Origin of the sequence: Anoxybacillus sp. FSL W8-0382 (genome assembly GCF_038003845.1) — a bacterium.
GTDB classification, from domain to species: Bacteria; Bacillota; Bacilli; order Bacillales; family Anoxybacillaceae; genus Anoxybacillus; species Anoxybacillus flavithermus_G.
Genome location: NZ_JBBOPX010000001.1, coordinates 160,001 through 202,500, shown reverse-complemented (window position 1 = coordinate 202,500; position 42,500 = coordinate 160,001). Strand labels below are relative to the sequence as shown.

32 protein-coding genes, 16 tRNA genes, 2 rRNA genes and 8 pseudogenes (1 of these 58 cut by a window edge) are annotated in these 42,500 nt (G+C 43.0%); 9 read left to right on the top strand and 49 right to left on the bottom strand.

Annotated elements, in window-relative coordinates; genetic code table 11:
• Positions 1-83 precede the first annotated feature (83 nt).
• The 7 genes from NSS60_RS01170 to NSS60_RS01140 all read right to left on the bottom strand — a co-directional run bounded on the left by NSS60_RS01170 (position 84) and on the right by NSS60_RS01140 (position 1,471).
• Positions 84-158: transfer RNA gene (locus NSS60_RS01170), tRNA-Gln, on the bottom strand.
• A 126-nt stretch (positions 159-284) separates the two neighbouring features.
• A tRNA-Asp gene (locus tag NSS60_RS01165) sits at positions 285-360 on the bottom strand.
• Positions 361-368: 8 nt separating this feature from the next.
• Positions 369-441, bottom strand: a tRNA-Val gene (locus NSS60_RS01160).
• Between the two features lie 39 nt (positions 442-480).
• Positions 481-552: transfer RNA gene (locus NSS60_RS01155), tRNA-Glu, on the bottom strand.
• Between the two features lie 16 nt (positions 553-568).
• A tRNA-Ser gene (locus NSS60_RS01150) sits at positions 569-661 on the bottom strand.
• A 2-nt stretch (positions 662-663) separates the two neighbouring features.
• Positions 664-738, bottom strand: a tRNA-Asn gene (locus tag NSS60_RS01145).
• Between the two features lie 277 nt (positions 739-1,015).
• Positions 1,016-1,471 carry a SprT family protein gene (locus tag NSS60_RS01140; RefSeq protein WP_004888746.1) on the bottom strand — a complete coding sequence of 152 codons (456 nt, stop codon included), beginning with the start codon at positions 1,469-1,471 and terminating at the stop codon, positions 1,016-1,018.
• Between the two features lie 72 nt (positions 1,472-1,543).
• Here NSS60_RS01140 and cmpA point away from each other — a divergent pair, with 72 nt between their 5' ends.
• Positions 1,544-1,657: a cortex morphogenetic protein CmpA gene (gene cmpA, locus NSS60_RS01135; protein ID WP_012573928.1), complete on the top strand. Its 114-nt coding sequence runs from the start codon at positions 1,544-1,546 to the stop codon at positions 1,655-1,657.
• On the opposite strand, the gene NSS60_RS01130 is transcribed toward cmpA, so the two are convergent.
• The 10 genes and pseudogenes from NSS60_RS01130 to NSS60_RS01085 all read right to left on the bottom strand — a co-directional run bounded on the left by NSS60_RS01130 (position 1,652) and on the right by NSS60_RS01085 (position 12,974).
• The gene (locus tag NSS60_RS01130; RefSeq protein ID WP_035018396.1) at positions 1,652-3,817 is read right to left on the bottom strand and encodes a Tex family protein; all 2,166 of its coding nucleotides are present in this window, start codon (positions 3,815-3,817) and stop codon (positions 1,652-1,654) included. The genes cmpA and NSS60_RS01130 overlap by 6 nt on opposite strands.
• 57 nt (positions 3,818-3,874) lie before the next feature.
• Positions 3,875-4,225 (bottom strand): type II toxin-antitoxin system endoribonuclease NdoA, encoded by a 351-nt coding sequence (gene ndoA, locus NSS60_RS01125; RefSeq protein ID WP_004888744.1) that lies wholly within the window; start codon positions 4,223-4,225, stop codon positions 3,875-3,877.
• A 4-nt stretch (positions 4,226-4,229) separates the two neighbouring features.
• Positions 4,230-4,511, bottom strand: a complete 282-nt coding sequence (locus NSS60_RS01120) for a CopG family ribbon-helix-helix protein (protein ID WP_003398486.1) — start codon at positions 4,509-4,511, stop codon at positions 4,230-4,232.
• Positions 4,512-4,735: 224 nt separating this feature from the next.
• On the bottom strand, positions 4,736-6,016 hold the full coding sequence (gene iscB, locus NSS60_RS01115; protein WP_340720589.1) for an RNA-guided endonuclease IscB: 1,281 nt from the start codon (positions 6,014-6,016) through the stop codon (positions 4,736-4,738).
• Positions 6,017-6,221: 205 nt separating this feature from the next.
• Positions 6,222-7,394, bottom strand: a complete 1,173-nt coding sequence (alr, locus tag NSS60_RS01110; protein ID WP_088223580.1) for an alanine racemase — start codon at positions 7,392-7,394, stop codon at positions 6,222-6,224.
• Positions 7,395-7,487: 93 nt separating this feature from the next.
• Positions 7,488-8,507 (bottom strand): LolA family protein, encoded by a 1,020-nt coding sequence (locus tag NSS60_RS01105; RefSeq protein ID WP_004888741.1) that lies wholly within the window; start codon positions 8,505-8,507, stop codon positions 7,488-7,490.
• Between the two features lie 74 nt (positions 8,508-8,581).
• Positions 8,582-8,944 (bottom strand): holo-ACP synthase, encoded by a 363-nt coding sequence (acpS, locus tag NSS60_RS01100; RefSeq protein WP_004888740.1) that lies wholly within the window; start codon positions 8,942-8,944, stop codon positions 8,582-8,584.
• Positions 8,945-9,009: 65 nt separating this feature from the next.
• Positions 9,010-10,407, bottom strand: a pseudogene (locus NSS60_RS01095) (DEAD/DEAH box helicase); the annotation flags it as partial.
• A 137-nt stretch (positions 10,408-10,544) separates the two neighbouring features.
• A complete protein-coding gene (locus NSS60_RS01090) occupies positions 10,545-11,921 on the bottom strand; it encodes a UDP-N-acetylmuramoyl-tripeptide--D-alanyl-D-alanine ligase (RefSeq protein ID WP_004888738.1) in 1,377 nt (458 codons plus the stop codon).
• Between the two features lie 9 nt (positions 11,922-11,930).
• Entirely contained in the window at positions 11,931-12,974 is a 1,044-nt protein-coding gene (locus NSS60_RS01085; RefSeq protein ID WP_004888737.1) for a D-alanine--D-alanine ligase, read from the bottom strand.
• Positions 12,975-13,425: 451 nt separating this feature from the next.
• Here NSS60_RS01085 and NSS60_RS01080 point away from each other — a divergent pair.
• The 3 genes and pseudogenes from NSS60_RS01080 to NSS60_RS01075 all read left to right on the top strand — a co-directional run.
• Positions 13,426-13,868: pseudogene (locus NSS60_RS01080) on the top strand (spore germination protein); the annotation flags it as partial.
• A complete protein-coding gene (locus tag NSS60_RS14925; protein WP_004888735.1) occupies positions 13,855-14,097 on the top strand; it encodes a hypothetical protein in 243 nt (80 codons plus the stop codon). The pseudogene NSS60_RS01080 and the gene NSS60_RS14925, both read left to right, overlap by 14 nt.
• On the top strand, positions 14,021-14,404 hold the full coding sequence (locus tag NSS60_RS01075; RefSeq protein WP_445290606.1) for a Ger(x)C family spore germination protein: 384 nt from the start codon (positions 14,021-14,023) through the stop codon (positions 14,402-14,404). The genes NSS60_RS14925 and NSS60_RS01075 overlap by 77 nt, the downstream gene beginning before the upstream one ends.
• Before the next feature lie 125 nt (positions 14,405-14,529).
• On the opposite strand, the gene NSS60_RS01070 is transcribed toward NSS60_RS01075, so the two are convergent.
• Entirely contained in the window at positions 14,530-15,654 is a 1,125-nt protein-coding gene (locus NSS60_RS01070; protein ID WP_064214406.1) for an IS4 family transposase, read from the bottom strand.
• A gap of 304 nt (positions 15,655-15,958) precedes the next feature.
• Positions 15,959-17,140: an IS701-like element ISBsm1 family transposase gene (locus NSS60_RS01065; RefSeq protein ID WP_088223322.1), complete on the bottom strand. Its 1,182-nt coding sequence runs from the start codon at positions 17,138-17,140 to the stop codon at positions 15,959-15,961.
• Positions 17,141-17,233: 93 nt separating this feature from the next.
• Here NSS60_RS01065 and NSS60_RS01060 point away from each other — a divergent pair, with 93 nt between their 5' ends.
• The gene (locus NSS60_RS01060) at positions 17,234-17,779 is read left to right on the top strand and encodes a Ger(x)C family spore germination C-terminal domain-containing protein (protein WP_230456146.1); all 546 of its coding nucleotides are present in this window, start codon (positions 17,234-17,236) and stop codon (positions 17,777-17,779) included.
• 16 nt (positions 17,780-17,795) lie between these two features.
• Here the strand turns inward: NSS60_RS01060 and NSS60_RS01055 are convergent, their stop codons facing one another.
• The 7 genes and pseudogenes from NSS60_RS01055 to NSS60_RS01025 form a co-directional block, all read right to left on the bottom strand.
• On the bottom strand, positions 17,796-18,908 hold the full coding sequence (locus tag NSS60_RS01055; protein WP_004888733.1) for an MGDG synthase family glycosyltransferase: 1,113 nt from the start codon (positions 18,906-18,908) through the stop codon (positions 17,796-17,798).
• A 15-nt stretch (positions 18,909-18,923) separates the two neighbouring features.
• Positions 18,924-19,505: a DedA family protein gene (locus tag NSS60_RS01050; protein ID WP_004888732.1), complete on the bottom strand. Its 582-nt coding sequence runs from the start codon at positions 19,503-19,505 to the stop codon at positions 18,924-18,926.
• The gene (locus NSS60_RS01045) at positions 19,484-20,188 is read right to left on the bottom strand and encodes a polysaccharide deacetylase family protein (protein WP_004888731.1); all 705 of its coding nucleotides are present in this window, start codon (positions 20,186-20,188) and stop codon (positions 19,484-19,486) included. The genes NSS60_RS01050 and NSS60_RS01045 overlap by 22 nt, the downstream gene beginning before the upstream one ends.
• A gap of 208 nt (positions 20,189-20,396) precedes the next feature.
• A pseudogene (locus NSS60_RS01040) lies at positions 20,397-20,738 on the bottom strand (carboxyl transferase domain-containing protein); the annotation flags it as partial.
• Between the two features lie 125 nt (positions 20,739-20,863).
• Positions 20,864-21,438 (bottom strand): annotated as a pseudogene (locus NSS60_RS01035) (IS982 family transposase); the annotation flags it as partial.
• Positions 21,380-21,595, bottom strand: coding sequence for a DUF4163 domain-containing protein (locus NSS60_RS01030; RefSeq protein ID WP_230456265.1), 216 nt, complete (start codon positions 21,593-21,595; stop codon positions 21,380-21,382). The gene NSS60_RS01030 and the pseudogene NSS60_RS01035, both read right to left, overlap by 59 nt.
• Before the next feature lie 62 nt (positions 21,596-21,657).
• A pseudogene (locus tag NSS60_RS01025) lies at positions 21,658-22,278 on the bottom strand (NAD(P)/FAD-dependent oxidoreductase); the annotation flags it as partial.
• 92 nt (positions 22,279-22,370) lie between these two features.
• Between NSS60_RS01025 and tnpC the strand changes: the two are divergent.
• Both tnpC and NSS60_RS01015 read left to right on the top strand, forming a co-directional pair.
• Positions 22,371-23,812, top strand: a pseudogene (tnpC, locus tag NSS60_RS01020) (IS66 family transposase).
• A 219-nt stretch (positions 23,813-24,031) separates the two neighbouring features.
• Positions 24,032-24,199 (top strand): annotated as a pseudogene (locus tag NSS60_RS01015) (ISL3 family transposase); the annotation flags it as partial.
• Positions 24,200-24,429: 230 nt separating this feature from the next.
• Here the strand turns inward: NSS60_RS01015 and NSS60_RS01010 are convergent.
• On the bottom strand, positions 24,430-24,663 hold the full coding sequence (locus NSS60_RS01010; RefSeq protein ID WP_051035000.1) for a hypothetical protein: 234 nt from the start codon (positions 24,661-24,663) through the stop codon (positions 24,430-24,432).
• A 266-nt stretch (positions 24,664-24,929) separates the two neighbouring features.
• Here NSS60_RS01010 and NSS60_RS01005 point away from each other — a divergent pair.
• Positions 24,930-25,341, top strand: a pseudogene (locus NSS60_RS01005) (IS701 family transposase); the annotation flags it as partial.
• A gap of 920 nt (positions 25,342-26,261) precedes the next feature.
• On the opposite strand, the gene NSS60_RS01000 reads toward NSS60_RS01005, so the two are convergent.
• On the bottom strand, positions 26,262-26,963 hold the full coding sequence (locus NSS60_RS01000; protein ID WP_004888727.1) for an ATP-binding cassette domain-containing protein: 702 nt from the start codon (positions 26,961-26,963) through the stop codon (positions 26,262-26,264).
• A 445-nt stretch (positions 26,964-27,408) separates the two neighbouring features.
• Between NSS60_RS01000 and NSS60_RS00995 the strand changes: the two genes are divergently transcribed.
• The gene (locus tag NSS60_RS00995; RefSeq protein WP_340720588.1) at positions 27,409-28,575 is read left to right on the top strand and encodes an IS256 family transposase; all 1,167 of its coding nucleotides are present in this window, start codon (positions 27,409-27,411) and stop codon (positions 28,573-28,575) included.
• A gap of 136 nt (positions 28,576-28,711) precedes the next feature.
• Here the strand turns inward: NSS60_RS00995 and NSS60_RS00990 are convergent, their stop codons facing one another.
• The 21 genes from NSS60_RS00990 to NSS60_RS00890 all read right to left on the bottom strand — a co-directional run.
• Positions 28,712-29,227 (bottom strand): DNA methyltransferase, encoded by a 516-nt coding sequence (locus NSS60_RS00990; protein WP_128356963.1) that lies wholly within the window; start codon positions 29,225-29,227, stop codon positions 28,712-28,714.
• Positions 29,228-29,518: 291 nt separating this feature from the next.
• Complete coding sequence (gene glmS / locus NSS60_RS00985; RefSeq protein ID WP_004888723.1) at positions 29,519-31,321, bottom strand: glutamine--fructose-6-phosphate transaminase (isomerizing); 1,803 nt, start codon at positions 31,319-31,321, stop codon at positions 29,519-29,521.
• A gap of 390 nt (positions 31,322-31,711) precedes the next feature.
• A complete protein-coding gene (glmM, locus tag NSS60_RS00980) occupies positions 31,712-33,058 on the bottom strand; it encodes a phosphoglucosamine mutase (protein WP_064213864.1) in 1,347 nt (448 codons plus the stop codon).
• 19 nt (positions 33,059-33,077) lie between these two features.
• A complete protein-coding gene (locus NSS60_RS00975) occupies positions 33,078-34,310 on the bottom strand; it encodes a CdaR family protein (RefSeq protein WP_064213865.1) in 1,233 nt (410 codons plus the stop codon).
• On the bottom strand, positions 34,303-35,124 hold the full coding sequence (gene cdaA, locus NSS60_RS00970; RefSeq protein ID WP_004888720.1) for a diadenylate cyclase CdaA: 822 nt from the start codon (positions 35,122-35,124) through the stop codon (positions 34,303-34,305). The genes NSS60_RS00975 and cdaA overlap by 8 nt, the downstream gene beginning before the upstream one ends.
• A 63-nt stretch (positions 35,125-35,187) precedes the next feature.
• On the bottom strand, positions 35,188-35,802 hold the full coding sequence (locus tag NSS60_RS00965; RefSeq protein ID WP_004888719.1) for an anti-sigma factor family protein: 615 nt from the start codon (positions 35,800-35,802) through the stop codon (positions 35,188-35,190).
• Positions 35,803-35,819: 17 nt separating this feature from the next.
• Positions 35,820-36,383 carry an RNA polymerase sigma factor SigW gene (sigW, locus tag NSS60_RS00960; protein WP_004888718.1) on the bottom strand — a complete coding sequence of 188 codons (564 nt, stop codon included), beginning with the start codon at positions 36,381-36,383 and terminating at the stop codon, positions 35,820-35,822.
• A gap of 218 nt (positions 36,384-36,601) precedes the next feature.
• The gene (locus tag NSS60_RS00955) at positions 36,602-37,951 is read right to left on the bottom strand and encodes an ISLre2 family transposase (protein ID WP_339172569.1); all 1,350 of its coding nucleotides are present in this window, start codon (positions 37,949-37,951) and stop codon (positions 36,602-36,604) included.
• Between the two features lie 286 nt (positions 37,952-38,237).
• Complete coding sequence (gene rocF / locus NSS60_RS00950) at positions 38,238-39,134, bottom strand: arginase (RefSeq protein WP_004888717.1); 897 nt, start codon at positions 39,132-39,134, stop codon at positions 38,238-38,240.
• Between the two features lie 134 nt (positions 39,135-39,268).
• Positions 39,269-39,341 (bottom strand) — tRNA-Ala (locus NSS60_RS00945).
• A gap of 1 nt (position 39,342) precedes the next feature.
• Positions 39,343-39,417: transfer RNA gene (locus NSS60_RS00940), tRNA-Gly, on the bottom strand.
• A gap of 6 nt (positions 39,418-39,423) precedes the next feature.
• Positions 39,424-39,496, bottom strand: a tRNA-Lys gene (locus tag NSS60_RS00935).
• A gap of 10 nt (positions 39,497-39,506) precedes the next feature.
• Positions 39,507-39,581 (bottom strand) — tRNA-Gln (locus NSS60_RS00930).
• 145 nt (positions 39,582-39,726) lie between these two features.
• Positions 39,727-39,811, bottom strand: a tRNA-Tyr gene (locus NSS60_RS00925).
• A gap of 5 nt (positions 39,812-39,816) precedes the next feature.
• Positions 39,817-39,892: transfer RNA gene (locus NSS60_RS00920), tRNA-Thr, on the bottom strand.
• Between the two features lie 59 nt (positions 39,893-39,951).
• Positions 39,952-40,027: transfer RNA gene (locus NSS60_RS00915), tRNA-Val, on the bottom strand.
• A gap of 10 nt (positions 40,028-40,037) precedes the next feature.
• Positions 40,038-40,109: transfer RNA gene (locus tag NSS60_RS00910), tRNA-Glu, on the bottom strand.
• A 15-nt stretch (positions 40,110-40,124) separates the two neighbouring features.
• Positions 40,125-40,197, bottom strand: a tRNA-Thr gene (locus NSS60_RS00905).
• 2 nt (positions 40,198-40,199) lie between these two features.
• A tRNA-Asn gene (locus tag NSS60_RS00900) sits at positions 40,200-40,274 on the bottom strand.
• A 31-nt stretch (positions 40,275-40,305) separates the two neighbouring features.
• Positions 40,306-40,422, bottom strand: a 5S ribosomal RNA gene (rrf, locus tag NSS60_RS00895).
• Positions 40,423-40,539: 117 nt separating this feature from the next.
• Positions 40,540-42,500: ribosomal RNA gene (locus NSS60_RS00890) — 23S ribosomal RNA — on the bottom strand; it runs 965 nt beyond the window's last position.

Sequence of the window (42,500 nt, the reverse complement as noted above, 5' to 3'; positions counted from 1 at the left end):
AGCTCGAGCGGTACGCTGTTGCCTTTTCAAAGAAGCTAAATCGATCGTGCTCTACCTACTGAGCTAATGGCTCATCACATTCATGGCTGGGCTAGCTGGATTCGAACCAGCGCATCACGGAGTCAAAGTCCGTTGCCTTACCGCTTGGCTATAGCCCATTGATATAACTTCATGAAATACTTCTACGAATATGCTTCATGAGTTAACACCGCAGGATAATTTCAAGAATTTCTGTCAGGAAATTCGGGAAATTATCCGACATTGATATAATATTTTCAAAACAATGGCGGTCCCGACGGGGATCGAACCCGCGATCTCCTGCGTGACAGGCAGGCATGTTAACCACTACACCACGGGACCACAAAGAGTGGAGGATGACGGGATCGAACCGCCGACCCCTTGCTTGTAAGGCAAGTGCTCTCCCAGCTGAGCTAATCCTCCGAAATAAAATGGAGTGAACAAAATGAGCACTCCAAAAGATGACCCGTACGGGATTCGAACCCGTGTTACCGCCGTGAAAGGGCGGTGTCTTAACCACTTGACCAACGGGCCATGTTTATCATCTTCGTGGCGGAGAAGGCGGGATTTGAACCCGCGCGCCGTAAAAGAACGACCTAACGGTTTAGCAAACCGTCCCCTTCAGCCACTTGGGTACTTCTCCAATGGCTCCGCAGGTAGGATTCGAACCTACGACCGCTCGGTTAACAGCCGAGTGCTCTACCACTGAGCTACTGCGGAATAAAAAGCAAGTGACTCATATGCCTTAAGCATGATTTCAATTAAACTTACTGCCTCTTCCTCTGCTCGTCTAATCAGTGATGATCAATGCGTCGAGGCAACTCGCAGCCTAGTCGACGAAGTATCGCTCGTCACTGAGCTACTGCGGAATAACTCAATCATTAGGACTGCTTATATTATATTTACTCTTTTTTGATCTGTCAACCGCCTTTTTTTATTCCAATTTCTCGCTGAATGACGACGGCCTTTATAATTTAGCATATAAAGATTTGGCTTGTCAACACTCTCTTTTTATTTTTTTCAATTTCCCACGACAAAAGCCACATACATATCGATTTGTATGTATTGCTTTTCTTCGCACATACATGTAGCGACATGATGTACATTCGTAATAATACGTTTTCCCTTTCTTCGGTAATACAATAGGCTTACAAAAACGTGGAGCTTGTACCTTTTGTAATAATTCGCGAAAATCACGATCGCGATGGCGATAGCCTTTTCCTTCAAGATGCAAATGATAGTGACATAATTCGTGCTTAATGACTTGAATGAGTTCTTCTTCTCCGTACTGCTCATAATATTTTCTATTTAGTTCGATATGATGTGTAGAAAGCACATATCGCCCACCAGTCGTGCGTAATCGATCATTAAATACCGCACGATGACGAAATGGTTTATGGAATACATCCAACGATATGCGCTCAACAAGCGCCTGTAATTCACACTCATCCATTTTGCTTCCGTCCTTTCACCATTGGGCTCTTTTACTCATAACATAATAAAAAACAATTTGAAGGTGATCATTATGCCGATGTGGTTAAAAAATCAAATGCGGCGTGCATACTATGAGAAAAATCGCGCACAAATTAAACTTCTTAATCAATGTTGGTTTTTTTATCGGAAAACACACTGCTCATGACAGTGTGTTTTCCAATGTTGGTGGAATCATTGTTAAAGCGATGCGCTCTTTTTGTAAATCGACCGAATCAACCCATACTTTCACAATATCTCCGACAGACACAACATCAAGCGGATGTTTGACATATCGCGTACTTAGTTTCGAAATATGAACAAGTCCATCTTGTTTCACACCAATATCTACAAATACCCCAAAATCGACGACGTTTCGTACGGTGCCTTCTAACTCCATTCCCTTTCTTAAATCCTCCATCTTTAACACATGTTTCTTTAAGATTGGTTTTGGCAAATCATCACGCGGGTCACGCTCCGGGCGATTCAATGCATCGATGATATCTTGAAGTGTCAATGTGCCGATATTCAGTTCTTGTGCTACCTCTTCGATGTTAATTCCTTCAAGCGCCCCTCGCAACTGCTCACTTCCAATCGCCTCTGTTGAAAAGCCAAGGCGATGTAGCAGTTGGTACACTTCCTCATATCGCTCTGGGTGAATTGGTGTGCGATCTAACGGCTCATCCCCATCTAAAATACGTAAAAACCCGATACATTGTTCGTACGTTTTCGCGCCAAGGCGTGGGATATGTTTTAATTGCGTGCGATTCGAGAACTTCCCGTGCTCTTCCCGATATTTCACAATGTTTTCAGCTACCGTCTTTGTTAGGCCCGATACATATTGCAATAACGTTGGAGAAGCAGTATTAACGTTCACACCAACTTGGTTGACTACTGTTTCAACAACAAACTGCAACGATTGCTCAAGCTTTTTTTGCGACACGTCATGTTGATATTGGCCGACCCCAACAGATTTTGGATCTATTTTTACTAATTCAGCAAGTGGATCTTGCACACGACGGGCAATCGAGACAGCGCTTCTCTCCTCCACTTGCAAATGCGGAAACTCTTTACGCGCCAAATCTGATGCAGAATATACACTTGCCCCTGCTTCATTGACGATCAAATAAAACACGTTCCCGTCCCACTCAGAAATTGTATCGGCTACAAACTGCTCTGTCTCTCGCGATGCCGTTCCGTTCCCAATGGCAATTAGCTCCACTTGATACGTATGAAGTAATTGCTTTAATTTTTCTTTTGCTTTTTCAACTTCATTTTTCGGAGGATGCGGGTAAATGACATCGATATGAAGTACTTTTCCCGTTTCATCGACGACAGCTAACTTACATCCTGTTCGATACGCCGGGTCTACTCCCAAAACAACTTTCCCTTTTAATGGTGGTTGTAACAATAAATTACGCAAATTTTCAGCGAAAATGTGAATCGCTCGTTCTTCCGCGCGTTCTGTCAACTCATTTCGCACATCCCGTTCAATTGACGGAGCAATTAAACGTTTATATGCATCTTCAATCGCTTCCACAACAATGGGAGCGGCCGATGCTTGTTCGTTCGTTACGATTTGTTTACGAATGTATGCAGTCATTCGGTCCGTATCTACGTCAATGTCAATGCGTAAAATTCCTTCTTTTTCACCCCGATTCATCGCTAAAATACGATGAGCAGGTGCTTTGGCGATCGGTTCACGGTGGTCGTAATACATTTCAAATACACGCTTTTCGTCTTTTTCCGTTTCTTTCCCAAAAGAAACAATAGTGCCCGTTTCCCACGTTTGTTGACGAATCCATTGCCGAAAGGCTGCATCATCTGACACTTTTTCAGCAATAATATCTTTCGCTCCTTGGATCACTTCTTCGATCGTATGTACTTCTTTTTGCTCATCAATAAACAATTGTGCTCGCTCTGCAATTGACTCATTAGGAAACGTTAATAACCATTCTGCAAAAGGTTCTAGCCCTTTTTCTTTTGCGATTGTCGCTTTCGTTCGTCGTTTTTGTTTATACGGGCGATATAAATCTTCCACCTCTTGCAGTTTCGTTGCTTTTGTAATCGCTTCTTTCAGCTCATCCGTTAACTTTCCTTGTTCATCGATTAAACGAATCACTTCTTCTTTTCGTTTCGCTAAGTTTTGCAAGTAATTCCATTCATCTAAAATGGTGCGAATTTGCACTTCATCGAGCGCACCAGTCATTTCTTTTCGGTAGCGCGCAATAAACGGAATCGTATTCCCTTCCTCATGAAGTTGGATGACGTGTTGTACATGTATAAATGGAATGTTTAATTGCGCAGCTAGTTGCTTTAGTAGCTCCAAACAAAATTCCTCCCCTAAACAAAAATAGCTACACAACGTAGCTATTTTTCCAGCATATTAAAAATCAATAAGACCGAGACTAATTTGCAACGCTTCATCTACTTTATCCATCATCTCATCATCTAGATGGGTAATCTTATCTGTCAGACGTTGTTTATCAATCGTCCGAATTTGTTCAAGTAAAATGACAGAGTCCCGTTCAAATCCGTAGCGCCTTGCGTCGATTTCAACATGTGTAGGCAACTTCGCTTTTTGGATTTGCGCAGTAATGGCAGCAACGATGACGGTTGGACTAAAACGGTTCCCGATGTCATTTTGAATAACAAGCACAGGGCGCACGCCCCCTTGCTCTGATCCAACTACTGGAGAAAGATCGGCAAAATACACGTCACCACGTTTGACAATCAAAAGATTACCCCCCGCTAACTAAGCGTTCAACGGTGTGGTCAGCTTCATATTCCGCAAGAAAAGCTTCCGACGCAAGCGACAAATTAATTTTCGCCATCTCCATATACCCACGTCTCATCGCTTCTCGAATTTGACGTTTTTTCCGCTCACGGATGTACATTTTCATCGCTTGATAAATCAGTTCATTTCGGCTGCCGTTTTCTTGCTTCACAATTCCATCTAATTCGCTCACTAACGCCTGTGGTAACCGAATAACAATTTCTGTTGTTGCGCTGGATTCAGACACAAACACACACCTCCAACTAAACTACAACCACATAGTTGCTCCCAATTTACATCATACCATTTCATCTTCGCGATGCAAAGTCATTTCCAGCATCATTTGTTGAATTTTTGTAGAAATTTTTCGAAAAATACCGTTCTCCTTGCACCTATCTACTATAATACCGCATTTCTCACGAAACTTACGCAAGGAAGCCCCTGCCTTTAGGCACGGGGAGGAATTGCACCTTACGCAAATTCCGCCACCCCCTTTCCATAAGCATATCCGTCAAATCGCTGAATGACTTGGACATATCTATAATTTATTCCTTGTGCGATACGTTTACCGTCCTTGCCTTTAATATCGAAACTTCCAGTCTTTCTACATGCGACTTCGCCAAACCAAACGCCTTGATATTTCCCTCTTGGGATAACAGCCTTAACCATGTCCCCTGTTTGGAAGCCAAAGAAGAACTTTTGTCTTGCAAGATAACCTCTTGGGAAGCCATATCTATCTAGGTTTGTACGAGAGCGACTACCACGCCCTTTTGCCTTGATAAATAACACTTCTTTTGTTTTGAAATATAAGTGATTTGTTGTGCTTTCGCCTACACAACAAGCGTCAAAATAATGTGTTTTCGGCAAGTCTAAACGAATACGATTCATTTTTGTTCGTGCACCTGTTCCACACTCGACATCTAATCCTGTCTGCTTTAACACTTCATACACTTTCCATCTTGTCGAGTTGATAGCACTTGTATCCTTTAATGTTTCTTTGACTTGCTTTTGAATGTGCGGATACCCGAATTCTTCTGCTGTCTTACTTCCTTTGCGCTGATTACAGTCATGACAGGCAAGACATAGGTTATCCACTCGGTCTGTTCCACCTCTCGATTTTGGAATGATATGCTCCACTTCAAGTGGAACATTTTCTTTTCCGCAATAACAACACTTCCGCCCAAACTTTTCAAGCAAATACTCCCGTACTTCATATCCTTGTAGCGTGCCTTGTTGATACTCTACACCATTGATTTCAGGATTTCGCATGAGTTGCGTGTCGAATTTGGCATTTTCGTATGATATATACCCAATGGGGCATAACTTCTTTAGGCGGTTAACCCATGTTTGGATATTTTGCACACGACTCTCTAGTGATGACGGCAACCACCCCTCCTTTCGCTTGCGGTTCAGAAAGCGTGGTTTTCTGTATCTTGTTTTTCGATTTCGTCTTGCTCGACGAAAAGCACGCCTTTTATCTATTCTTTCCTTGATGTCTGTGCGATGGTCAAGTTGCCCTAACCATACCACTTCTTGTCCTCGCAAAATCGCTAATCCTGTATGCCTGCTTCCATAGTCGATTTTTAGCCGATATGTTGCTTTAATTTCTGATTCGTCTACTGATTTTTTCAAGATGATGGTAAATGGAAATCGCCTGTAAATCGCCGCCTTCCCTTGTTTCAACAGCTTTCTTGCAACTGCTTCGTGACAAGGAGCAAGCGGACGTTTGTTTGTGTCTAACACAAAAACCATAGGGTTCTCCCCTTTCCTCTGCATAAAGCAGGTCATATTCTCCTCGACCATGTTATAGATGCTTGTTATGTGCAAGACACTAGCGCTACCCACCACGCTTGTTTAACCTTGCACGACAGAGGAACGGGCTGGAGAAGCACCCGAACGTGTCATGACATCTATAACGTAGGCTCTGTTTCAAGCCTTGGTCTGGTCAACATGGGGCTTACAAGCCCATGACTTTAGTCATTGGGTTGTTGACTTCAATTATACTCTTGTTTTTTAAAAAAATACGGGGAACACGATAACTAATTGTACAAGGAATTTCATAATTAATCGTATTTACATGCGCGGCAACATCATCAACGGAAATACGGTCCCCTTGTTGTTCACCGATGAGCGTCACTTTTGTACCGACAGGAAGCTCATACGGCAAACGAATCATCATTTGGTCCATACAAACCCGTCCAACAATTGGGGCACGTTTTCCATCAATGAGCACAGAAAAATGTTGCATCCGACGTAACCACCCGTCAGCATAACCGATCGGAACTGTGCCGATCCATTCATCTGTCTCTGCTTCATATGTCGCTCCGTAACTTATTTTTTCTCCGCCTTTCACTTTTTTTACATGCGTTAAGCGACTGTGAAGCGAAAACGCTTCTTTTAACGGATAAGGTAACAATGATTTCATTTCTTGCGACGGTGCTAATCCGTACATTGAGATACCGAAACGAACCGCATTGAATATACGATCGGGATAACGTAGTCCTGCTGCACTATTGGCGCAATGAATGAGCGGTGGCTTAATCGACAACCATTCTAGCATGTGTAGAAACGTGTCATATTGAAACGAAAAATAGTCTATATTTTGTTCATCAGCTGTTGCAAAATGTGTGTATACTCCTTCGAGTATGAAACTAGGATGCTGTTCGATTGCGTGTATCATTTGCTGTACTTCTTCTTTTGTTTTCGCTCCTAATCGCCCCATCCCTGTATCTAACTTCATGTGAACGTTCAACGGTTGTTCATACGGGGCATACACGATCGCCTGTTCAAACCAATCCGCTCGAAAAACAGTTAGCGCAATGTTTTGACTAGCGGCTAACGGCGCATATTGAGGGTTTGTTGCCCCAAGTACGAGAATCGGTACGTCTAAAGAAATGCCTTTTTTTCTTAAAGCGAGCGCTTCGTCTAAAAAAGCGACGGCTAAACGTGTTGCACCTGCTTCAAGCGCTGTTTTCGCCACCTGAATATCCCCATGTCCATAAGCGTTCGCCTTCACGACAGCAATGACTTCAACATGAGATCCAACATGCTGTTTCATTGACTGTACGTTATAAAAAATCGCATCTAAATCAATTTCTGCCCATGTATCGCGGTAAAATGCTTGCTCCATCCTTCAAAGCCCCTTTAAAAATATGTTCACGTTTGATTATTTCTTTTGCCCTTGCATCATGTCAACAAAAAATAAAGACTCGCCGCGCGAGTCTTACTTCATAACCTTCCCTTGCACCGAACGGGCAATCGCAACCATTTCTTCTTTCGTTAAATCTTGTGAAGCGAGAATAAAATCGACACCTTTATACGTCCACGTCAACGTGCCGTTTGCCATCGCTCCAACGGCAAACCCTAAATCAACAGGCTCACCTTTAACCGTTGTCGATACGTTCGCTGTCGGTATAGCGTGCGCTTTTTCTTGTACAAGCGTAAACGACTTTTCCCCAGCAAATGTCATCACTATCCGCTTGCCATTTGCCGTTGTAAATTCTTTTTCTTCAGCAAGTTTCACACCATCGAGTTCGTATGTCGGATACATGATCGGCGCTGCTTGTTGGTTTGCTGCTGTCGTCGCTTCTTGTTCATTTTCTAACTTCGCTCTTGTCATATTTTTACTTACATCAAAAGCGTTATCATCAAACGAAGCATTCCATTCAACTTTGGAAAATTCAACTGTTAACATCGGTTGGGAGTCGACATCCATGACCATCACTTTTACCGGTGTTAAATCTTTTTTGTTTAACGTAATCTCTTGCTTCGGTAACATTTTTTTGTTTTCATAATTTGTTTTCGTTTGGAACACGTAATGGTTTTTTGTCGCTTTAAAATCCGCTTTCGTATCAGCTAAAATGTCTTTTACGAGCGATTCATACAAATATACTTGACTTGCGTTTTGCGGCCAGTCGCTTTGAAAACGAAAACTTTTATTTAGTGCAGGCGTTAATACAAATACTCCTTCGTCGTTGCGCAAAATCATTTGATGTTGATCACGCTGGGCGTTTTTCAAGTTCACGCGATAATAATTTGGAGACTTATGCCAAATCTCAATTTCATATACTTGTGGCTCCGTCCCTGTTTGCAGCGTCATTTTTGCTTCGGCTTTGTACCCAGACATCGTTTGTACTTTCTCATCGAGCGCCTTTAATACATCTTGTTGCGACTTTTCTCCGCAAGCGGCCAAACTGCCTACAATAAAAAGAAGCAGGCACCAAAAAAGCCATGTTCGTCTCATGTTTTCAACCCCTTTACCTCATTTGGACTCCCTTCATAAGCCATCATATGAGGTGAAACGGGAGAATATGCAGACTAGCTTGACAAGCGTTCAATGATTACTTGCGCAACTGCATAATGTTCGCTATGTGAAATCGAAACGTGCACACGTTCATCTATGGATGGAGAAATAATATACGGCTTGCCGTTTTCGTCATTGTTTATTTCAATATCGCGAAAAGAAACATGTGTACCAATCCCCGTCCCTAACGCTTTCGCATACGCTTCTTTTGCCGCAAATCGTCCAGCCACAAATTCAATTTTTCGTTTTGACGACAATTCGAAAAAACGCATACGTTCATTCTCTGTTAACACGCGTTCTATAAACTTCGGTTGCCTTTCTAACAAATGAGCTATACGACTTAACTCTACAATATCGATGCCAATCCCAACAATCATCCATACCCCTCCAACAAACAAAAAGAAGCTATCTGTTCAGACAGCTCCTATCGTTTTGTACGTGTTTTCGCTCCGCGTCCACGCGTCTCACTACGACGTTGGCGCGTTTGGACTTGCCGCTTTTTCTCTTTTTTCATAATCGGCATTTCTTCTGTCAACTGCACCGGCGTCATATCCGGCTCTTTCGTTAACATTTTAATGCACGCAGCAACGAGCGAAACAGAGTCGTGCTCCTCTAACAATTCCTCAGCTGCACGTTTATAAAATGATAAGTTGTTATGCTCAATCGTCGTAAGCAGTTTTTCAATCGCTGCCCGCTGTTGACTTTCAAGCGCCTCATCTAGCGTTGGCGGTTTCATCCGCTCCATTTTCCGCTTTGTCGTCTTTTCAATATGATGCAATTGTCCAATTTCACGTGGTGTAACAAACGTAATCGCCATGCCTGTTTTGCCCGCACGTCCTGTTCGGCCGATGCGGTGAACATAGCTTTCTGGGTCTTGTGGAATATCGAAATTATATACATGCGTAACACCAGAAATATCTAAACCGCGCGCTGCTACATCTGTGGCAACTAAAATATCAATTGAACCTTCTTTAAATTTACGCAATACAGATAAACGCTTCGCTTGACTTAAATCTCCGTGAATGCCTTCTGCTGTATAGCCGCGCAAGTTGAGCGCTTCCGCTAGTTCATCGACACGACGTTTCGTTCTTCCGAAAACGATCGCTAACTCAGGAGATTGAATATCTAATAAGCGCGTTAACGTATCAAACTTTTTCTTTTCTTGAATTTCAATGTAATATTGTTCAATGTTTGGAACGGTCATTTCTTTCGCCTTCACGCGAACGAGCTCTGGATTTTGCATAAATCGTTCAGCGATGCGGCGAATCGGCTCTGGCATCGTCGCTGAGAAAAGAAGCGTCTGACGTTCTGTCGGCACGTGGCTTAAAATCGCTTCAATGTCTTCGACAAAGCCCATATTTAACATTTCATCCGCTTCATCTAACACAACCGTATGCACATTTTGTAAACGGAGCGTGCGGCGTTGAATATGGTCAAGCACGCGCCCCGGCGTACCGACAATAATATGCGGGTGTTTTTTTAACGCCCGAATTTGTCGTTCAATATCTTGCCCCCCATAAATCGGCAAAACGCGCACGCGCTTCGTTGAACCAATTTTATATAGCTCTTCCGATACTTGAATCGCTAGTTCTCGTGTCGGTGCAACAACGATTGCTTGCACCGCATCGTTGTTCATATCAATTTTTTCAATAAGCGGGATGCCAAACGCAGCTGTTTTTCCTGTTCCTGTTTGCGCTTGACCAATAACGTCACGATTTTGCAAACTAAGCGGAATTGTCGCCGCTTGAATCGGCGTTGCCTCTTCAAATCCCATTTTACTAACTGCTTTCATCAATTCTGGACTCAATCCAAATTCTTTAAATGTAACCAATTTTTTCATACTCCTTCTTCAAATAACTTACGAAAAAAGGCATTCCCGTATAGACGGAAGTGCCTTGTTGAAATTCATTCCGTAAACAGCTCTCACCCATCATACCATTTTATGCATATGTTTTCAACAAATTGAACGCCTCTTTTTTATTCATTTAACAAATAAATGATTTCCTCTAACTTCATACCACGAGATGCCTTGAGTAAAATGACATCGCCCGCTTCCATAATTGCTTGCACATCTGCGGCTAATTCCGCTTTCTCTTCATACGAACGAACACGTCCTTCGCCAAACCGCTTTTTTGCTTGCTCGGCGATCGCCTTTGCGCGCACTCCGTACGTGAATACGTAATCTATTTTTTGCGGATCAAGCATCCGACCAATTTGTTCGTGAAAAGCGATTTCTTGTTCGCCTAATTCAAGCATATCCCCGACAATTGCTATTTTTTTACGATATCCTGTCAATTGTCCAAGCAGTTCAAGGGCTGCTCGCATTGACGTCGGGCTTGCATTATATGCATCGTTAATCACCGTCACTCCGTCATGACGTTTCACGACTTCTGTACGCATTTTTGTTACCGTTAAGCACGAAAACCCTTCTTTCATATGAGCCACATCGACGGAAGCGAAGCGTGCAACCGCCATCGCGGCTAGCGCGTTCATGACATGGTGGCGACCGAGAAGCGGCATATGAAACGTTTCGTCTGGCCAACCATTTACCGTAAACGTCGTTCCATCCGCTTGAACACGAATGTCTAGCGGATAATAATCGTTTGTCGGTTCCATTCCAAACGTTTGAACATACGAAAGGGAGGATTGTTGCACGCGCGCTTGCAACAACGGCTCATCTCCGTGATAAATCAATAAACCGTCACGTTGTAGTCCTTTCACGATTTCAAACTTCGCCGTTGCAATTCCTTCGCGTGAACCGAGCTCTTGTAAATGCGATTCACCAATGTTTGTAATGACCGCAACATCTGGTTCGGCAAGGGTAGAGAGCAACTCAATTTCCCCAAAACCGCTCATCCCGATTTCAACGACCGCATACTCTGTTTCTTCTTTTAAACGAAGAAGTGTCAGCGGCACACCGATATGATTGTTTAAATTCCCTTCCGTTTTTTGTACACGATACAATGTCCCCAGCAAAGAGGCGATCATATCTTTCGTTGTCGTTTTTCCGTTGCTTCCTGTCACGCCGATGACGCGCGTACGAAGTTGTTTTCGATACGCATGAGCCAACTGTTGCAGCGCAACGAGCGAATCGTCTACAAAAATAAGCGGCACATCTTTCGGAGCGTTCGGCTCATGTTCACTCCATAGCGCAGCCGTTGCCCCTTTGTCAAACGCCTGCCGAACAAACTCATGACCGTTAAATGTAGCTCCTTTTAACGGAACATATAAGTTTCCTCTCTCGATTGTGCGCGTATCTGTCGACACACCATGAATCATAACAGAAGCATATCGCTCATCAATTATACTTCCAGGAATCATCGTTTGAATGTCTGCTAATGAACGTATAATCATATGATCACCTTAAAGTACATACGTAATGTTTTGTTTTTCTTCATATCGCTCAATCGCCAGTTGAATGAGGCGTTCAATTAATTCCTCATACGATACACCTGTATGTTTCCATAAGAGCGGGAACATGCTGAACGGCGTAAAGCCCGGCATCGTATTGACTTCGTTAATATACGCCCCTCCAGCTGCTGTCAAGAAAAAGTCAGCGCGAACTAATCCGGCTAAATTGAGCGTTTTAAAGGCAGTAAGCGCCATTCGTTTAATCGTTTCATATTCTTTATTCGTAATGTTTGCTGGGATGACTAACTCTGTATTTCCATCGACATATTTTGCTTCGTAATCATAAAACTCTTTTTTCGGCACAATTTCCCCAACGACAGAACAAATCGGCTCATCGTTTCCGATCACTCCAATTTCCACTTCACGACCGACAATCGCCTCTTCCACAATGACTTTTCGATCGTAACGAAACGCCTCTTGAAACGCTGTTTGTAATTGCTCACGGTTTTTACATTTACTTATTCCTACGCTCGAACCAGCATTGGCTGGCTTGACAAAACACGGATAGCCAAGCTCACGTTCTACCGTTTCATATACGGTTTCTTTATGTTTTTCCCATTCTTTTTTTAAGAAAAAGACGTAACGGGCTTGGTTTAATCCTGCTTGAGCAAACAATTGCTTCATAACGACTTTATCCATGCCAACCGCTGATGCTAACACACCGTTTCCAACATACGGTACGTTTAATAATTCTAACATCCCTTGTACCGTTCCATCTTCTCCGTTCGGTCCGTGTAAAAGAGGGAAAATAACATCAATGCCATTCGCAATCGAAGCGAGCGCTGGTAAACCGTGTTGAAACGCTAGTTGTTTGACATCTTGCACTTCCCCTTCAATCGCCTCGCCGCGCAACCATTCTCCGTCTATCGTAATGTAAATCGGAACAACCGTAAATTTTTCTTTATTTACCGCATTAATAACAGAGCGTGCGGTTTGCAACGATACTTTATGCTCAGGAGATTTGCCGCCGTATAATACACCTAATGTGATTTTCATGTTTGTTCCTCCTCAACTGTTCATTCACTTCATTTATTGTAGCACAACTACTTTTTTATTTATATGGTGAAGCAAGCCTAGATGGTGACGATGCATATTATTTCCCTGCTTGGAAACGATGAAAATACAATTGGACAAAAAGTGTGTGGTTATGAATACAGTGCAAATGTTATTCGTTTTAATGTTATCCATCGGCCTAATGAACCATGTGATTATCATTCCTGTTTTGCTTGAAATCGCCGGGCGGAATGCATGGATATCAACCGTCATCGGACTTATATTGCTCGTCATGTTTCTCCCTCTCGTTTATTTTCCGATAAAACAATCGCAACAGACGCACATCTTTCAATGGCTAAAAGAAAATACCGGAGCTCCAATTGCTTATTTTATCGCTTCTGTCACATGTATATATTTACTCATCGTTAGCATTGTGACATTAAAAGATACGACTATTATGATTAGCTTATTTGAAATTTTTAAAGAGGCAGGGATGCGGCTTCCGATTGCGATCGGACAAACGTTATCGGTCGTTGGGGGCTTAATTATCGGGCAAGCAGCAATAAACGCAGGTTTATCAGGACCAGGTACGCTTGTCGTCATGGCGACATCAGTTATTGCGACATTTACACTCGCTAATCAATCGCTTGCTGGAACGGTGTCGATTTTACGTTTTATCGTTCTTGCTGCTTCATCTATGCTCGGGCTTTTCGGATTTGTCGCATCCATGTTTTTTGTTCTTATTTATGTCGCAAATTTAACATCGTTTGTTTAGCACCACTTTCCCCAATAACAGGAGATATATAGAAAGTAGTGATTACAGGCGTATGGAAAAAATTTAAACGTCGTCCAAGCATGTTAAAAACAAACGATAATACACCCGGTGACGAATCATGACTCGGTTATTTCTTTACTTTTTTGTTGTTTATGTTTAGCCGGCTGTTGGGGAATGAAAGAAATTGACCATCCCGCTTACATTCATGCGATCGGTGTGGACTATGAAGACGGACAAGTCGTCGTTTATGCTCAACTTATTAGCTTTTCATGGCTTGCAAAAGTCGAAGCGGAGGGGCGGAAGAGAAAAATCAACCGTTACGATCGGAAAAGCAACGGGAGAGACGTTTAACGTGGCGACGGATCGGTTATATCAAGCGGTTCAACAAGGGGTATCGTGGGGGCATATTAAAGGAATCGTCTTTACAGAACGAGCGTTCAACCGAGGGCTCGTACGCGAGGTCATTGATGTACTTGATCGTTACAACGAAATTCGCCATACGGTTTGGACCTTTGCAACAAAGGAACCGATTGAACAATTGTTTGAGACAACACCGTTTTTAGATTATTCGCCATATTTCTCATTACTTGCCAATCCGAAAGACATTGACGAACAAAGTTCATTTATTCAACCGAAGCCACTACCGTCGCATAAATGATGTCTGAATTTTCAGTTTTATTTTTTCTGGACTTTAGAGAAAAAACGAAAACACCTAAGCGAGGGTAGTATACATCCATTTTTTTACTATAACCTATGACTTGTGCAACAACGACTGGCAAACCTTTATGGGACGCTGTTTCCTTCGATTTTTCGTAACCAAATGTGAGCGGATTTCCACAAAGAAGCCTTCAAATAGCGACTAATTTGTAAGTAACTGCGTTCGCTATTCGTGTTCAACTGAGCTAAAACATTCAGACAGTACACTATCATGGCTACGTACACTTGATTATGTACAGCTTGTTCACTGTGACCAAAAAACTTTTTAATGTTCAGATGTTGTTTCATCCATTTGAAAAAAAGTTCGATTGCCCAACGTGATTGGTAGATTTCTGCAATTTCATCTGCGTCAATGTCAAACCGATTTGTCAGTAAATGAAGCTCATTTCCTTTTGTATCTTGCAATTTGAGTAAGCGAAACACGTTTTCAGAACGATTTTGTGGTGTTCCAATGACAACCATTTCATCAGAGAATACGGGTGAATCTTCTGGTAACGAAAAGGATTCTAACACTCGGACAACAGCGTTTTTACGCAAACGGGTCACAAAGAAATAGCCATCTTCCGTCATTTGATCAAAGCGCCTATAATCCAAGTAACCACGATCAAACACGTACATGCATTCTTTGTCATCCACGAATACTTCTAGTTGACCACGATCATGTTCGTTGGCATTCGTGAGTACGGCTTTATCTGGATAGGAGAGTCCTTTTTCCATAAAAACAAGTCGTAAGTGAAGCTTTACTCCTGATTTTGTCTTTCGAAACTCTGCCCACTTATGATTGGTCAAATTAAGCGGTAATGTACTCGAATCAATGATTTTCAAAGGCGTTGTCACTTTTCTTCTTGTTTGGAAATTGGTTTTCCGATGAATTTGTGCCACTAAATCGAGAAAAATCGTTTGAAAGAACTCAGTTGGGATGGTATTGATTCGTCTCCCTAACTGTGAAAAACTAATCGATTCCAATCCCGTTGCTCGTTGTAATTCTTCTAAAAAGACAGCGTCACTCAACGCCCGTAAACTCTCGGTTTCATGGAGTTGGGCATACAAAAGCAGTTTCATAAATGAAGCCATATAAAGTTTCTTGGTATAGTGATTTAATTGATGTGTTTTCACTAGGTCGTCAAATAATGGACGATTAATCGGTGAAAACCATTGTTCAAATGATGTTTTTCGTGTAAACTTATCCATGGTTTTGTCCTTTGTATTGGATTTGGATGGTTTACTACCACCCAACCATTATAAAGGATTTTTTTGTGTTTGGATTATATTTCAGAAAATTCTGTTTATTTAAAGGTGTTAAATTATTTTAATGCGACACTAGTGAACCGAAGCGCATAAATGAATTTATCGCTGCATCTGATGAAAAAGCGGCTGTCCTTCCGCTCCCCTCTCTTGCGGTTGAGGAAAAAAGTTGGACGGAAAATAAAAAACTGTAGATGAGCAATTTTCATAACAATAATTACCATGTAAAAAGAAACAAACAGGGTAACCCTTATGCCACATGGAGCTGTTTTTTCACGGTATCAATGGGAATATTTTGTTTCGCTGCACAGTAAATGAACTCCACGAGGCTATGTCCTTTTCTCTTGCGCAAGAGATCGAGCCCATCAGAAAAATCGCTGTTCGACTCGAATAGGCTGTACACGTAAGCAAGCTGCACCAAGATCCAGTAGCGTTTCACCGCTCGAACCTGACGAACACGGTACCCATCGAGCTTCAGCTGGTCTTTCGCTTGTCGAAAAAAGCATTCGATCGACCAGCGTTGGGCATAGTGGCGCAAGATGTCTTCATCGCTTAGCTCCCGGTCGGTGCTCAAGACGCAGTGAAGATGTTCCGATGTCATCGGCTGATTGGCTTTCCAAGCGAGCAGCACCACCGCATGGTCGAGACCGTTGAGCGCTCCTTCGTAACGATAGACGCGATAATGCTCTTCTCCCACCGTGACGAGGTGAGTGTCATTCGGTTCGATGGAGCGGGCCAACTGCTTCGCTTGGACGGCAACGCCGTTCGGATAGAGAATCCGGTTCGTCTTGAGCATCGCGATGACGTGGAATCCTTTTTTCAGACAAGCTTCCACGAGCGCTTTCGATGGATACCACGAATCCATCAGCACATAAACGGGACGGCGTACATCCAACGAAGAAAGCATCTCGATTGCGAGTTCCCCTTTGCTTTTTCCCGCCGTCTTGTCGTAGAGGCGGAAGGCAAAGGGAAACGCCTGGGTTGCAGTATGAACCATGAACCAAACAAGAGAATGGCCCCAAATCGATTTTTTCTCTGAGTGAGAGTAGTGCCAATCACATCCCTGAATCGCGTGTGTTGCCCGTGACGAAGGCTTGGTTTTTTGGCAAATCGTATCATCGATCGAAACAAACAAGGGTTGATTCTCCTGTTTGGCGATGCGTTCGACACGACGAAGGATCCACTGCTGGAGTTTATGAAGCAGCGCCTCTTCCTCCCATGGGCTTTTCGTGAAAAAATGGCTGAGTGTCGTGCGGTGGTTCGGATGAAAGCTCCCATGATGAAGATCGGTCAATGTTCCCGAAAATCCCTTCGTGATCATCGCATCCACGATATGAACGAGATGCTTCATAACGGGTTTTGAAAAATAAAGGGCCAACCCCAACATCGTGAAAAACTTGTGAATTCCTTGATGATGTGCTAATCTATTCATGAGACATGAACCTCCTTGTGAATGGTTTGGTAGCACATCTATTCTAATCAAGGAATCGGGTTCATGTCTCCTTTTTTGTTTCGATGTAAATTTATGTTAGTGATTTTGCTCATCTACAGTAAAAAAGAAAAACCGATGTTAAAAATGGATGGCGTTTGTTTTTTACATCGCTACAACAAACAAGCATGTATCCCGCGCCGTCAACTTGATGGTTTACGCTGGGTAACGAAAGGGACGGAGCGGACACCGATTTACATTCAGCCAAACGGCAAAATGATTGGGACGCTCGTTGTGCGCGGACCAAAAGCAAGCGTGTCGTATGAAATCAAAGACGGTCGTCCGGTTTTCACCGTTGACGTACAAGCGACAGGAAGCATCATCGAACTGCTCAAAAACATGCCCGAAAAACAAATTATTGAATACGCAACCAAAACAGTAAAAAAGGAAATCGAGGATTTATTTCAACTCGGCGTCAAAGAAGGCATCGATACGCTGCAATTATCGAACGCCTTGTATCGTCAAAATGTAAACGATTGGCCCAAATATACAACAAACGGATTAGTTCCGCTTACAAAGGATACACTAGGAAAAATCAACGTGAAATTAAGCATTGACACATATAGAAAGTCGAAAAAATAAAAGCGATGAGCCGGCCTCATCGCTTTTTTGTTGCATATATATTCGCTTCGATCCATTCGCTAAGCGCATCTTGCGCTGTTTTTTCACGCCCGTACCAATAATGCTCCATTCGTTTTTCTAATTGATTCATTTCTTCATCATTCATCAATATACGCATTAATTGTTGGTCGTAAGGTTCTTTATCGTGAAGAAGGTAAATGAGTCCTTTTTTTCTTAAATAGTGCAAATTCATTTGTTCTTGCCCTGGCAAATACGAAAGCGTAAAAGCAGGCAGCCTTTTCGCTAGCACTTCGCTCATCGTTACACCGCCCGGCTTTGTCACAACTGCATCCACTTCATCGTACAACTCGTTCATTTTCGCTGGATCGGCAATGTATCGGAACGGGCGAATATGCGGATCGTTCCAACTTTTTAGCTCATGATATAACGCTTCATTTTTGCCGCATAGGACAAAATATGTCAGTTGTGTATGTGTCGCATTCGTTAAAAACGGTTTAATTTTTCCTAACCCTTGGTTGCCACCTGCCACTAAAATTCGTTTATTTGTTCTCCTTTTCATTTTCCGAGCAGGTACAATGTGTTCATGCGTCGGGATACCCGTTACAATAACACGATTCCGCCCGATGCGAAACGTTGAGCATATCGATTGTTTCGCTTCTTCATGCGGAACGAAATGATAGTCAATCGCCGTTTTTCCCCAAATGCCGCTTAAGAAAAAGTCGGTATATACGTTCACAACAGGAACTTTGACAGCCCCTTTTTGCTTTAATCGTTGCAACACGTGCGAAGGAAACGAATGCGTACATATGATAAGGTCAGGCTTTTTTTCTTGGAGAAGGCGCTTCATCTTTTTTTCAAAATAAAGCAACCACGGCTCCATCGTCGGTTGTTCAAATTTTTTCATCCACCGCCGATACATCCATTCATACGAATGAGGTGATACCGAAATCCAACGGATGTAAAAATCTGCTACCCGCCTTTCAATTTGTTCGCTGCAATAGCTAAGAAAATCGATCTTTTCGCAATACACTTCTGGAAAGCGATGTTGCAACGAATAAATAAGCGCATCGGCAACTTGATGATGGCCAGATGGCATTTGAAACAAAGGTAGTACGAGAATGTTCATCATTATGCGAACTCCCTTTTAGTTTTGTTTTCTTTTTTTCACATATAGTCCAATGAAAAATAAACTAAAAAATAGCACCGTGATCCATGGTAGTATATGAAGCGGGATATGAATACGCTCCCCGAGAAACTTGCCTACACATACAAATAAACAAATCCAAAATGACGCGCCAACAAACGATAAAAAAAGAAACGGAAAAAACGGAAAGCGAACAACTCCTGCCATATACGGAGATAATTGTCGAACACCTGGAACAAAATAACCAAATGTAATGAACCAACGCGCACGTTTACGAAAATGGCGATAAGCGTATCGATATCTTCGTCGGTGAAAACCAATGTAGTGCCCATATTTAAACAATAGGGGCGAACCGAATGTATGCCCAGCAGTATAGGCGGCCACCATGCCAATTGTTGCACCAGAAATGGCAAAAAATAAGCTTTTTAAAAAATGCAATTGGTCATGCGAAATAAAAATGCCAACAAAAAACAGAAGCGATTCTTCCGGTGCGGGAATTCCAACGATGCCGAAAAATAGAGAAAGAAATAACACAATATAGCCGTGTGATTGAATATACGTTAAAATGCTGTTCGCTTCCATTCCCGCGTCCTCCTTTGTTCTTCGCCTATCTTTACCCACTTCACATGCGTACGTTGCAGCAATCGCTCTAACGCTTGTAACATGTTTGCCGGCGCGTCTTGATCGGCTCCCATCGTCGAACCACTATCATGTAGTACAATAATTGCTCCATCTTCTATGCTTTTTGTTAATCGCTCATAAAGTCGAGCAACGCCTAATGAAGCGTTCCAATCACCGAGAATATATGTCCACATTACTGTTTTATACTTTTTTTGCATGAACAACGTCCATATGTTTATATGTCCCCATGGCGGACGGTAGTATACAGGGCGAACGCCTGTGATTTGCTCAATGATACGCGCCGATCGATGAAGCTCCCATTCCGCTACAAATGGAGGCAGAAACCAATTGCTCGTATGATAATAATGATGCAAACCGATCGTATGACCTTCTTCGTGCATTCGCTTAATGAGATGTGGATATGCTTTCGCCTTCCAACCGACAACGAAAAATGTCGCTTTTACGTCGTATTTTTTTAATATATCGAGCAATTGGGCTGTATACGTCGGATCTGGTCCATCATCAAAGGTTAATGCGACACCGTCTTTCACTCTTTTTTGTACACGAAATGATGAAAGACGAATCAGCCACGTTGGACATATGCTATAAATAAAAAACAGTGCAATAAGCCATATGTATGTCACATGTTAAACCCCTTTCTTGATTATACAAAAAAAAGCATGAAGTACGAAACAAAGAACGCTGCTTGTAAAACAAATTCATTTTTTTCATCGTTAACATTCGCACATCGCTTTCTCGTTCGACACGCATTTTGTCGATTTCCGGGGAAATTTACCGAAAAAAAGGCGATGTTGGAACACATCGCCCCCATTGTACCATATGTCTTCTAAACTACACAGGGTAAACCCCATATTTTCGTTCAGAAAATACAACATATTTCGACATACATGCATCTAATCGCCGAATAAGCTCGGAACGCAACTCATTTGGCGCGATAATCCCATCGACAACCATTTCGGAAGCGAGGCGATAAATATCGATGTCTTTTCGATATCCTTCGCGTTTTTGTTCAATAAATGCAGCGCGTTCTTCTTCTGGCAGTTCAGCAATTTTATTCGCGTACACCGCATTCACCGCCGCTTCTGGTCCCATAACTGCAATTTGTGCATGCGGGAAAGCTAAGCAACAATCCGGCTCAAACGCTGGACCTGCCATGGCATATAATCCCGCCCCTTATTTGCTTGATGTTGCAATTTTTAATTATGACTCATTTGATTAATGGTTTGCTGTATGGTTCGATGATGTTTAGTGATCATGCTAAAATAACGTTTGTAATAACCCGTGGTGCTAGTTGAGCGCTAGCGCTCAACTAGCCCAAGTGTTACAAGTGAATACACCAACAATATGCCATCTAGTGCCACTTCAAATCCCGCAATCGAATTCGCACGAATTTCTGTGATACGATACTGGTCAACGAGGACAGAGAACACCGTTCAATGACTTTCCGTTTTTGTTTGAGCCATTTCTCCCATGATTCAGATGGGCGGTGTTTCTGATTTTTGCGAGATGGAGTCCAAAAAGCGATTTGGTACGCTTCATACAACTTTTTTTGCAATTCGCTACTGATAAATCCTTTATCACCCAAATTAAAAGGATGAGGAATTTGAGTCATGACGGTTTCCGCTGCGGTTCGATCGTGACAGGACGCCTCCGTTACCACGTACCCCATCGGCAGTCCTTGGTCGGTCACTTGAAGATGAAACTTAGACCCATAGTACCACTGCTTCTTCGACGCACAAAGCCCGATGTCCGCGATCCCTTGGAATCGTTTGACACGGTACATTCTTGCGGCATGGCACAACTCGAGTGGTATACTATCTACGATCGCATAGGCGTGGTGCTACCCACGTTTGGCTAGCCCATGGCGAATCCAGTTGCAACGATTTGCCTGTATGAAAATCAAAATTGTTTGGCACTTTCACAGTTATGCCGTGCGCCCCGCCCGTATAGCTGTATAACGTAAGCGGTTGACTGTACGCTGTTAACATAAATAATGCCAACACGATCAATATGCTCCGTTGTTTAAACACGCTGTTTACCTCGTTTGTTTTACCGAAAGTTTGCGTTAAAACAAACGAATTTATGCGTGCTATCACTTTAACATTTGTTTCACTAACTCTCGATTTCGTTCCTTAAACGCTTCGTGATGTGAAGATACCATCGCATACGGATCGGCATTGGGTTCAATGAACCGTTTCGCACTATTAACTGCATTCGCTGCGTCTTGGAAAGCACCTGTAAGTAAATATAACTTTCCATCATATTTTGAAATATCACCAGCTGCATATAACCCCGGAACAGAACATTCTCCTTTTGCATTTGTCGCAATATAATATTCGTCAACCATTTGAATGGGTAGTTCACTATTGGCAAGCAATGAAGCATCTCGTTCATACCCATGGCTAATAATGACATCATCTACATCGAGTTCCAACACATCGCCCGTCTCATGATTTGTCAGCACTACTTGCTCAATCGTTTCATGATTGCAACTAGTGATCAACTTTGTAATAGTCGTATGGAAAAAGCAGGTGGCTGAACTATTTAATAATTGCGTCACTTGTGCTTCATGTCCTTTTAACGATTCATTGCGATAAGTAACATATACCTTTTTCGCAATCGGTACGAGCTCATTTGCCCAATCAATCGCTGTATTTCCCCCACCTGAAATGATCACCGTTTTCCCTTTAAACTGTTTTAACGATTTCACCGTAGTAACTATTCAGCCACATCATAAAGTGAGCTGAATATTTTTTGTATTTCCTGTCTATGATGTGGATATTGATAGACAAGGAGGTGAATCGCATGTTGACGGTACAACAAGCTGTATTTACAGTTGAGAGCTTAATCGGCAAAGTTCAACAACAAAAACAGCTCATTCATCAACTCGTTCAAGAAAATGAACATTTGCGTCACGAAAACAAACAACTACGCAAAGAAAATGAACAACTGAAGTACCGTGTTCAAGAGCTGGAAGCACGCACGAAAAAAAACAGCTCCAATAGCCATTTGCCCCCATCTTCTGACCGTTTTGCCAACACACGTTCTTCTCGTCAACCATCTGGCAACAAGCCAGGCGGACAAGAAGGACATCAAGGAACGACGCTCCGCCAAGTACCCAACCCTGACCACCGAGTCCTTCATCGCGTGACGGAATGCAAAGGATGTGGTCACTCGTTAGAACATGTCGCTCCGCTTCAAGTAGACATTCGCCAAGTGTTCGACCTCCCAGTGGTTCGAATGGAAGTCACTCAACATGAGCGGGAGGTAAGGAGTTGTCCAGAATGTCATCTTGTCCAGCAGGCGGAGTTCCCTTTTTATGTCACGAATCATGTCCAGTACGGTCCAGCTATCACTTCCCTTGTTTTATACTGGAATCATGCACAGTTGATCCCGTGCGAGCGTGTCACGGAGATGGTCAAAGCACTCACTGACCATTCGATGAGTGCAGGCACAGTCGTGAACATGACGAGACGGTGGCAGCCTGTGGTAGAAGCAGCGATCAAAGAGATCGAAACCGCGTTGCTCACCTCTAGCACATTACACGTCGATGAAACGAGTCTGCGTGTGAACGGAAAGAACCAATGGGTGCACGTGGCTTCCACTGCCAAGACCACACGATACGGGCTTCATCGCTCCCGTGGAAAGAAAGCGACGGACGACATCGGGATTTTGCCGCGGTACAAAGGAACGATGGTGCACGATGCGTATTCGGTGTACCCGATGTATACAGAAGCGAGCCATGCGCTTTGCCACGCCCATCATCTCCGGGAGCTTCGGGCATATACAGACCTTTACGGTCATTCATGGTCGAAAGAGATGACCGAAGCGCTGTTGGGGATGAAACAGGCGGTGGAGAACGCTGACGGAGCCCTACCGGAAGAGGAAGTCCGGTATTGGGAAACCGTGTATGACAAGCTTCTAGCGAATGGTCGCCGAGAACTTGAGGAGCGTGGCGTCCGCAACGCGCAAAATTTCATCCAGCACCTAGAAAAGCGCAAGCAAGAAGCGCTTCTCTTCCTGCGAAAGAAGTTCCATTTGACAACAACCAGGCCGAGCGCGATTTGCGGATGGTGAAAGTCAAACAAAAAATTTCTGGAACGTTTCGTCAGGAAGACGACGCCGAGGCTTTTTGTGCTATTCGCAGCGTCATTTCCACCCTACAAAAACAGGGGAAACCAGTTTGGGAATCATTGCAAAGACCCCTAACCGGAGAGTCTCTTCCAACGATTCTCCATTCCTCCTAGGGCATTTTCAATACGGGAAATGCCCTATTGGTGCTGGATTCTGGAAATCTCACGAATATTGGGCTGAATGGATACATAGTAAAAGGGGTAAAAGGGGGGATAGGAGTTGTCTTTAAACTTGAGATTTTAAGATAGGTGTGCATAGGAAAAATAGAGGGTACAAAAAATGCGAATGTTCCTGTATGGTAAAGGTCACTAAACCATTGGAGGAAAATTCGCATATACTCTCGGTTTATCAAAGAACTCATCGATTTTCCAGATGTTTTGATTCAAAAGGTACGAAAAGAAGAAGAACGTTGGATTTTCGAACTTTCTCTTCCTGAACAATGCCCGTTATGTCTTGTCTGCTTGAAGCGCACGATCAAAATGACAGGCAAAAAGAAGCAGTGAATGCATGGGTATGCTTAACGGATCGTCATCTTTTGGGTGGAACTCTCAACCCCTTTATTTTCCCTATTTACGCTTGTGAGGAAAAATCAGAAAATCAGTGATTTTTGCATATCCTTACGCAGGAAACCGCATTGCTTGTCAAGTACATGTTGTGGTGAAGGATTAAAAATTATTTTCCACAATTTTGATTATAAGAATTTCCGAATGCAGAATAATCAACAACCGTGCTAATTTTTAGTTTTTCGTTTTTTATATAAAGCCAGACTAATTGTAGAGGCAATCACTCCGCTGCTAAAACTCACTCTAAGTACATTTATAATATATTCAGGTATTTCTTTATACTCCGTTGTTGTCACCCCTCCTGACATATATGTTACTGTTTTATAGGGGACAAATATCAATGCTAAAGTGATTCCTATGACAAAACCGTACATAAAGCCTTTTTCAATAAAATTATTCAAGACTCATTTCTCCTCTCTATGTGTCTGCATTTACAATTCAAAGTTTTGAACTATAGAGTTTTTGTAATAAAAGAAAGTCTGTAGCGTATTCTCAATCGTAAAAAACTGTTGCTCCCTTTATCTAAAGCTAATTCGTTCAATCACTAACTGTAGATGAGCAAATCTGCTAACATAAATTTACAACCAAACAAAAGAAGAGACATGAACCCGATTCCTTGGTTAGAATAGATGTGTCACCAAACCATTCACAAGGAGGTTCATGTCTCATGAATAGATTAGCACATCATCAAGGAATCCACAAGTTTTTCACGATGTTAGGGTTGGCACTTTATTTCTCGAAACCTGTGATGAAGCATCTCGTTCATATCGTGGATGCGATGGTGACGAAAGGTTTTTCAGGGACGTTGACCGATCTTCATCATGGGAGCTTTCATCCGAACCATCGCACGACACTCAGGCATTTTTCACGAAAAGCCCTTGAGAAGAAGAGACGTTGCTTCGCAAACTCCAGCAGTGGATCCTTCGTCGTGTCGAATGCAGCTCGAAACGAGAGAATTCCCCCCTTTTTGTTTCGATCGATGGATACGATTTGCCAAAAAACGAAGCCCTCGTCACGGGCCACGCACGCCATTCAAGGGGGGTGATTGGCACTATTCTCACACAGAGAAAAAGTCAATCTGAGGCCATTCTCTGGCGAACAGTGCCTGGCACTGTTCGAGTCGGATGCCCCCTGGCTAGAGCGAACGTCGCCGCCCGCAATGGCGTCAAATCCCTCATAAAGGGCGGCGGCCGTCTTGTTAGAGCCTTCGGACGTTTCGTTCCCAGGGGAGGTTTTTGGAAACGCCGTGTTTTGGGAACTTTTTCGATTTATGAACGGCGTTTTTCTTTTATTATCAGTCTTCTAATTTTTTACCGTTTTCTCACGAATTTAACAACCATAAAAACAGCTAAAATAACGACACCTATAAAAAGGTAGCCTAAAATAGACGTAATGGTGGTCAGCATGTCCCATTCTCCTTTTTGTTAATTGGTACCGGTATACAATGTTTGATCCTTCACACGAGCATATAAATAAATAGTCCATTCTCCACCCCAAATGCTATTAAGGGTTAGATGATATCTAGCTTCAGCCGGCAAAGTATATGTTTCTGTTTTTCTAAGAATAGAGACCCAATCTTTTTTAACAGTGTAAGGCGGAGTTATAAAATACCATCCATTATAAGCTCGTGTTATTGTGGCTAACCCAGTACTACCAATTCTTTACCTCCACTGTTTTGTTCTTCACAACCTTAACAGTAGAGGGAATTTTAGGAGCTGGCAAGCCTTTTTTTATGCCATGAAGCTCTGCACTTTTTTGTTGCAGAACTCTGTACTTTCATTTTGCACTAAACAACTAATTTCATATCATCTAGCCACAAGTGTTTTATTCACAACTTCTAATGCTTATTTCACCACTCGTAGTTAATAAAATTCATGGGAATGTTTTCTCCGTTTCATATATCAAAAGCCCCCCCTTCATTGATCACTATGATTATAAAAAACAACAACCTTATCGAGTGTCTAAATTCATTAGAGGGCTAATGAAAGGATGGTGAAATTTATCCCTGTTCGATCATTCTTGCGAATGCCTCATCAGGGTTAATTGTGTTAAATAATTTTAACCAGTCTTGAAAATCGCCTTCATAAAGGACCTTACCTTTGTGTAGAAAAATTAAATGCGAGTCAATATAAGATAAGTCTTGAAGTTGATGTGTAGAGATTATGCAGATACGCTGATTTTCAATTAATTTCTTAAATTTATTCATAATTTTTAATCTTGATGAAGGGTCAACACCACTTGTCGGTTCATCAAAGATATATAATTTTCTCTCAATACTACTGAGAAGGGTTATGAAAAGCCACTTTCTTTCACCAACAGACATCTTACCAATTTTCATAGACCACAGGTGTGCCATTAATTCTCTTTCCCTACTATCCAAAAAGTCCAAGTAGTCATCAATTTGGTTACTTCCTTTTTTTCCAGATAATCTAGCTACAAACTTTGCAAAGTCTTTTCCTTTAATTTCGGGTGAGAAAAATATATTTTGAGTTAGATAAAGCATTTCCTTTTTATCAGGTAGTGATATTTCGCCTGTTTCCGGAGTTAAGTTCCCAGTTAAACAATCAAATAAAGTTGTTTTTCCAGCACCATTAAGTCCAACGATAACATTAAGCTTTTTAGTATTTAACGTGAAAGTAACACCATTCAACACATAATCTTTTGCTTTTTTATACTTATATTTCAAGTTAAAAACATGCAATTAATTTTCCCCCTAACGAGATGTTAACGATAAAAGATTAAATCGTTTAATAATAAAAAGTCCAACTACAAGGTATAGAAGAATCGATAAAAGTAACAGATAAAAATTATACGTATAATCTATGCCCATTAGCAGATTAATGACTATTTCCGTAATTTCATGAATGATATAATACGGATTTACATAGTTTAATAGATTACTACTTCTGCTATTTAATGAGAGAAAAAAAGAGGATAAACTAATATATTCATAATTGTAGATAAATTATTAAACTTAATTGGAATAGCGGCGATTGAGACACTTGCAATAGCTAACGGGAAACTCACCAGTAATACTATTGATGATGTATAAAATTTTGTGTAAAGCATTTTGCTAGACCAAAAGAAAAAAGGTAGGGTATTCTCTGATTGAACCCAAATATTCCAGAGAAAGGAGAACCCTACCTATGTCCAAAAGTATACCGAATGTCGACTGGGCAAATCAACTGGAAAGTGTCATTCGTCAGTTTGTAAAGGAAAAATTAGAACTGATCATGCGGGAAGAAATCAAACATTTCCTCGAAATCGAACAGGCCGGAACATCGAATATGAGAAACGGCTACTATCAACGAAATCTAGATACGCAATATGGCCGAATTGAAGGCCTTTTGGTCCCAAGGGATCGAAATGGGGAATTTCAAACGCAGCTGTTTGCCCCTTACCAACGTCATACTGGTTGGCTCGAGGAAGCCGTCATCAAAATGTATCAAAGTGGCATGAGTACGAGGGAAATTGGCAAGTTTATCGAACGAATTTTAGGAAATGCCTATTCTCCAACGACAATCAGTCGTATTACCGATGTAGTGAAGGAAGACATCGAGAAATGGCACAATCGTCCTCTACATCAGCGTTATTCGGTTTTATATTTGGATGGTTTATACGTAAAACTTCGTCGCGAAACCGTGGAGAAAGAAGTCATTTATGTGGTGTTAGGGGTGAACGAAGAAGGATATCGCGAAATTCTTGATTTCTTTGTGGGAGGACAAGAAAGCGCCTATGTATGGCAGGAAATCCTTCAACACCTCTATCAAAGAGGCGTCAAGGAAGTGCTTCTGGGCGTATTCGATGGACTACCGGGGTTGGAGGAAGCCTTTAAGGCGGTTTATCCGAAAGCCGATGTGCAGCGTTGTGTCGTTCACAAAGTCCGTAACACCCTCAGCCGTGTTCGAAAAAAAGATCAATTTGAAGTGGCAGAGGATCTCAAACTGATTTATCGCGCGCCGAATAAGGAGATGGCGTTACAAATGTTTCAACAGTTTGAGTCGAAATGGTCAAGCAAGTATCCGAGAGAAGTTCAATCTTGGGCCAATGAGTTGGATGTTCTCCTTACATTTATGGATTATCCAAGCAGTATTCGAAGTGTGATTTATACGACCAATGCCATCGAACGAACGATCAAGGAAATTCGGAAACGCCTAAAACCGATGAACAGTTTGAATAGTTTAGAAGCCGCTGAAAAAATCGTGTATTTGACCATTCAAGATTTTAATGAGAAATGGGCAGGGCGAAAGTTGCGAGGATTTGCCGAAGCGCATGAAGCCCTTCAACGAATGTTTGAAGAACGTTACAATTAACCAAATATTGTAAATAAACAAAATAAGGGGATTCTCCCTTTCCACACAAGAGACTGAATATTCAGTCTCTTGTGTGGAGGAAACCAGTCTCCCCTCTATTCTAAATCTATTTCAGAGATACCCTATCTATTTTACATTACACAAAATTCTTGACGGTACCGAAACGACCTCTTGTTTCCGTATTTGAGCTAATAACATTTCCTTCATCATTAATTTGCCCTGTATATCTTAAATAATCTTGTAAACCCTCTCTATAATTGTCAGGATAAATAAAATCGTTCGCTGTATTATAAGGAGGATCAATATATATCATTTTTATTTTCCCATAGTAGCTTTTCTGTAACAATTTCAACACTTCCAAATTATCGCCATCAATAAAAAGATTTCCTGTTGAATCGAAATTAACTGATTCTTCAACAGAAGGGATTAAGGTTCCAATACTAGGTGTTTGGATAGCTTTTATCGCATTACTTTTTCCTGCCCAGGTAAATTCATATTTTTCTTTTAACGTTGTATTTTCTATGCCGAGGAACTGCTTTAACTTTTCAATGTCAACCTCCCCTTCTTTTACCACTTCAGGGAAGATTCTTCCCAATTCATTAATTCTGTTTTGTATCACATTTTCTGAACTTAGCGATAACTTCTCATTCATTTAAATCACCCCACAACTTATTTTAATATAAAATCGCTCTTTGTTTCTAAAAAATAGAATTTAAATAACCTTTTATTCATTTAACCTTTATCCGCATGTTTCCTTCTATTCGAAATAAAAAATGCTGGTGACTAACGCCAGCATTTTGTTTATATACGACTTTATTTTTCACGGACAGCTGGATTCACCAACAGGCTTTCAGTTCCCGACTTTTTTGTTCGGTACCCAACTTTTTTGTCCGGTTCCCGACTTTTTTGTCATTCAACAACCATGACGTGTGTTTTTTAAGCTTTATTCCACCGTTACAGACTTCGCTAAGTTGCGTGGTTTGTCGACATCGCAACCGCGATGTAGTGCCGCATAGTAAGCAATGAGCTGCAATGGCACGACAGACGCAAGCGGTGTGAGCATCGGATGAACGGCTGGAATGACGAAACGGTCGTCCTCCATGTCTAATCCTTTCATCGAGATGATGCACGGATTTGCACCGCGCGCGACAACTTCTTTTACGTTTCCGCGAATGCTTAAGTTCACATGTTCTTGTGTCGCTAGGGCAATGACTGGTGTGCCGTTTTCAATTAAAGCGATCGTACCGTGCTTCAATTCCCCGCCCGCAAAACCTTCTGCCTGAATATAAGAAATTTCTTTCAGCTTTAGCGCGCCTTCTAATACAACATAATAGTCGACCGCGCGACCGATAAAGAAGCAGTTGCGTGTTGTCGCTAAATATTCGCGTGCGATGTTTTCTATTTCATGTTTTGCGTCGCAAAGTGTCTCCATCGCATTCGCTACAATGCCAAGTTCTTTTGTTACGTCAACATTCAATTCGATGCCTTTTGCTTTTGCAGCCACCGCAGCCAGCATCGCAAGTACTGCAATTTGTGCTGTATATGCCTTCGTTGATGCAACAGCGATTTCTGGCCCAGCATGAAGAAGAAGCGTATAATCTGCTTCGCGCGATAATGTCGAACCTGGCACGTTCGTAATCGTTAATGATTTATGACCAAGCTCTTTCGTGCGCACGAGCACCGCGCGGCTATCTGCCGTCTCCCCGCTTTGTGAAATATAAATAAAGAGCGGTTTTTCCGATAAAAGCGGCATATTGTATGAAAATTCGCTTGCAATGTGCACTTCAACAGGGATTTTCGCCCAGTTTTCGATCAATTGTTTGCCGACTAAACCAGCATGATAGCTCGTGCCGCATGCGACGATATATAAGCGATCCGCTTCATTAATCGCTTGCACAATGTCTTCATCAATCGCTAGTTCACCTTGTTCGTTGCGATATTTTTCAATTAAACGGCGAATGACAAGCGGCTGTTCGTCAATTTCTTTCAACATGTAGTAAGGATACGTTCCTTTTTCAATGTCGCTTGCATCTAATTCCGCTACATATGGCGCGCGTTCCACTACTTCACCATTTAACTTTTTAATTGTCACATGTTCTTTTGTCACAATGACGATTTCTTTATCCATTAACTCGACGTATCGGTTTGTTACTTGCAACATCGCGAGCGCATCGCTTGCGACGACGTTAAATCCTTCACCTAATCCAGCCAAAAGCGGGCTTTTGTTTTTCGCCGCGTAAATGATGCCATCATTTTCTGCATCAATTAAAGCGATCGCATACGAGCCTTTCAATAACGAAAGCGTCTTACGGAACGCTTCTTCCACCGACAATCCGTCATTTACAAACGTTTCGATTAACTGAACAATAACTTCTGTATCTGTGTCACTTTTAAACGTCACATGTGCTAAATAATCGCGTTTTAACAATTCGTAGTTTTCGATCACGCCGTTATGCACAAGCGTGAAGCGGCCAGATGCACTTTGATGTGGATGAGCATTCACGCGGTTTGGCACGCCATGTGTCGCCCAACGCGTATGACCGATGCCAAGCGGTGCATCTACATCTTCTGCAACGGCGGCACGCAAATCGGCAATCCGTCCTTTTTCCTTAAATACATGTATACCTTTTTCATTTAATAACGCAATCCCTGCCGAGTCATAGCCACGGTATTCTAATTTTTCTAATCCGTACAATAAAATTTCTTTTGATGGTTGTTCACCAATATAACCAACGATTCCGCACATAAAAAAATCCTCCCTAATGTTAGGGGCAAGAAGGGGCTCTTGCCCCTTAAATAATTGACTTGCTTGCGATGAACGCTCTTTCCTTTGTGCAAAGAGTCGCCTCTTTGTTTTAAGAAAGAACTTGCGGCTGTCATCGCATCAGCCGGGAGGCATCCGCCGAACACTCGATAAACCTCCTCCTCGTCAACTAAGCTTTTTTCCGTCCAAGCTTAGTCCAGGCGCTTTTATACGATCGTTTCCGTCTATCCTCCTTTCATGTAAGATGTCAAACAACAATAGTTTACAACAACAAAGAGGCAACCGTCAATGTGTATCGCTTACCCCTGTATAAACAAAATATGCATAAATGGAATAAACCGTTCCATTTATGCATATTGTCTACCGAAACCATTATTGTGCGCCAAAACGCTCACGAATAACGGACGCAATGCGCTCGACGTATTGATCGCAAAGTTCATTTGTCGGCGCCTCTGCCATCACACGAACGAGCGGCTCCGTCCCTGATGGGCGAACGAGAATGCGGCCGTTTCCAGCCATCTCTTCTTCCACTTCGCGAATGACACGTTGCACTTCTTCGTTTGCGATTGCTTCCTGTTTATCTGTCACTTTTACATTCACTAATTTTTGTGGATATTTTTTCATTTCCCCCGCTAGCTCAGAAAGCGGTTTTTTCGTCGCTTTCATAATATTGACAAGCTGTAACGCTGTCAACAGGCCATCGCCTGTCGTGTTGTAATCAAGGAAAATAATATGCCCAGATTGTTCTCCACCTAAATTGTAACCGTTCTTTTTCATTTCTTCGACGACATAACGGTCCCCTACAGCTGTTTGCACACTTTTTATTCCTTGCGCCTCGAGCGCTTTATAAAAACCGAGGTTGCTCATCACTGTCGAGACGACCGTTTGATGTTTTAAGCGCCCTTGTTCATTTAAATATTTCGCGCAAATGTACATAATTTGATCCCCATCAACGATTTGGCCATTTTCATCAACTGCAATTAATCGGTCGCCATCTCCATCAAACGCTAAGCCAACATCGGCTCCCTTTTCCTTCACAAACGCTGCTAGCGCCTCTGGATGAGTAGAGCCAACCCCTTCGTTAATGTTTAATCCATTCGGCGATGCCCCCATCGTAGACACATCAGCATCCAAATCGGCAAATAAATGCGTCGCCAACGACGATGTCGCACCGTGGGCACAATCAAGGGCAACGTGAATTCCTGAGAAATCTTCATCCACTGTCTGTTTTAAGTATTGTAAATACTTTTGTCCACCTTCAAAATAGTCATTTACTTGTCCTAAATCTTTTCCTGTTGGACGAGGTAATGTATCTTCTTCGCTATCAAGAAGCGCTTCAATTTCCTGTTCTTGTTCGTCGGACAGTTTAAAACCATCCGGTCCGAAAAATTTAATGCCGTTGTCTTGGACAGGATTATGCGAGGCGGAGATCATCACTCCCGCCTGCGCCCCTAGCACTTTCGTTAAATATGCTACACCCGGCGTTGAAATGACACCTAGACGCATCACTTCTGCCCCGATGGAGAGCAATCCAGCAACAAGCGCTCCTTCGAGCATATGACCAGAAATGCGTGTATCGCGTCCGATTAATACTTTCGGACGTTCTTTATCTTTCGTTAATACATATCCACCAAAACGACCAATTTTAAAAGCTAATTCTGGCGTTAATTCGCTATTGGCAATCCCTCGAACACCGTCTGTTCCGAAATACTTACCCATGCTATCGCTCCTTCTATTATTACTCGTTTCTTGTAATGCGAATCGTTGCTTCTTTTTGTGGTAGTCTCCAGCGAACGTTTTGAGGACCATTGACTTCAATTGGTACGTCATGTTCTCCAATACCTAATTCACTAACGTTTAAGTATACCTCAATATCTTTCAACTGAATAGCATTCAGTACACTTTGAGCTCCTAAAGCAGTTAGCGCAATATTTCCATCGGCAGGATCGATAAATTCTGCCTTGTATGCATCGTTTAGTCCAATCACTTCAATTGGAACTTGACCAAACGTTCTCTCTTTTTCTTGCTCCACTTCAATTAAAATTGTAACTTTTGCTGGATCTACAGCTTTTACTCCTTTTGGTACAGGCACATCAACTTGTAAAGTTGTATTGCCTGTAATATCGCTTAAATCGACTTCAATGCCGCTAATAAATTCGATGTCGTCAATTTTTGCTTTTTGTCCAAAAATTGTAACTTCGCTCGGAATCACTTCCATTTTACTAATGCTTAATCCTTCCCGTAGCGTTCCTTTTCGATCAATTTTTAATGGAACTGTTTTGCTTGGACTTTTAATTGGCACAGTAATATCAACAATAGACGGTTCCACATCAAGAGGCAACACATTTCCTTCTTTGTCATACACCGTCACTTTCGACTCTCGCTCAATCGTTTCTTCGACTCCTTTTAAGTCAACACGTGCCTTTACTAACGCAACTTTGTCAATTAGCGTTTTTGCCCCTGTCACTTTCACAATATTTGGCTTCACAATTGGTTGTTCCGGTGAATAACCGTCTGCAATTTGTGATTTATTAATAAAATCGACTTCCACAGAAAAATCTTTTGACACACGCTCATCAATCGTCACAGTAATTGTCGCTGGATCAATAGTAACGCGTAACTTTTCAGAAATATTTCGGTATTTCAAAGGAACTGTATGCTTACCAATTGGCAGTTTAGATAAATCAACATATACTTCAAAATCTCGTTGCAGCTTCGTTGGCGTAACGATGCTTTTCGGCCCCTCAAGCATGACGTTCACCGATTGTGGGATACCAGAAACAACAAGGTTTTCTTGATCGTAATATGCGACGACGGGAACGTCCGTCACTGTTTCGACATCGGTTTGACCGACCGTATTTCTTGACGTGCTGTTTGATTGTGTTTCAATATTCACCGAAACGTAAATCATAAGCGCTAGCAACAAAGAAAAAATGCGTATAAACCATGGGCTATTCATCCATTTATCCACTTTTTTTCGCCCTCCACTGCCAACGAGATGAAGAAGTTGTCTTCGGTTGAACGAGCTCTTTCGTCAGCAATTCTCGCAATACATCTAACTTTAAGTCGCGGTAAAGCTCCCCATTTTTCGTGACAGAAACCGCTCCCGTTTCCTCAGACACAACGACGGTAATGCTGTCTGTCACTTCACTAATACCTAACGCAGCGCGATGCCTTGTGCCAAGTTCTTTAGAAATAAACGGGCTTTCCGACAGCGGCAAATAACAAGATGCCGCAGCGATTTGATTTCTTTGAACAATAACAGCTCCATCGTGAAGTGGCGTATTTGGAATAAAAATGTTAATGAGCAATTCTGATGAAACGTGTGCGTGTAATGGGATGCCGGTTTCAATATAATCGCCCATTCCTGTTTCTCGTTCAATAGAAATTAACGCCCCGATTCGTCGTTTTGCCATATACTCTGTCGCTTTCACAATCGCTTCAATGATGTGCGTTTGCTCTTCCTCTTCAGGCGTCGTGCTCCGAGAAAACAGTTTTCCCCTCCCTAGCTGTTCAAGTGCTCGACGTAACTCAGGCTGGAAAATAATGATGATAGCTAAAAAACCCCATGTAATCGCCTGATCCATCAACCATTGCAATGTGCTTAATCCAATAAAGCTACTTACAATGCGAACAAGGATAATGACAATAATCCCTTTTAGCAGTTGCACCGCTTTCGTACCGCGTACAACCATAATAAGCTTATAAATGACAAACCAAACGACAAGAATGTCTACAAACTTAATGAGGTAATTCACAAATGTTGGGAGCTCTCCAAATGGCATTCTTACACTTCCTTCACTCATTCTAATTGCTCTCACATGTAAAAAAGCCATCAATATGGATGGCTATTTCGTTAATGTTTTGGCGATATTGTAACCGACTCTTTTTACATTATACCAAATCCAATCAAATACTTCATTAACTTCTTCAATTTGTCCGGTTACTTCACCAGCAGAAGCTAAATATTTATGACCGTTAATAACAGTAACGTTGCCACGCACTTCTCCTTCAATTTGAATATCACCATTTCGGACAACAATATCACCTTCCACGACTTTTCCTCTCGGCACAATGATAGTATGATTTTGAACAATTAAATGTTCTTGCTTAGAAAACGAAAATTCATTGTCTTCTTGCCAAACGGCCCACAAGCCACTTGTGCTTAATAGGAGAAATAGTGATGCAGCCGTTAAAAACGGATGATGAGTAAACCACCGTTTCCAACGTACACGTCGTTTTTCACGAGGTAAGTTGTACATCACTTTTTTGATAAAATCGTCTGAAGGGGTGAAGTGAGAAACGTTTTCGACAAACGCCACTGTTTTTTCCAATGCATAAAAATGTTCGCGACATGCTTCACATTGTTGAATATGGCTACGCAATTGTCGTTCTTCCTCTTTTGGAATATCCCCATCTAAGTAGTCATGCATCCATTGAACAATTTGTTTAGAGCATGGCATCTGTCTCACTCCTTTTATCATAAATGGCCTAAATGTTTACGCAATGCTTCACGACCACGATGAATGCGCGTTTTTACTGTGCCAATCGGTAAGTTTAAAATGTCACTAATTTCTTGTAACGATAGTTCGTCAATATATTTTAAAACGATGACTGTGCGATATTTTTCGGGCAATTTTAAAATCGCTTCTTGAACCATTTTCTGTAACTCTAAGCTTTCTAAAGCATCTTCCGGAGAAGTTCCCTTATCTGCAAGCTGAGAGTACATCGTTAGCCCATCTGTTCCTGACACTTCCGCATCTAAATAAACATCAGGCTTTTTTTTACGCATGCGATCGATCGATAAATTCGTTGCAATGCGATACAACCAAGAAGAAAATTTCATAGTTGGATCGTACGTATGGATGTTGACATACGCCCGAATAAACGCTTCTTGTGCCGCATCCTCCGCCTCATGACGATTTCCTAACATGCGATAGCATAGTTGATAAATTTTATCTTTGTACATTTCAACAATATCAGCAAAAGCACTTTGATCTCCTTTTTTAACTGCTTTAATACGTTGCCTAATAAACATGTCCATGTAATATTTACCTCCACATGGGGGCTACTATTTTATACGAATAACATAAAGCAAAGTTCCACAAATCGCAACGAATATGTTCATACTGTTTGAGTCAAGACTTTGTGGGAGATTTTTTTCTCGACCGATTTTTTTGGTTATATATGGTTTTATAAAATCGTTATATGTAAGCGCTTTTACTTACTCTCATCCTGTAGGTATGTGCGTTTTCTCTCGTTTTAAAAACCTTTCAATGCTTGCAATGCCTCGTAAATCGGTGTCCCTGAAGATTGGCGAAGGTATGGGATGTTATCTCGTACCACTTCTGTCATTTGCGTTTGCACGCGCTTCAGTGCCTTTTTCACGATCGTTTCTCGTTTCGTTTCTTCTCGTTCTTCCACGCCATACATCACTCCATCGCGTGTCCGAATGAGTAACGTATCTTTTATCGCGACGATCGCTCGCAACATCGCTTCAATCCCTGCATCCCTCCAACTTCGACCGTTTTTACTTCGTTTCGCAAACACATGCATCGTTGCTTCCGCACTCCCCATCGCCCTCATGTTTGTCGTGTCAATCCCTTTTTCCTTCAACCATACGCGATAGTCACGCAAACATCCTGGCATCTCCTCGATTCGACGAACAAGCGCCTCGAGTTGCTTTTCCTTCTCCTCATGTTCTAACGTACCGATGGCACTTGTGAGTTCTCGTAACACACCTTCTTCATCCCATGATGCTAACTTCTTTCGAATCACCCGATATCTCGCATGACCTCGGAACAATTGACGAATCTCTCTTGCCACATGGAACCGATCAAGCTGAAAGTACCCCCTGTCCCCGAAATATTCTCGACACGCTGTAATCCATGGGGCTCCATCTCCATTGATGACCACCCAATCCTCAAACGGATCATAGCTGTATTCCTTCATCAGAAAATTCTCTACAGCTTCCCAAATCGGTTCATTCGTTTGATGAACCATATACCGTCGATTCACTAAGGATACGCGTTTCCCGTTTTTCTCCCATCCTTGGTGAATCGTGATGATCTTTTCTTCTTTTCCTTTGATGCGGCTTCGTTGACGTTTCACGTACAACCCGTCTGCTTCGATAAAAAACACGCGCCCTTTTTTCTCCATCGCACGGTGCCCTTCCACCTCTGCCTCGATGATGGACTGGCGAATCGTTTCGTGACTCATACATGCATACCCCACCAGCTTTTCAAGCGACTGCGCAGCCTGTCGATACGAAGAACCCGTCACGGCGAGATGAATCGCTGTCTCCTCTAATAGCGGACTCACTCCATGCGCCCCATCGAACTGAAGAAAGACATCGAGTAAAGACGTATACACCTTTTTTTCACGGTCAAAGTAGTAGTTTCGCTTCACTTCCACCTCTCCAAATAGCGTTTGGAGTCGGATCGTCCGCTTATCTTTGAGCGCATATCGTTTCTTGTCCCGCTGTTCTGCCAATGTGCGGTCGATCTCCTCCAACACCTGTTGAAGGAGATGACCATATTGTTTTTGCATATGTCTAAATAAAGACTGTTCGATCTCTTTTAATGTCAAGCCGTTTGTGATATAATCCTGCATGGGCTCCACTCCTTTCTTTGGTTGTATTTTTTTCGCACTTACTACCTTACCAGGAGGAGAGCCCGTTTTTCATCTATTTTGCTTACATATCTGACAGGTTCCTTATTATACCAAATCAGGAACCTGTCTTTTTTTCTCCCACAAACATTTTACTCATACGTTCATCTTACATATCTGACAGGTTCCTTATTATACCAAATCAGGAACCTGTCTTTTTTTCTCCCACAAACATTTTACTCATACGTTCATACTTTAAAAAAATGAAGAGGTGGCATGATGCCACCTCTCATACAAGCTTCTCACCGAACAGCGATCCCATTAAAGCGACAGCAGTTGCAGCTGTTTTATTGCGCTCATCTAAAATCGGATTCACTTCAACAAATTCAGCTGAAGTGATGATTTGCGCTTCAGCTAGCATTTCCATCGCTAAATGACTTTCACGGTAAGAGAGCCCACCGATCACCGGCGTTCCAACTCCAGGTGCATCATGTGGGTCAAGCCCATCTAAGTCAAGAGACAAATGTACACCGTCTGTTCGTTCTTTTAAATACGCAATCGTCTCTTCCATTACTTTTGTCATACCGAGACGATCAACCTCATGCATTGTATATATTTTGATTCCTTTTTCTTTAATTAATTGTTTTTCGCCTTCATCAAGTGCACGAGCACCGATGATCACAATATTTTCTGGTTTCACTTTTGGACTATATCCACCAATCATCGTTAAAGCTGGATGACCAAGTCCTAAACTTGCAGCAAGCGACATACCGTGAATATTTCCCGAGGGAGACGTTTCCTCCGTGTTTAAATCTCCGTGCGCATCGTACCAAATGACGCCTAAACTTTTATAATGTCTAGCCACTCCTGCAAGTGTCCCAATCGCAATGCTGTGATCCCCACCAAGCACTAGTGGGAAACGACCTTTGGCCACAACTTCATCCACCGTAGCGGCTAGTTTTTCATTCGCCTCAGCAACCGCTTTCAAGTTTCGTAATTTTGGATTTGTCACATCTTGAACGCGCTCAGCGCGACCAATTTGAATATCACCTAAATCCTCAATATCATGATTTAAGTTTTCTAAACGCTCTACTACGCCAGCGTAGCGAATGGCACTTGGCCCCATATCAACACCACGGCGTGTTTGTCCTAAGTCCATTGGCACTCCAATAATCGAAATGTCCATCTCGATCTCCTCCCCTTGTTGTATCTGATGTTTATTGTACATGAGGAGAAACAGTTGGCTCAACTCGACAACTTTTTGAATATTTATTCTATAACAAACAGAAAAAACCTTAGGTAATACCTAAGGTTTTAGTATGGAGCCTATCGGGATCGAACCGATGACCTCCTGCGTGCAAAGCAGGCGCTCTCCCAGCTGAGCTAAGGCCCCATGGAGCGGAAGACGGGACTCGAACCCGCGACCCCCACCTTGGCAAGGTGGTGTTCTACCACTGAACTACTTCCGCAAACAGTGAGCCATGGAGGACTCGAACCTCCGACCCTCTGATTAAAAGTCAGATGCTCTACCTACTGAGCTAATGGCTCATTATACAAATGGCTGGGCTAGCTGGATTCGAACCAGCGCATCACGGAGTCAAAGTCCGTTGCCTTACCGCTTGGCTATAGCCCATCGATATAACTTCATGAGTTAACTTCTCAGAATTTACTTCATGAATTAACACCGCAGGATTATTTTGAGAATTTCTGAAGGAAATTCGCGAAATAATCCGACATCGATATGACAAAAATGTATGTAATCATTGTGTGAAAACAAATGGTGGAGGGGGACGGATTCGAACCGCCGAACCCAAAGGGAGCGGATTTACAGTCCGCCGCGTTTAGCCACTTCGCTACCCCTCCGCGGATGGTGCCGGCTGCAGGACTTGAACCCGCAACCTACTGATTACAAGTCAGTTGCTCTACCAATTGAGCTAAGCCGGCAGTCATTTTCCCTAGACTACATTATGCTACCCAATTTCCTACACATTTATCAAAACGTATGGTGGAGGATGACGGGATCGAACCGCCGACCCCTTGCTTGTAAGGCAAGTGCTCTCCCAGCTGAGCTAATCCTCCGTAAAAGGGATGACCCGTACGGGATTCGAACCCGTGTTACCGCCGTGAAAGGGCGGTGTCTTAACCACTTGACCAACGGGCCAACATACGACACACAAGCTTCCAACCGGGCTTGAACCGGTGACCTCTTCCTTACCATGGAAGTGCTCTACCAACTGAGCTATGGAAGCACTGGCTCCGCAGGTAGGATTCGAACCTACGACCGCTCGGTTAACAGCCGAGTGCTCTACCACTGAGCTACTGCGGAATAATCGTAAAAGTGATTTATGCATTATCTTGCCCGGCAACGTCCTACTCTCGCAGGCGGTGTCCCGCCAACTACCATCGGCGCTGGAGAGCTTAACTTCCGTGTTCGGGATGGGAACGGGTGTGACCTCTCCGCCATCGTCACCGAGCAAACATGCTTTAGACAAATGTTATTATAAAGGAATATTTTTTGTTGTCAAGCATTTTTTATTCCTTCAAAACTAGATAACAGGTTTTGTGTAGTCGCCTACGCTTTTCTTGTGTGTTTAGTTAAGTCCTCGATCGATTAGTATCCGTCAGCTGCACGTGTCGCCACGCTTCCACCTCGGACCTATCTACCTTGTCATCTTCAAGGGATCTTACTCGCTTGACGCGATGGGAAATCTCATCTTGAGGGGGGCTTCACGCTTAGATGCTTTCAGCGCTTATCCCTTCCGCACATAGCTACCCAGCTGTGCTCCTGGCGGAACAACTGGTACACCAGCGGTGCGTCCATCCCGGTCCTCTCGTACTAAGGACAGCTCCTCTCAAATTTCCTACGCCCGCGACGGATAGGGACCGAACTGTCTCACGACGTTCTGAACCCAGCTCGCGTACCGCTTTAATGGGCGAACAGCCCAACCCTTGGGACCGACTACAGCCCCAGGATGCGATGAGCCGACATCGAGGTGCCAAACCTCCCCGTCGATGTGGACTCTTGGGGGAGATAAGCCTGTTATCCCCGGGGTAGCTTTTATCCGTTGAGCGATGGCCCTTCCATTCGGAACCACCGGATCACTAAGCCCGACTTTCGTCCCTGCTCGACTTGTAGGTCTCGCAGTCAAGCTCCCTTCTGCCTTTACACTCTTCGAATGATTTCCAACCATTCTGAGGGAACCTTTGGGCGCCTCCGTTACGCTTTGGGAGGCGACCGCCCCAGTCAAACTGCCCACCTGACACTGTCTCCCACCCCGATCAGGGGTGCGGGTTAGAATCTCAGTACGACAAGGGTGGTATCCCAACGGCGACTCCACCTAGACTGGCGTCCAGGCTTCTCAGTCTCCCACCTATGCTGTACATGTCGCACCAACATTCAATATCAGGCTGCAGTAAAGCTCCACGGGGTCTTTCCGTCCTGTCGCGGGTAACCTGCATCTTCACAGGTACTATGATTTCACCGGGTCTCTCGTTGAGACAGTGCCCAAGTCGTTACACCTTTCGTGCGGGTCGGAACTTACCCGACAAGGAATTTCGCTACCTTAGGACCGTTATAGTTACGGCCGCCGTTTACTGGGGCTTCGGTTCGCACCTTCGCTTGCGCTAAGCGCTCCCCTTAACCTTCCAGCACCGGGCAGGTGTCAGCCCCTATACTTCGCCTTACGGCTTCGCAGAGACCTGTGTTTTTGATAAACAGTCGCTTGGGCCTTTTCACTGCGGCTCCCCTGGGCTATTCACCCGAGGGAGCACCCCTTCTCCCGAAGTTACGGGGTCATTTTGCCGAGTTCCTTAACGAGAGTTCTCCCGCGCACCTTAGGATTCTCTCCTCGCCTACCTGTGTCGGTTTGCGGTACGGGCACCTCTCACCTCGCTAGAGGCTTTTCTTGGCAGTGTGGAATCAGGCACTTCGGTACTTTATTTCCCTCGCCATCACAGCTCAGCCTACTCAAGCGGATTTGCCTACTTGAGGCGCCTAACTGCTTGGACGCGCACAACCAGTCGCGCGCTGACCCTATCCTCCTGCGTCCCCCCATTGCTCAAACGGTGAGGAGGTGGTACAGGAATATCAACCTGTTGTCCATCGCCTACGCCTTTCGGCCTCGGCTTAGGTCCCGACTAACCCTGAGCGGACGAGCCTTCCTCAGGAAACCTTAGGCTTTCGGTGCAGAGGATTCTCACCTCTGTTTTCGCTACTCACACCGGCATTCTCACTTCTAAGCGCTCCACTAGTCCTTCCGGTCTAGCTTCGACGCCCTTAGAACGCTCCCCTACCGACGACGTAAGTCGTCCCACAGCTTCGGTGGTACGTTTAGCCCCGGTACATTTTCGGCGCAGAGTCACTCGACCAGTGAGCTATTACGCACTCTTTAAATGGTGGCTGCTTCTAAGCCAACATCCTGGTTGTCTAAGCAACTCCACATCCTTTTCCACTTAACGTACACTTTGGGACCTTAGCTGGTGATCTGGGCTGTTTCCCTCTTGACCACGGATCTTATCACTCGTAGTCTGACTCCCGAGCATAAGTCATTGG

Excerpts from the sequence above, each read along its gene's own strand:
- NSS60_RS01140 (WP_004888746.1), bottom strand. The coding sequence starts at position 1,471 with ATGGATGAGTGTGAATTACAGGCGCTTGTTGAGCGCATATCGTTGGAT.
- cmpA (WP_012573928.1), top strand. The coding sequence starts at position 1,544 with ATGCCGATGTGGTTAAAAAATCAAATGCGGCGTGCATACTATGAGAAA.
- iscB (WP_340720589.1), bottom strand. The coding sequence starts at position 6,016 with ATGGTTTTTGTGTTAGACACAAACAAACGTCCGCTTGCTCCTTGTCAC.
- alr (WP_088223580.1), bottom strand. The coding sequence starts at position 7,394 with ATGGAGCAAGCATTTTACCGCGATACATGGGCAGAAATTGATTTAGAT.
- NSS60_RS01105 (WP_004888741.1), bottom strand. The coding sequence starts at position 8,507 with ATGAGACGAACATGGCTTTTTTGGTGCCTGCTTCTTTTTATTGTAGGC.
- acpS (WP_004888740.1), bottom strand. The coding sequence starts at position 8,944 with ATGATTGTTGGGATTGGCATCGATATTGTAGAGTTAAGTCGTATAGCT.
- NSS60_RS01090 (WP_004888738.1), bottom strand. The coding sequence starts at position 11,921 with ATGATTATACGTTCATTAGCAGACATTCAAACGATGATTCCTGGAAGT.
- NSS60_RS01085 (WP_004888737.1), bottom strand. The coding sequence starts at position 12,974 with ATGAAAATCACATTAGGTGTATTATACGGCGGCAAATCTCCTGAGCAT.
- NSS60_RS01070 (WP_064214406.1), bottom strand. The coding sequence starts at position 15,654 with ATGGATAAGTTTACACGAAAAACATCATTTGAACAATGGTTTTCACCG.
- NSS60_RS01065 (WP_088223322.1), bottom strand. The coding sequence starts at position 17,140 with ATGAATAGATTAGCACATCATCAAGGAATTCACAAGTTTTTCACGATG.
- NSS60_RS01060 (WP_230456146.1), top strand. The coding sequence starts at position 17,234 with ATGTTAGTGATTTTGCTCATCTACAGTAAAAAAGAAAAACCGATGTTA.
- NSS60_RS01055 (WP_004888733.1), bottom strand. The coding sequence starts at position 18,908 with ATGATGAACATTCTCGTACTACCTTTGTTTCAAATGCCATCTGGCCAT.
- NSS60_RS01050 (WP_004888732.1), bottom strand. The coding sequence starts at position 19,505 with ATGGAAGCGAACAGCATTTTAACGTATATTCAATCACACGGCTATATT.
- NSS60_RS00995 (WP_340720588.1), top strand. The coding sequence starts at position 27,409 with ATGTCCAAAAGTATACCGAATGTCGACTGGGCAAATCAACTGGAAAGT.
- NSS60_RS00990 (WP_128356963.1), bottom strand. The coding sequence starts at position 29,227 with ATGAATGAGAAGTTATCGCTAAGTTCAGAAAATGTGATACAAAACAGA.
- glmS (WP_004888723.1), bottom strand. The coding sequence starts at position 31,321 with ATGTGCGGAATCGTTGGTTATATTGGTGAACAACCATCAAAAGAAATT.
- glmM (WP_064213864.1), bottom strand. The coding sequence starts at position 33,058 with ATGGGTAAGTATTTCGGAACAGACGGTGTTCGAGGGATTGCCAATAGC.
- cdaA (WP_004888720.1), bottom strand. The coding sequence starts at position 35,124 with ATGCCATTTGGAGAGCTCCCAACATTTGTGAATTACCTCATTAAGTTT.
- NSS60_RS00965 (WP_004888719.1), bottom strand. The coding sequence starts at position 35,802 with ATGCCATGCTCTAAACAAATTGTTCAATGGATGCATGACTACTTAGAT.
- sigW (WP_004888718.1), bottom strand. The coding sequence starts at position 36,383 with ATGGACATGTTTATTAGGCAACGTATTAAAGCAGTTAAAAAAGGAGAT.
- NSS60_RS00955 (WP_339172569.1), bottom strand. The coding sequence starts at position 37,951 with ATGCAGGATTATATCACAAACGGCTTGACATTAAAAGAGATCGAACAG.
- rocF (WP_004888717.1), bottom strand. The coding sequence starts at position 39,134 with ATGGACATTTCGATTATTGGAGTGCCAATGGACTTAGGACAAACACGC.